This window comes from Pseudomonas sp. TE3-3-F2023 (assembly GCF_036784815.1).
GTDB classification, from domain to species: Bacteria; Pseudomonadota; Gammaproteobacteria; order Pseudomonadales; family Pseudomonadaceae; genus Aquipseudomonas; species Aquipseudomonas pudica.
The window spans coordinates 1,144,368-1,202,038 of record NZ_CP145113.1; the positions used below are offsets into that span (position 1 = coordinate 1,144,368).

48 protein-coding genes (2 of these 48 cut by a window edge) are annotated in these 57,671 nt (G+C 62.3%); 26 read left to right on the forward strand and 22 right to left on the reverse strand.

Features of this window, described 5'->3' with window-relative positions:
- The 3 genes from choV to V3314_RS05155 form a co-directional block, all read right to left on the reverse strand.
- Window positions 1–189 carry the 5' portion of a choline ABC transporter ATP-binding protein gene (gene choV, locus V3314_RS05145; protein WP_003257485.1) on the reverse strand. The gene continues 990 nt to the left of window position 1, outside the view, so the window shows 189 of its 1,179 coding nt (coding positions 1–189); the start codon lies at window positions 187–189; its stop codon lies off the left edge, out of view.
- On the reverse strand, window positions 186–1,034 hold the full coding sequence (gene choW, locus V3314_RS05150; protein ID WP_169774667.1) for a choline ABC transporter permease subunit: 849 nt from the start codon (window positions 1,032–1,034) through the stop codon (window positions 186–188). The genes choV and choW overlap by 4 nt, the downstream gene beginning before the upstream one ends.
- An 81-nt stretch (window positions 1,035–1,115) precedes the next feature.
- On the reverse strand, window positions 1,116–2,063 hold the full coding sequence (locus V3314_RS05155; RefSeq protein ID WP_046614496.1) for a choline ABC transporter substrate-binding protein: 948 nt from the start codon (window positions 2,061–2,063) through the stop codon (window positions 1,116–1,118).
- 453 nt (window positions 2,064–2,516) lie between these two features.
- Here V3314_RS05155 and V3314_RS05160 point away from each other — a divergent pair, with 453 nt between their 5' ends.
- Both V3314_RS05160 and V3314_RS05165 read left to right on the forward strand, forming a co-directional pair.
- A complete protein-coding gene (locus tag V3314_RS05160; RefSeq protein WP_046614495.1) occupies window positions 2,517–3,893 on the forward strand; it encodes an L-serine ammonia-lyase in 1,377 nt (458 codons plus the stop codon).
- A 520-nt stretch (window positions 3,894–4,413) separates the two neighbouring features.
- Complete coding sequence (locus tag V3314_RS05165) at window positions 4,414–5,520, forward strand: GlxA family transcriptional regulator (protein WP_046614494.1); 1,107 nt, start codon at window positions 4,414–4,416, stop codon at window positions 5,518–5,520.
- Between the two features lie 121 nt (window positions 5,521–5,641).
- Here the strand turns inward: V3314_RS05165 and V3314_RS05170 are convergent, their stop codons facing one another.
- The 5 genes from V3314_RS05170 to choX all read right to left on the reverse strand — a co-directional run bounded on the left by V3314_RS05170 (window position 5,642) and on the right by choX (window position 9,678).
- The gene (locus V3314_RS05170; protein ID WP_046614493.1) at window positions 5,642–5,899 is read right to left on the reverse strand and encodes a hypothetical protein; all 258 of its coding nucleotides are present in this window, start codon (window positions 5,897–5,899) and stop codon (window positions 5,642–5,644) included.
- A 357-nt stretch (window positions 5,900–6,256) separates the two neighbouring features.
- Window positions 6,257–6,733, reverse strand: coding sequence for a thioesterase family protein (locus V3314_RS05175; protein WP_046614492.1), 477 nt, complete (start codon window positions 6,731–6,733; stop codon window positions 6,257–6,259).
- Between the two features lie 10 nt (window positions 6,734–6,743).
- Window positions 6,744–7,709 (reverse strand): L-carnitine dehydrogenase, encoded by a 966-nt coding sequence (locus V3314_RS05180; protein ID WP_046614491.1) that lies wholly within the window; start codon window positions 7,707–7,709, stop codon window positions 6,744–6,746.
- Between the two features lie 18 nt (window positions 7,710–7,727).
- Window positions 7,728–8,612, reverse strand: coding sequence for a 3-keto-5-aminohexanoate cleavage protein (locus tag V3314_RS05185; protein ID WP_046614490.1), 885 nt, complete (start codon window positions 8,610–8,612; stop codon window positions 7,728–7,730).
- A gap of 121 nt (window positions 8,613–8,733) precedes the next feature.
- A complete protein-coding gene (gene choX / locus V3314_RS05190) occupies window positions 8,734–9,678 on the reverse strand; it encodes a choline ABC transporter substrate-binding protein (RefSeq protein WP_046614489.1) in 945 nt (314 codons plus the stop codon).
- Between the two features lie 147 nt (window positions 9,679–9,825).
- Between choX and V3314_RS05195 the strand changes: the two genes are divergently transcribed.
- Window positions 9,826–10,788 carry a GlxA family transcriptional regulator gene (locus V3314_RS05195; protein WP_046614553.1) on the forward strand — a complete coding sequence of 321 codons (963 nt, stop codon included), beginning with the start codon at window positions 9,826–9,828 and terminating at the stop codon, window positions 10,786–10,788.
- Here the strand turns inward: V3314_RS05195 and V3314_RS05200 are convergent.
- The 3 genes from V3314_RS05200 to V3314_RS05210 all read right to left on the reverse strand — a co-directional run bounded on the left by V3314_RS05200 (window position 10,779) and on the right by V3314_RS05210 (window position 12,630).
- Window positions 10,779–11,330 carry a hypothetical protein gene (locus tag V3314_RS05200; protein WP_046614488.1) on the reverse strand — a complete coding sequence of 184 codons (552 nt, stop codon included), beginning with the start codon at window positions 11,328–11,330 and terminating at the stop codon, window positions 10,779–10,781. The genes V3314_RS05195 and V3314_RS05200 overlap by 10 nt on opposite strands.
- Window positions 11,331–11,396: 66 nt before the next feature.
- Window positions 11,397–12,113, reverse strand: a complete 717-nt coding sequence (locus V3314_RS05205; protein WP_080958440.1) for a hypothetical protein — start codon at window positions 12,111–12,113, stop codon at window positions 11,397–11,399.
- Window positions 12,114–12,228: 115 nt separating this feature from the next.
- Window positions 12,229–12,630 carry a lysozyme inhibitor LprI family protein gene (locus V3314_RS05210; RefSeq protein WP_046614487.1) on the reverse strand — a complete coding sequence of 134 codons (402 nt, stop codon included), beginning with the start codon at window positions 12,628–12,630 and terminating at the stop codon, window positions 12,229–12,231.
- 287 nt (window positions 12,631–12,917) lie between these two features.
- On the opposite strand from V3314_RS05210, the gene V3314_RS05215 reads away from it, so the two are divergent.
- The 6 genes from V3314_RS05215 to V3314_RS05240 all read left to right on the forward strand — a co-directional run bounded on the left by V3314_RS05215 (window position 12,918) and on the right by V3314_RS05240 (window position 20,722).
- Window positions 12,918–13,895 (forward strand): dipeptidase, encoded by a 978-nt coding sequence (locus V3314_RS05215; protein ID WP_023382781.1) that lies wholly within the window; start codon window positions 12,918–12,920, stop codon window positions 13,893–13,895.
- A 77-nt stretch (window positions 13,896–13,972) separates the two neighbouring features.
- Complete coding sequence (locus V3314_RS05220; protein ID WP_046614486.1) at window positions 13,973–14,503, forward strand: DUF5943 domain-containing protein; 531 nt, start codon at window positions 13,973–13,975, stop codon at window positions 14,501–14,503.
- Window positions 14,504–14,518: 15 nt separating this feature from the next.
- Entirely contained in the window at window positions 14,519–16,579 is a 2,061-nt protein-coding gene (gene dgcA / locus V3314_RS05225) for a dimethylglycine demethylation protein DgcA (protein WP_046614485.1), read from the forward strand.
- Window positions 16,580–16,756: 177 nt separating this feature from the next.
- The gene (gene dgcB, locus V3314_RS05230; RefSeq protein ID WP_046614484.1) at window positions 16,757–18,709 is read left to right on the forward strand and encodes a dimethylglycine demethylation protein DgcB; all 1,953 of its coding nucleotides are present in this window, start codon (window positions 16,757–16,759) and stop codon (window positions 18,707–18,709) included.
- On the forward strand, window positions 18,709–19,941 hold the full coding sequence (locus V3314_RS05235) for an electron transfer flavoprotein subunit alpha/FixB family protein (RefSeq protein ID WP_085600017.1): 1,233 nt from the start codon (window positions 18,709–18,711) through the stop codon (window positions 19,939–19,941). The genes dgcB and V3314_RS05235 overlap by 1 nt, the downstream gene beginning before the upstream one ends.
- Before the next feature lie 10 nt (window positions 19,942–19,951).
- Entirely contained in the window at window positions 19,952–20,722 is a 771-nt protein-coding gene (locus V3314_RS05240; RefSeq protein ID WP_338459985.1) for an electron transfer flavoprotein subunit beta, read from the forward strand.
- An 886-nt stretch (window positions 20,723–21,608) separates the two neighbouring features.
- Here the strand turns inward: V3314_RS05240 and gbcA are convergent.
- The gene (gbcA, locus tag V3314_RS05245; RefSeq protein ID WP_046614482.1) at window positions 21,609–22,901 is read right to left on the reverse strand and encodes a glycine-betaine demethylase subunit GbcA; all 1,293 of its coding nucleotides are present in this window, start codon (window positions 22,899–22,901) and stop codon (window positions 21,609–21,611) included.
- 295 nt (window positions 22,902–23,196) lie between these two features.
- Here gbcA and gbcB point away from each other — a divergent pair, with 295 nt between their 5' ends.
- Window positions 23,197–24,297, forward strand: coding sequence for a glycine-betaine demethylase subunit GbcB (gbcB, locus tag V3314_RS05250; protein WP_015268654.1), 1,101 nt, complete (start codon window positions 23,197–23,199; stop codon window positions 24,295–24,297).
- 138 nt (window positions 24,298–24,435) lie between these two features.
- Here the strand turns inward: gbcB and V3314_RS05255 are convergent, their stop codons facing one another.
- Window positions 24,436–26,061 carry a methyl-accepting chemotaxis protein gene (locus V3314_RS05255; protein ID WP_046614481.1) on the reverse strand — a complete coding sequence of 542 codons (1,626 nt, stop codon included), beginning with the start codon at window positions 26,059–26,061 and terminating at the stop codon, window positions 24,436–24,438.
- Between the two features lie 275 nt (window positions 26,062–26,336).
- On the opposite strand from V3314_RS05255, the gene V3314_RS05260 reads away from it, so the two are divergent.
- From V3314_RS05260 to mcpH, 3 genes are all read left to right on the forward strand, one after another.
- Window positions 26,337–26,567, forward strand: a complete 231-nt coding sequence (locus tag V3314_RS05260) for a hypothetical protein (protein ID WP_025337390.1) — start codon at window positions 26,337–26,339, stop codon at window positions 26,565–26,567.
- Complete coding sequence (locus tag V3314_RS05265; RefSeq protein WP_003257516.1) at window positions 26,564–26,866, forward strand: cell division protein ZapA; 303 nt, start codon at window positions 26,564–26,566, stop codon at window positions 26,864–26,866. The genes V3314_RS05260 and V3314_RS05265 overlap by 4 nt, the downstream gene beginning before the upstream one ends.
- Before the next feature lie 178 nt (window positions 26,867–27,044).
- Window positions 27,045–28,982 (forward strand): methyl-accepting chemotaxis protein McpH, encoded by a 1,938-nt coding sequence (gene mcpH / locus V3314_RS05270; RefSeq protein ID WP_046614480.1) that lies wholly within the window; start codon window positions 27,045–27,047, stop codon window positions 28,980–28,982.
- A 149-nt stretch (window positions 28,983–29,131) separates the two neighbouring features.
- Here mcpH and V3314_RS05275 read toward each other — a convergent pair whose 3' ends face one another.
- Window positions 29,132–29,572: a hypothetical protein gene (locus tag V3314_RS05275; RefSeq protein ID WP_152666415.1), complete on the reverse strand. Its 441-nt coding sequence runs from the start codon at window positions 29,570–29,572 to the stop codon at window positions 29,132–29,134.
- Between the two features lie 225 nt (window positions 29,573–29,797).
- Entirely contained in the window at window positions 29,798–30,838 is a 1,041-nt protein-coding gene (locus V3314_RS05280) for a low specificity L-threonine aldolase (RefSeq protein WP_046614478.1), read from the reverse strand.
- Between the two features lie 338 nt (window positions 30,839–31,176).
- On the opposite strand from V3314_RS05280, the gene V3314_RS05285 reads away from it, so the two are divergent.
- The 8 genes from V3314_RS05285 to V3314_RS05320 all read left to right on the forward strand — a co-directional run bounded on the left by V3314_RS05285 (window position 31,177) and on the right by V3314_RS05320 (window position 41,091).
- Complete coding sequence (locus V3314_RS05285; protein WP_025337394.1) at window positions 31,177–32,430, forward strand: serine hydroxymethyltransferase; 1,254 nt, start codon at window positions 31,177–31,179, stop codon at window positions 32,428–32,430.
- A 15-nt stretch (window positions 32,431–32,445) separates the two neighbouring features.
- On the forward strand, window positions 32,446–33,696 hold the full coding sequence (locus V3314_RS05290; protein ID WP_003255680.1) for a sarcosine oxidase subunit beta family protein: 1,251 nt from the start codon (window positions 32,446–32,448) through the stop codon (window positions 33,694–33,696).
- 14 nt (window positions 33,697–33,710) lie between these two features.
- Window positions 33,711–34,046: a sarcosine oxidase subunit delta gene (locus V3314_RS05295; protein WP_013970519.1), complete on the forward strand. Its 336-nt coding sequence runs from the start codon at window positions 33,711–33,713 to the stop codon at window positions 34,044–34,046.
- Entirely contained in the window at window positions 34,043–37,060 is a 3,018-nt protein-coding gene (locus V3314_RS05300; RefSeq protein WP_046614477.1) for a sarcosine oxidase subunit alpha, read from the forward strand. The genes V3314_RS05295 and V3314_RS05300 overlap by 4 nt, the downstream gene beginning before the upstream one ends.
- A 178-nt stretch (window positions 37,061–37,238) precedes the next feature.
- Window positions 37,239–37,871: a sarcosine oxidase subunit gamma family protein gene (gene soxG / locus V3314_RS05305; protein WP_046614476.1), complete on the forward strand. Its 633-nt coding sequence runs from the start codon at window positions 37,239–37,241 to the stop codon at window positions 37,869–37,871.
- 12 nt (window positions 37,872–37,883) lie between these two features.
- Window positions 37,884–38,741 carry a formyltetrahydrofolate deformylase gene (gene purU / locus V3314_RS05310; protein WP_046614475.1) on the forward strand — a complete coding sequence of 286 codons (858 nt, stop codon included), beginning with the start codon at window positions 37,884–37,886 and terminating at the stop codon, window positions 38,739–38,741.
- Window positions 38,742–39,044: 303 nt separating this feature from the next.
- The gene (fdhA, locus tag V3314_RS05315; protein ID WP_015268662.1) at window positions 39,045–40,244 is read left to right on the forward strand and encodes a formaldehyde dehydrogenase, glutathione-independent; all 1,200 of its coding nucleotides are present in this window, start codon (window positions 39,045–39,047) and stop codon (window positions 40,242–40,244) included.
- A 265-nt stretch (window positions 40,245–40,509) separates the two neighbouring features.
- Window positions 40,510–41,091 (forward strand): DUF2780 domain-containing protein, encoded by a 582-nt coding sequence (locus V3314_RS05320; RefSeq protein WP_013970525.1) that lies wholly within the window; start codon window positions 40,510–40,512, stop codon window positions 41,089–41,091.
- Window positions 41,092–41,232: 141 nt separating this feature from the next.
- Here the strand turns inward: V3314_RS05320 and V3314_RS05325 are convergent, their stop codons facing one another.
- A complete protein-coding gene (locus V3314_RS05325) occupies window positions 41,233–42,582 on the reverse strand; it encodes an APC family permease (protein WP_046614474.1) in 1,350 nt (449 codons plus the stop codon).
- Between the two features lie 245 nt (window positions 42,583–42,827).
- Complete coding sequence (locus V3314_RS05330) at window positions 42,828–43,715, reverse strand: acyltransferase (protein WP_135001884.1); 888 nt, start codon at window positions 43,713–43,715, stop codon at window positions 42,828–42,830.
- 182 nt (window positions 43,716–43,897) lie between these two features.
- Here V3314_RS05330 and V3314_RS05335 point away from each other — a divergent pair, with 182 nt between their 5' ends.
- From V3314_RS05335 to creD, 4 genes are all read left to right on the forward strand, one after another.
- The gene (locus V3314_RS05335; protein WP_015268670.1) at window positions 43,898–44,398 is read left to right on the forward strand and encodes an ATP-dependent zinc protease; all 501 of its coding nucleotides are present in this window, start codon (window positions 43,898–43,900) and stop codon (window positions 44,396–44,398) included.
- A gap of 93 nt (window positions 44,399–44,491) precedes the next feature.
- Window positions 44,492–45,172 carry a two-component system response regulator CreB gene (gene creB, locus V3314_RS05340; RefSeq protein ID WP_046614472.1) on the forward strand — a complete coding sequence of 227 codons (681 nt, stop codon included), beginning with the start codon at window positions 44,492–44,494 and terminating at the stop codon, window positions 45,170–45,172.
- The gene (creC, locus tag V3314_RS05345) at window positions 45,172–46,608 is read left to right on the forward strand and encodes a two-component system sensor histidine kinase CreC (RefSeq protein ID WP_338459987.1); all 1,437 of its coding nucleotides are present in this window, start codon (window positions 45,172–45,174) and stop codon (window positions 46,606–46,608) included. Before creB ends, creC begins: the two co-directional genes overlap by 1 nt.
- Before the next feature lie 107 nt (window positions 46,609–46,715).
- Window positions 46,716–48,044, forward strand: a complete 1,329-nt coding sequence (gene creD, locus V3314_RS05350) for a cell envelope integrity protein CreD (RefSeq protein WP_338459988.1) — start codon at window positions 46,716–46,718, stop codon at window positions 48,042–48,044.
- A 184-nt stretch (window positions 48,045–48,228) separates the two neighbouring features.
- Here the strand turns inward: creD and V3314_RS05355 are convergent, their stop codons facing one another.
- The 5 genes from V3314_RS05355 to aceE all read right to left on the reverse strand — a co-directional run bounded on the left by V3314_RS05355 (window position 48,229) and on the right by aceE (window position 57,072).
- Entirely contained in the window at window positions 48,229–48,852 is a 624-nt protein-coding gene (locus V3314_RS05355; protein ID WP_338459989.1) for a glutathione S-transferase, read from the reverse strand.
- Between the two features lie 3 nt (window positions 48,853–48,855).
- Entirely contained in the window at window positions 48,856–49,524 is a 669-nt protein-coding gene (msrA, locus tag V3314_RS05360; RefSeq protein WP_046614468.1) for a peptide-methionine (S)-S-oxide reductase MsrA, read from the reverse strand.
- Window positions 49,525–49,692: 168 nt separating this feature from the next.
- Entirely contained in the window at window positions 49,693–52,383 is a 2,691-nt protein-coding gene (locus V3314_RS05365; RefSeq protein WP_046614467.1) for a GGDEF and EAL domain-containing protein, read from the reverse strand.
- A gap of 389 nt (window positions 52,384–52,772) precedes the next feature.
- Window positions 52,773–54,413, reverse strand: coding sequence for a dihydrolipoyllysine-residue acetyltransferase (gene aceF / locus V3314_RS05370; RefSeq protein ID WP_338459990.1), 1,641 nt, complete (start codon window positions 54,411–54,413; stop codon window positions 52,773–52,775).
- Window positions 54,414–54,426: 13 nt separating this feature from the next.
- Entirely contained in the window at window positions 54,427–57,072 is a 2,646-nt protein-coding gene (aceE, locus tag V3314_RS05375) for a pyruvate dehydrogenase (acetyl-transferring), homodimeric type (RefSeq protein WP_046614465.1), read from the reverse strand.
- A gap of 383 nt (window positions 57,073–57,455) precedes the next feature.
- On the opposite strand from aceE, the gene glnE reads away from it, so the two are divergent.
- Window positions 57,456–57,671, forward strand: partial view of a bifunctional [glutamate--ammonia ligase]-adenylyl-L-tyrosine phosphorylase/[glutamate--ammonia-ligase] adenylyltransferase gene (gene glnE / locus V3314_RS05380; protein ID WP_338459991.1) — the 5' portion only. 2,718 nt of this gene lie beyond the right edge of the window; the window shows 216 of its 2,934 coding nt (coding positions 1–216); the start codon lies at window positions 57,456–57,458; the stop codon falls past the right edge of the window.

The following is a 57,671-nucleotide window of genomic DNA, read 5'->3' on the forward strand; positions in this document are numbered from 1 at the left end:
ACCGGACAAGCCCATCAGCACACAGATCTCGCCTTTCTGAATATCCAGGTTGGCCTTCTCGACACCCACCACCAGGCCGGTCTGCTTGAGGATCTGCTCGCGGGTCTGGCCCTGGTCGAGCAGGGCCAGCGCTTCGCGCGGCTTGTTGGAGAAGATGACGTCGACGTCTTCGAAACGAATGATGCTCATGCTTCACCCCTTACCGGCAGGTCCGGTTGCTTGCAGATACGGTCGAGCATGATCGCCAGCAGCACGATCGCCAGGCCCGCTTCGAAGCCCAGGGAAATATCGGCGGTGTTCAGTGCGTTGACCACAGGTTTGCCCAGGCCGTCAGCGCCGACCAGGGCGGCGATCACCACCATCGACAGCGACAGCATGATGCACTGGGTAACGCCGGCGGCGATGCTTGGCATCGCGTGCGGCAGTTCGATACGGGTGAGCAGCTGGCGTCGCGAGCAGCCAAACGCCTTGCCGGCGTCCATCAGCTCCTGCGGGACGTCGCAGATGCCCAGATAGGTGAGACGGATCGGCGCGGCGATGGCGAACACCACCGTCGAGATCAGCCCCGGCACCACACCCAGGCCGAACAGGGTCAGGGTGGGGATCAGGTAGACGAAGGTAGGTACCGTCTGCATCAGGTCGAGTACCGGGCGCATGGCGGTATAGAACATCGGTTTGTGCGCGGCGACGATGCCCAGTGGCACGCCGATGGCCACGCAAACCACTGTGGCGAAGGTGACCTGCGCCAGGGTTTCCATGGTTTCCTGCCAGTAACCCAGGTTGAGAATCAGCAGGAACGACAAGGCCACGAATGCGGTCAGCGCCCACTTGCGCTGAATGAAATGCGCCAAGGCGGCGAACAGAGCGATGAGCACGAACGGATTGAAGAAAGTCAGGGCGCTGGTGACGCCATGGATCATGAACTCCAGGCCTTGCGCGATGGCGTCGAAGTAATTCGCGCCGTTCTGGGTCAGCCACTCGACGAACGACGCGATGTACTGGCCCAGGGGTATTTTCTGATCGATAAGCATGATAGCGAGCTTCCACCTGCATAGATTGAAATCAACCCGGGGCAGGCATGGGCCTGCCCCGAGGTAGCGCTATTGCGTATTTCGTTATTGCGTCAGCTTGGCCTTGGCCGCCTCAAGGCCGGGTTTGCCATCCACGGTGGTTACGCCGGCCAGCCAGGCATCCAGTTTGCCAGGGTTGTCCTTGAGCCACTTCTTGGCCGCCGCCTCGGGTTTCATCTTGTCGTCCAGGACATAGCCCATCATGGTGCTTTCATCCTTGAGCTCGAACGACAGGTTCTTCAACAGCTGGCCAACGTTGCTGCATTCCTGCACATAGCCCTTGCGGGTGTTGGTCAATACGGTCGCCTTGCCAAAGTCGGGGCCGAAGAACTCGTCCCCGCCGGTCAGGTACTGCATCTTGAAGCGAGTGTTCATCGGGTGCGGTTCCCAGCCGAGGAACACGATGGCCTCGCCGCGCTTCTGCGCACGGTCAACCTGCGACAGCATGCCGGCCTCGCTGGACTGGACGATCTTGAAGCCGGCGTCCTTCAGGCCGAAGGCGTTCTTGTCGATCATGCTCTGGATGGTGCGGTTGCCATCGTTGCCGGGCTCGATGCCGTAGATCTTGCCGTCCAGCTCCTTCTTGAACTTGGGAATGTCGCTGAAATCCTTCAGGCCCTTGTCATACAGCGCCTGGGGTACGGCCAAGGTGTACTTGGCGTTTTCCAGGTTGGCGCGCACTGTTTCGACAGTACCGGCGTCGCGGTACTGCTTGATGTCGTTCTCCATGGTCGGCATCCAGTTGCCGAGAAACACGTCCAGGTCCTTGCCGGTGGCCAGCGACTTGTAGGTCACCGGTACCGAGATCATGGTGGTGTGGGTCTTGTAACCCAGTGCTTCGAGCACAACGCTGGTGGTCGCGGTGGTTACAGTGATGTCGGTCCAGCCGACATCCGAGAACCGTACCGTCTGACATTGCTCGGGTTCGGCGGCCTGGGCCAGCAAAGGCGCGGACAGCAACGCAACCAGCAACAGCGAGGGTGAACCTTTCATGGATGGACTCCTGTGATTTTGTCTTCGGGTTCGCGTGGGTCGCCGGGCTTTCTCAGGGTCCGGTCGACCAGGCCTGCAGAGGGCAGGATGCGTGGCCGTGCTTTACGAGTCGCTTTCGATAATCCTCCAGCGCTGGGCAATCGCCTACTGGTGGGGTCGTAACCAGTACGGAACGGGTCGTATCCAGTATGGGCGATGTCGCTTATGGATTTTTCCACCCCCTCAGCCGCATTTTTACGTCACCAGGCCGCCGGAAAGCGGCGTGGCGAGGGCAGCTCCCCGGTAGAAAACAGCGCGGCGCTGCTGGACAAAAGTACGTCGGTTGCAGACGGCGAGGGGGTTGGTAAAAGCCCGATGATGCGTGCATTCAAGGCGGCCCGCTGCTTCAGCCTAGCAGCTGCCCCGCCCTGCGCATGGCGCGCAGAGACAAGCCCAGCAAGAGGTGATTCGACAATGGCCATCAGCGTGTTCGACCTGTTCAAGATCGGTGTCGGGCCCTCCAGCTCCCACACCGTCGGCCCCATGCGTGCTGGCGCCCTGTTCGTCCAGGGCCTGCGCGAACGCGGCGAGCTGGAACGTGTGAAGCGGATCGAAGTGCGCCTGTATGGCTCGCTGTCGGCCACGGGGGTGGGGCATGGCACCGACAATGCCACCATCATGGGCCTGATGGGGGAATGGCCGGACGCCATCGACCCGACCCAGATCGCGCCGCGTATCGCCGACCTGCGCGAAACCAACACCCTGCAGCTGGACAGCCGCCTGCCCATCGAATTCGTCTGGGCCCGCGACATGCTGCTGCTGGACGAGAACCTGCCGTATCACCCCAACGCGATGACCCTGATCGCCGAAGGCGAGCAGGGCGAGCTGCATCGCGACACCTATTACTCGGTGGGTGGCGGCTTCGTGGTCGATGCCGCCCAGGCCGCCAGTGGCGTACTGGATGCCGACCAGACAGTGCTGCCGTACGACTTCAACAGCGCCGCCGAACTGCTGCGCCTGTGCAAGCAAAACGACCTCAGCGTGTCGCAATTGATGATGGCCAACGAGAAGGTCTGGCGCAGCGAGGAAGAGATCCGCGCCGGCTTGCACAAGCTGTGGGAAGCCATGCAGGAATGCGTCAACAACGGCCTCAAGTACGAAGGCACGCTGCCCGGCGGGTTGAACGTGCGCCGCCGCGCCGCAAAGCTGCACCGCAGCCTGCAGGAAATCGGCAAGCCCAACGTGATCGGCTCGACCATGAGCGCCATGGAATGGGTCAACCTGTTCGCCTTGGCGGTCAACGAAGAAAACGCCGCCGGTGGGCGCATGGTGACCGCGCCGACCAACGGTGCGGCGGGCATCATCCCGGCTGTGCTGCACTATTACATGCGCTTCAGCGATGCGGTGGATGAATCCAGCGTGGTCGACTTCTTCCTCGGTGCTGCCGCGGTGGGCATCCTGTGCAAGAAGAATGCGTCGATCTCCGGTGCCGAAGTGGGCTGCCAGGGTGAAGTCGGCTCGGCTTGCGCCATGGCAGCAGCGGGCCTTGCCCAAGTGCTGGGCGCGACCCCGCCTCAGGTGGAGAACGCTGCCGAAATTGCCCTGGAGCACAACCTGGGCCTGACCTGCGACCCGGTCGGCGGGTTGGTACAGGTGCCATGCATCGAGCGCAACGCGATTGCTGCGGTAAAGGCCATCAACGCGGTGCAGATGGCCCTGCGTGGTGATGGCGAGCACTTCATTTCCCTCGACCAGGTAATCCGCACCATGCGCGATACCGGGGCCGACATGCACGACAAGTACAAAGAGACCTCGCGCGGTGGTTTGGCAGTCAGCGCGATCGAGTGCTGATAGCTTTATCTGACATCAAGGGCCTCTTCGCGGGTGAACCCGCTCCCACAGGTACTGCGTTGCTCTCACTCGCGGTGCTGTACTTGTGGGAGCGGGTTTACCCGCGAAGACGCCCTTGAGTTTGAGGCAGGTGCAGCACCGCCCCCCCAATGCCCCCTTAAGGTGCAAGCGCGGCGCATACCGATCGTCGGGTGTCGTTATCAGTGTGGGCGTTGTCGGTGACACTCAATAGTGTCGTTTCTGGGCATCCTACACTGCGCGTGTCACCAAATTGCTCAGCCGTTACACGCACAGCGCCTAGCACGCCCGTTCTACGAAGATTGGCCAACTCGATCAAAGCACCTGATTTGTCTAACAAAGGCGTCGTTTTCAGGTTTTTTTGGATAGCCGTTCAATTTCAGGCACGGCGTTTGCGTTGAGATTGGCACCAAGGCCCCTGCACATGAAACCGGGGCCATACATAACAAGAAATCAGTGCTCGCCTGAGGCACACCCTGCATTTGTGTGAGGAGAAATCGCGATGACGTCGTACACCTCCGGGAACCCAACCCAGAACCGCACAGCCCCCCAGTCCATCGGGTTTCTCCTACTGGACAATTTCACCCTCATTTCCCTGGCATCGGCCGTGGAGCCGCTGCGTATGGCCAACCAGCTTTCCGGCCGCGAACTGTACCGCTGGCACACCCTCACCGCCGATGGTGGGCAGGTGTGGGCCAGCGATGGCTTGCAGATAACCCCTGACGCCGCCATGCACAGTGCGCCGCCCATCGATACCGTTATTGTCTGTGGCGGCGTGGGCATTCAGCGCAGCGTTACCCGTGACCATGTCACCTGGTTGCAAACCCAGGCCCGTCAGTCGCGCCGTCTGGGCGCGGTATGTACCGGTAGCTGGGCCTTGGCCTGTGCGGGGCTGCTGGATGGTTTCGATTGCAGCGTGCACTGGGAATGCCTGGCGGCCATGCAGGAGGCCTACCCGCGGGTCAACATGAGTACCCGCCTGTTCACCCTCGACCGTAACCGCTTCACCAGCTCCGGCGGCACCGCGCCGCTGGACATGATGCTGCACCTGATCAGCCGCGACCACGGCCGTGAACTGTCGGCGGCGATTTCCGAAATGTTCGTCTACGAGCGCATCCGCAACGAGCAGGATCACCAGCGCGTGCCGCTCAAGCACATGCTTGGCACCAACCAGCCTAAGCTGCAGGAAATCGTCGCGTTGATGGAGGCCAACCTTGAAGAGCCGATCGACCTGGACGAACTGGCAGTGTACGTGTCGGTATCGCGCCGGCAGCTCGAGCGCCTGTTCCAGAAGTACCTGCACTGTTCGCCGTCGCGTTACTACCTGAAGCTGCGCCTGATCCGAGCCCGGCAGCTGCTGAAGCAGACGCCGATGTCGATCATCGAAGTGGCGTCGGTGTGCGGCTTCGTTTCTACCCCGCACTTCTCCAAGTGCTACCGCGAGTACTTCGGTATTCCGCCGCGTGACGAGCGCGTGGGCTCCAACACTGCGCAGCAGGTGGCGATGATGCCGATCCCGCAGGCCATGACCCTGTCGCCGCACAGCGGGCCGATGGCGGCCCTGAGCCAGGCGCGCAACGAGTCGACCTTTGCCAGTGTAAGGCTCTGAGACGGCACCGGCCTCTTCGCGGGTGAACCCGCTCCCACAGGGATTACACCGTATTCAAAAGCGGTGCGATACCTGTGGGAGCGGGTTTACCCGCGAAGAGGCCGGTACAGGAAAAAATCAGTCAGGCGCGCTTGTTGAACTGCGCCAACGCCGGCAACAGCTGTTTGTCGATGGCCTGGCGCACCGCCGGCAAGATCGTCGCACTACCGGTATACATCTGCTCCACCATCCCCTTCAGCGCCCGTGCATTGGGCTCGGTCAGCCCACGCACTACCGCTTCGCACGCCTGCTCGGCAGTAGCGCCGGCCGGAATCTCGAACCCGCGCGCGCGCAGGTGGCCTGCCAGATCGTCCTGGTCAATCAAATCCGCATGCATCATGGCTGTTGTCCCTTTTATCGCTAAGAGAGTGCTGCTGTGATTTACGACCGATTCTGTGACGCTGGCGACATGCCCGCAACAACAGAATGGCGCCATGGCTGCTTTGGCTAAGAACAGGTCGTTCCCGGCTAATTCCACCTGCCGGGAAGTGCGCAAACTCAAGCCATCTACCGCAACGGAGGGTTTGGTCACCCTCGTTCGTGCACAGTGGATGTTGCTCGCTCTTGGCCCCGGATGCTCACGGCTTTCCGGGGTTATTTTTTTGCTCGGAGCAACACCGCGCCGCTGTTGGCACACTGTCTTACTCAATACTTGAAGGCTTGCATGCCCTCTGTGGGAGCGGGTACGCAGTTTTGTTCAGGGCCGGGTGTTTAAACCCATCATACGTCCGAGGAACTCGGCCGGTGGCAGATCCTGTTGTTCATCCACCAAGCCCTGCAGCAATCCGGCACTACGCTCACTGAACGGTGCCGACTTCGGCCCCGCCAGGTCAACATGCAGCAGCATCTGCTCGCTGGCCGCCAGTGCCTTGTCGAGCCCCTCGCGGTGCAGGCTGTGGTAGACATGCAGGCGCTTGCGATCGAAGCCGATGATCTGCGTCTGCACCCACACCTCGGTACCCAGCTTCACTTCGTGCAGGTAGTTTATGTGCGCTTCCAGGGTGAACAGCGAGTTACCGCTCTGGCCGCGGCTGTCGGCATCCAGGCCGATGCGCTCCATCAGCGCGTCGGTGGCGTAGCTGAAGATCAGCAGGTAGTAGGCATCACGCAGGTGCCCGTTGTAGTCGACCCAGTCCTCCTGGACTGGGGTGCGGTAGGTGATCAATGTGGGCATCGCGGTCTCCTCAGTCGCCGAAAGCCATACCGTGCTTGGCCTTGCTGGTCTTCACCGCTTCCAGCACTGCCAACAGGGTGTCATCACGATAGCGCTCCAGCGCGGCGATGCTGTGGTCGCCCAGTTGTTCGGAGGTCCCTTCGACCACATCGTCGATCAGCTTGTCGGTCAGCTCTGGTGCCGGCAGATAAGTCCACGGCAGTTGCAGCGCCGGGCCGAACTGGGCCATGAAGTGACGCATGCCCGCGTCACCACCGGCCAGGGTGTAGGTGAGGAACGTGCCCATGAACGACCAGCGCAGACCGGCGCCGAAGCGGATGGCATCGTCGATTTCGCCGGTGCTGGCCACGCCGTCGTTGACCAGGTGCAGGGCTTCGCGCCACAGGGCTTCGAGCAAGCGGTCGGCGATGAACCCGGGCACTTCCTTGCGTACGTGCAGCGGGCGCATGCCCAGGGCGGTGTAGATGGTTTTGGCAGCTTCGATGGCCTCGGGGGCGGTGCGGTTGCCACCGACGATTTCCACCAGCGGCAGCAGGTACACCGGGTTGAACGGGTGGCCGACCACGCAGCGCTCGGGGTGGGTGGCAGATTCGTAGAACTCGCTGGGCAGCAGGCCCGAGGTGCTGGAACCGATGATTGCATCGGGTTTGGCGGCAGCGCTGACCTTTGCGTGCAGGTCGAGCTTCAGGTCCAGGCGTTCAGGGGCGCTTTCCTGGATGAAATCGGCATCGCGAACGCATTCCTCGATAGTGGCAACGAACTTCAGGCGTTCTTGTGAGGCGCCTGGTGCCAGGCCTTGCTTTTCCAATGCCGGCCAGGCGTTGGCGATGCGCTTGCGCAACGCCTGCTCGGCGCCTGGCGCCGGGTCCCAGGCGACCACGTCCAGGCCGTGGGCCAGGGCGCGCGCGACCCAGCCGCTGCCGATCACGCCACTACCCAGGGCGGCGAAGGTCTTGATCTCGGTGATGAAGGTCATGTTGGGCTCCTGAAAGTGTCAGCGGCGTTTGAGGTTCATCTTTTCCCGGCCTTCGGCCGGAGTCAGCACACGGGCGCCAAGGCGCGAAATGATCTCCACCGCGCGCTCGACCAACTGGCCGTTGCTGGCCAATACGCCACGGTCCAGATACAGGTTGTCCTCCAGGCCCACCCGCACGTTGCCGCCCAGCAGCACGGCCTGTGCGGCCATCGGCATCTGCATGCGGCCGATTCCGAACCCGGCCCAGGTGACGTTGGCCGGCAAGTTGTCGACCATCGCCTTCATGGTGGTGGTATCAGCCGGCGCGCCCCACGGGATGCCCAGGCACAGCTGGAACAGCGGGTCGTCGAGCAGGCCTTCCTTCATCATTTGCTTGGCGAACCACAGGTGGCCTGTGTCGAAGATTTCCAGCTCGGCTTTTACCCCCAGCTCGGTTATGCGCTTGGCGCCGGCGCGCAGTTGCGCCGGGGTGGAGACGTAGATCGAGTTGCCGTCGCCGAAGTTGAGGGTGCCGCAGTCGAGGGTGCAGATCTCCGGCAGCAACGCTTCGACATGGGCCAGGCGCTCCAGGGGGCCGATCAGGTCGGTGCCCGGGCCGAATTCCAGTGGTGTTTCACCCGGGCCGATTTCCAGGTCGCCACCCATGCCCGCGGTAAGGTTGACGATGATGTCCACGTCGGCTTCGCGGATGCGCTCCATGACTTCGCGATACAGCGCCACATCACGGCTGAAACGGCCGGTTTGCGGGTCGCGCACGTGGCAGTGGACCACGGTGGCGCCGGCTTTGGCGGCCTCTACGGCAGACTCGGCGATCTGCTTGGGGGTGACTGGAACAAGGTGGCTTTTCGAGGCGGTGTCGCCAGCGCCGGTGAGGGCGCAGGTGATGATGACGTCGTGGTTCATGAAGGGGTTCCTTGTGGTGTCTGGTGGCCTTTTCGCGGGTAAACCCGCTCCCACAGGGAACGATGTTGCCCCTGGCATGTGCCTGACTTGTGGGAGCGGGTTTACCCGCGAATGGGCCGGATCAGTTGGCAGTGAGGTTTAGGTTGTCGGCAGCCGGCTTGCCATCGAAGGTGGTCACGCCCTCGAGCCAGCGGGCCTTGTCCTCGGGGTGGTCCTTGAGCCACTGGCGGGCCGATTCCAGTGCATCCTTGTGGTCGAGCAGCGGCTGCATCATGCGGCTCTCGTCCTCGGCGCTGAAGCTCAGGTTCGCCAGCAGGCGGTGGGCATTGGGGCAGCGTTCGGCGTAGTCTGGCGCAGTCACCGTCCACACTGTCGCGCGGCCTTCGTCAGGGCCCAGGGCGTCCTGGCTGTCGCCCAGGTAGACCATGTCGATATTCACGTTCATCGGGTGCGGTGCCCAGCCAAAGAACACCACGGCCTCGTTGCGCCGCACTGCACGGTCGACGGCGGCGAGCATACCGGCCTCGCTGGATTCGACCAGCTGGAACTTGCCCAGGCCGAACTGGTTCTTGGCTATCATCGCCTTGATCTGGGTGTTGGCGCCGGAACCCGGTTCGATGCCGTAGATTTTCCCGCCCAGTTCCTTTTCGAACTTGTGGATGTCGGCGAAAGTCTTCAGGCCCTTGTCGGCCAGGTACTTGGGTACTGCCAGGGTGGCGCGGGCGTCTTCTAGGCTGGGCTTGTCGAGCACCTTGACCTGCTTGGCGTCGACGAACGGGGTAATGGTCTGGGTCATGATCGGGTTCCAGTAACCCAGGAACATGTCCAGGCGTTTGTCGCGGATGCCGGCGAAGATGATCTGCTGCGAGGCGCTGGTCTGCTTGGTCTGGTAGCCAAGGCCATCGAGCAGCACCTGGGCCATGGCGCTGGTGGCGATGACATCGGTCCAGTTGACCACGCCCAGACGGACGTTCTTGCAGGCCGCAGGCTCGGCGGCGAATAGTGGGGAAGTGGCGATGCTGCTCAGGGTAAGGGTCAACAGGCTGCGGCGGATCAAGCTGTGCATGGTGGCTCTCCATCGGCAGTGCATATTGTTATTGGGGTTCGACCTCTCTGGGTCGTATGAAGAAGCTACGCTGCTGTCAGGGTGGAAAATCGCACCCTGGCGACCAACATTTGCACGGAGGCGACCACCTTTGCCGTGGAGCATGCAATGCCGCAAATCATTCACTTCCTGTTGTTGCCCGGGTTCTCGGCCATGGGTTTCATCAGTGCCCTGGAACCACTGCGGGTGGCCAACCGCTTCAAGGGCCCGTTGTATCGCTGGCAGGTGTTGAGCCTGGACGGAGGCGCAGTGCAGGCCAGCAATGGCATGTCGGTGAACGCCGATGCAGCGCTGGCGGCGGGCGAACCTGGCGGCATCCTGCTGATCGTCGCCGGCTTCGAGCCATTGGCCTGTTACGGGCCGGCGCTGCAGCAGGCGCTACGCCGCCTGGACCATGAGGGGGTTGTTCTGGGGGGCATCGATACCGGCGCGGTGGTGCTGGCCGAGGCCGGCCTGCTCGACGGCCATCGCGCCACCGTGCACTGGGAGGCGCTGGAGGCGTTCAAGGAGAACTATCCGAGCCTGCAGGCGACCCAGGAGCTGTTCGAAATCGATCGCCGGCGCATCACCTGCGCGGGTGGCACTGCCTCGATCGACCTGATGCTCGACCTGATTGCGCAATCCCATGGCAGCGAGCTGGCGGTGCAGGTATCGGAGCAGTTCGTTTTGGGCCGCATTCGGCCGCGGCAGGATCATCAGCGGATGCAGATTGCGTCTCGCTATGGCATCAGCAACCGCAAGCTGGTGCAGGTGATCGGCGAGATGGAAAAGCATACAGAGCCACCGTTGAGCACATTGGAGCTGGCCGCCCGTGCCATGATCACCAGGCGTCAACTGGAGCGCTTGTTTCGTCTGCACCTGAATGACACGCCCAGTGGGTTCTATCTTGACCTGCGTCTGGACAAGGCGCGTCAGCTGCTTTGCCAGACGCAGATGAGCATCACGCAGGTAAGTGTGGCATGCGGTTTCGAGTTGCCGTCGTACTTTACCCGCCGGTACAAAAGACGCTTTGGACGCTGTCCTCGTGAAGAGCGTCAGGCGCTGAAGCCACAGCTGCCGGATCAGAACTGATCGAGGTCGGAATACGCCTGGAGGCGGTTTTCGATCTGTACTCGCCGCGCCTCGAAAGCCCGGGTGTCGAGTTTGGCGCCCATATGGTCCAGCAGCAGGGCCACGCGCGTCCGCGGAGCATCCGGGTCGGTCGCACAGCACAAGTGAAAGATGATCGCCAGGGGGCTGCCACTGTCATCCAGGTCAAAGTCGATGCGCAGGTGCGAGCTGGCTGAGGTGCTGCGCAGCAGGGCGAGGTCTGGCTGTTTCAAGCCATTGAGTATGTCCTTTGCAACCCGCTCGAACTTGAGGTTGCGCCTCTGGGGCGCTGGAATCCAGCCGTTGAAGACGTCCTGAAACACGGCATCCGTGGGTACGCAGTTAATGCTTTTTGTTGTCCGTTCGATCAGTTCGACACCGCTGTTTTCCAGGCCCAGCAGAAAACGGTTGAACCAGCGCTGGCCATCCTGTTGGCGATCGTGAACCTGGTTGGCCTCCAGTTGCGCCAGGCGCAGGCAGGCATGAAGGTCTTCCCAGGGTTGGTTGGCAGGGTTGGTGGGCATGCTTGTGGCCCTCGCTGCAGGCGTAGGAAGGGGAACCTGGCGCCGCTATGCGGCGCCAGGTGCAGGTCAGATATCCAGCGCCAGGATGTCGAACGCCTGGCTGGCCAGTTTCATCCTGACGGCTTCGCGCATGGCGTCGAAGTGGCGAACACTGAACGAGCCCTGCTGCGAGGCCCGGTATACGCGGGTGTTCGACTTGTCGATGATGCGGCCAGCGGAACCTGCGGTTTTTTCAGCCTTGTCATAGCTCAGCTGAACGCTGGTCATGTGCATGATCGGCAGGCCTTGAGGTGTCATCTCGCAAGCCGAAATCTGAATGGTGCTGGATTTGCCCGAAACGCTCACGCTGCTTTCTTCGAGCAGTTGCTGTGCCTTCGGCGTTTGCACGATCACTTCGAAGGAGCGTTTTACACAGCGGCTCAGGCGGTGGCTGGCGCCGATCTGGACGGTGACGATCTGAGGCACCAGGGTGGCCAGCGTGTGGGTGTCCTTGTCGATTGCTTCCTCGACATGGGCGGCGCCGGTCAGCGTCCAGCCGAACTTGCCCAGACCGTCGTTGTAGAAGTTGTACCACTCGCGCTGCTGGGTTTCCTTGTCGAACTTCTTGTTCGCCGACAGATTCATCAGGCGCATGCCATCGAGCACATCTTCGGCAACACTGGCCGGTACATCCGGGGCAAAGATGCAGACGGTGTTGGCTACCATGACGGCGCGTTCTTCGCCTTCTTTCTTCAGGGCGGCAATGGCGCTGTTCATGTCGGTCTTGCTGATAGTAGAGGTCATGTCTTGGTTTCCGATCTAGTTCATCATCGGCACCTCGGGTGAGGCGCCGGGGACGCACTTTGGTTCGGATCGTCAAGACAGATAAGCCGACAGCCTTTCCTGCCCAGGAACTTCCTTACTGCTGGCCGATGGACTGCAGGTACTCCGAGCGGTCATCGCTGCGCTGTGCCACGCAGGTGTTCCACGCCGCTTCGAACGCTTTGCTGCCCGGCTTCTCGGCATAGGTTTCTACCTTGCAGTCGGCATCGCGCAGTTGCGTCCACAGTTTCTCGGCAGCATCCATGCGCCCGGCCAGGGCATCGGCCTTGTCGCTTTCGTCGGCGTACTGGTCGCGAATGCGCTGGATAAGGTCGTCATACGCCGACTTCAGTTCACGCTCGGCCGTCTGCTTGTTGAATGCCGCGCAAGCATATGTCTGCTGGTCGGTCTCGACGTTGTCGCACGGAGTGCTTTCTTCCTCGCCGGCCTGGGCGCCCGTTACGATAGCCAGCAATACCAGCCATGCCATTGATTTCATCCGTTTTCTCCTCAACAAGGCTGACGAATCGGCTGGATTCTCGCTCAGCTGTCGGCAAGACGATAGCTCCCTGAAGAAATGTTCATGAAACGGCCGGAAATGTCGTTATCGAGACTGTCTCTCATCGCCAGACGGCGCGCCAGAGGGCGCGATGTCGCGCATTGACGCTTTCGGCAAACCCCCTGTCGTTTTTGCATCGGGGCGCCGTTGGGCACAGGCATATGCTGGCCCCAAAGCGCCGGCAATAAGGTTTGGCGCAAACCCATTCAATAAAAGGGGACAGCCTGATGAGCCCAGCCGAACTTCACGCCGACAGCATCGTCATTGACGGCCTGATCATTGCCAAATGGAACCGCGAGCTGTTCGAGGACATGCGCAAAGGCGGGTTGACTGCGGCCAACTGCACGGTGTCGGTCTGGGAAGGTTTCAAGGCTACCGTCGACAACATCGCCGCCAGCCAGAAGCTGATCCGCGAAAACAGCGACCTGGTGATGCCGGTGCGCACCACTGCCGACATCCGCAAGGCCAAGGAGCTGGGCAAGACCGGTATCCTTTTCGGCTTCCAGAACGCCCATGCCTTCGAAGACCAGATCGCCTATGTCGACGTCTTCAAGCAGCTGGGCGTGGGCATCGTGCAGATGTGCTACAACACCCAGAACCTGGTTGGCACCGGCTGTTACGAGCGTGACGGCGGGCTGTCGGGCTTCGGCCGCGAGATCGTTGCCGAAATGAACCGCGTCGGCATCATGTGCGACCTGTCCCACGTCGGCTCCAAGACCTCCGAAGAAGTCATCCTCGAGTCGAAAAAGCCGGTCTGCTACTCGCACTGCCTGCCTTCGGGCCTGAAAGAGCACCCGCGCAACAAGTCGGACGAAGAGCTGAAGTTCATCGCCGACCATGGCGGTTTCGTCGGTGTGACCATGTTCGCGCCGTTCCTGGCCAAGGGCATCGACTCCACCATCGACGACTACGCCGAAGCCATCGAATACACCATGAACATCGTTGGTGAAGACGCCATCGGTATCGGTACCGACTTCACCCAGGGCCACGGCCAGGACTTCTTCGAGTACCTGACCCACGACAAGGGTTACGCCCGTCGCCTGACCAACTTCGGCAAGATCATCAACCCGCTGGGCATCCGCACTGTGGGCGAATTCCCCAACCTCACCGAAACCTTGCTCAAGCGCGGTCACTCCGAGCGCGTGGTGCGCAAGATCATGGGTGAGAACTGGGTCAACGTCCTCAAGGACGTGTGGGGCGAGTAAGCCGCTCTCCAAGCCTGAAAGCCCCTGCCAGCAACGCCGGGGCATCCCAATAAAAAATTTTATGGAGTTGAGTTTCCATGGCCAAGATCGCCCCGCAATTGCCAATCGAAGTAGACAGCGAGACCGGTGTCTGGACCAGCGACGCCTTGCCGATGCTGTATGTGCCGCGCCATTTCTTCGTCAACAACCACATGGGCATCGAAGAAGTCCTGGGCGCCGACAAGTATGCCGAGATCCTCTACAAGGCCGGCTACAAGTCCGCGTGGCACTGGTGTGAAAAAGAAGCTGAGTGCCATGGCCTGGAAGGCGTGGCGGTGTTCGAGCACTACATGAAGCGCCTGAGCCAGCGTGGCTGGGGCCTGTTCGAGATCCAGGACATCGACCTCGACAAGGGAACCTGCAGCGTCAAGCTCAAGCACTCCGCGTTCGTGTACGTCTATGGCAAGTGCGGCCGCAAGGTCGACTACATGTTCACCGGCTGGTTCGCCGGCGCCATGGACCAGATTCTCGCTGCCCGCGGCAGCTCGATCCGCACTGTGGCCGAACAGGTCTATGGCGGGTCGGAAGAAGGTCACGAAGATGGCCTGTTCGTCGTCAAGCCGTTGTAAGCCGGAGATAGCGTCATGGCATTCGAAGCAATGTTCCAGCCGATCCAGATCGGCAAACTGACCATCCGCAACCGTGTGCTCAGCACCGCGCACGCCGAGGTCTACGCCACTGACGGCGGCATGACGACCGACCGCTACGTGAAGTACTACGAAGAAAAGGCCAAGGGCGGTATCGGCCTGGCGATCTGCGGCGGCTCGTCGGTGGTGGCCATCGACAGCCCGCAGGAGTGGTGGTCGTCGGTCAACCTGTCGACCGACCGCATCATCCCGCACTTCCAGAACCTGGCTGACGCCATGCACAAGCATGGCGCCAAGATCATGATCCAGATTACCCACATGGGCCGTCGCTCGCGTTGGGACGGCTTCAACTGGCCGACCCTGATGTCGCCGTCGGGTATCCGTGAACCCGTGCACCGCGCCACCTGCAAGACCATCGAGGTGGAAGAGATCTGGCGCGTGATCGGCAACTACGCGCAAGCTGCCCGCCGCGCCAAGGAAGGTGGCCTGGACGGAGTGGAACTGTCGGCCGTGCACCAGCACATGATCGACCAGTTCTGGAGCCCGCGCGTCAACAAGCGTACCGACGAATGGGGCGGCACCTTCGAAGGCCGCATGAAGTTCGGCCTGGAAGTACTGAAGGCCGTACGCGCCGAAGTCGGTGACGATTTCTGCGTGGGCATGCGTATCTGTGGCGACGAGTTCCACCCCGATGGCCTCAGTCACGAGGACATGAAGCAGATCGCCGCCTACTACGACGCCACCGGCATGATCGATTTCATCGGCGTGGTCGGCTCGGGTTGCGACACCCATAACACCCTGGCCAACGTCATCCCCAACATGAGCTACCCGCCGGAGCCGTTCCTGCACCTGGCCGCCGGCATCAAGGAAGTGGTCAAGGTCCCGGTACTGCACGCGCAGAACATCAAGGACCCGAACCAGGCCACGCGCATCCTGGAAGGCGGCTATGTCGACATGGTCGGCATGACCCGCGCGCACATCGCCGACCCGCACCTGATCGCCAAGATCAAGATGGGCCAGGTCGACCAGATCAAGCAGTGCGTCGGTGCCAACTACTGCATCGACCGCCAGTATCAGGGCCTGGACGTGCTGTGCATCCAGAACGCCGCGACCTCCCGCGAATACATGGGGGTGCCGCACATCATCGAGAAGACCACCGGGCCCAAGCGCAAGGTCGTCATCGTCGGCGCCGGCCCTGCCGGTATGGAAGCGGCCCGCGTGGCTGCCGAGCGCGGCCACGACGTGACCGTGTTCGAGAAGAAGGACCAGATCGGCGGGCAGATCACCATCGCCGCCAAGGCGCCGCAGCGCGACCAGATCGCCGGTATCACTCGCTGGTACCAGCTGGAGTTCGCCCGCCTGAAGATTGACCTGCGCCTTGGCACCGCCGCTGATGTGGCGACCATCCAGGACCTGCGCCCGGACATCATCGTGCTGGCGGTGGGTGGGCATTCGTTCCTGGAGCAGAACGAGCACTGGGGCGCCGCCGAAGGGCTGGTGGTCAGCAGCTGGGATGTGCTCGACGGCAAGGTTGCGCCGGGCAAGAACGTGCTGGTGTACGACACCATCTGTGAGTTCACCGGCATGTCGGTGGCTGACTTCATCGCCGACAAGGGCAGCCAGGTGGAGATCGTCACCGACGACATCAAGCCGGGCGTGGCCATGGGCGGTACTACCTTCCCGACCTACTACCGCAGCATGTATCCGAAAGAAGTGATCATGACCGGCGACATGATGCTGGAAAAGGTCTACCGCGAAGGCGACAAGCTGGTGGCGGTGCTGGAAAACGAATACACCGGCGCCAAGGAAGAGCGTGTGGTCGACCAGGTGGTGGTGGAGAACGGCGTGCGTCCTGACGAGCAGCTGTACTACGCACTGAAGGAAGGTTCGCGCAACAAAGGCCAGATCGACGTGGAGGCGCTGTTCGCCATCAAGCCACAGCCGATCCTGAGCCAGCCGGGCGAAGGCTACCTGCTGTACCGCATCGGCGACTGCGTGGCCCAGCGCAACGTGCATGCGGCGATCTACGACGCCTTGCGCCTGTGCAAGGACTTCTGATCGAGAAAAATCGTCGCCACCGGGCGCGGTCCCTGTGGGAGCGGGTTCACCCGCGAAAGCGTCAGCACAAGCAACAAAGTTGTCTGATCTGACGCATTCGCGGGTAAACCCGCTCCCACAAGGGGCCAATCCCATCTTCAGAGTGGCGCAAGAATCCAGCTGTTGTGGGAGCCTCCCATGTTGAACACCCTTCTACCTATTCTGCTGTTCGCTGCCCTTGGCCTGGCAGTGCTCGGCGCCCTGCGCCGGGTGCGCATGTGGCGGCGTGGCCGGCCGTCTAAGGTCAACCTGATCGGCGGCCTGCTGGCCATGCCGCGCCGTTACCTGGTGGACCTGCACCATGTGGTCGAGCGCGACAAGTACATGTCCAAGACCCACGTGGCCACCGCTGGCGGCTTCGTGCTGTCGGCCGTGCTGGCGATCCTGGTGCACGGCTTCGGCCTGCAGAGCAAGATTCTCGGCTACGCGTTGCTGGTGGCTACCGTGATCATGTTCAGCGGCGCCATCTTCGTCTTCAAACGCCGCCTCAACCCGCCTTCGCGCCTGTCCAAGGGCCCGTGGATGCGCCTGCCGAAGAGCCTGCTGGCGTTTGCCGTGAGCTTCTTCATCGCCACCTTGCCGGTCGCCGGCATCCTGCCGGCCAACACCGGTGGCTGGGTGATGGTGGGCATTCTGGGCCTGGGCGTGCTGTGGGGCGTGTCGGAGCTGTTCTTCGGCATGACCTGGGGCGGCCCGATGAAACACGCCTTCGCCGGTGCCCTGCACCTGGCCTGGCACCGCCGCGCCGAACGCTTCGGCGGCGGCCGCTCCACCGGCCTCAAGCCGCTGGACCTGGAAGACCCGAACGCGCCGCTGGGCGTGGAAAAGCCGGTGGACTTCACCTGGAACCAGCTGCTGGGCTTCGACGCCTGCGTGCAGTGCGGTAAATGCGAAGCCATGTGCCCGGCCTTTGCTGCCGGCCAGCCGCTGAACCCGAAAAAGCTCATCCAGGACATGGTCATCGGCCTGGCCGGTGGCACCGATGCGCAGTTCGCCGGCAGCCCATACCCGGGCAAACCGATCGGTGAGCATGGCGGCCACCCGCACCAGCCGATCGTCAATGGCCTGGTCGACGCCGAAACGCTGTGGTCGTGCACCACCTGCCGTGCCTGCGTCGAGGAATGCCCGATGATGATCGAGCACGTCGATGCCATCGTCGACATGCGCCGTCACCTCACCCTGGAAAAAGGCGCTACCCCGAACAAGGGTGCCGAAGTGCTGGACAACCTGATCGCTACCGACAACCCGGGCGGCTTCGCCCCCGGTGGCCGCATGAACTGGGCCGCCGACCTCAACCTGCAACTGCTGTCGGAGGTGAAAACCACCGAGGTGCTGTTCTGGGTCGGTGACGGTGCCTTCGACATGCGCAACCAGCGCACCTTGCGCTCGTTCGTCAAAGTGCTCAAGGCTTCGGGTGTGGACTTTGCCGTGCTCGGCCTGGAAGAGCGCGATAGCGGCGACGTGGCTCGCCGTCTGGGCGATGAGGCGACCTTCCAGCAACTGGCCAAACGCAATATCCAGACCCTGGCCAAATACAAGTTCCAGCGCATCGTCACCTGTGACCCGCACAGCTTCCATGTGCTGAAGAACGAATACGGCGCCCTAGGCGGCGACTATCAGGTGCAGCACCACAGTACCTACATCGCCGAACTGATCGCGGCCAACAAGCTCAATCTTGGCCAGCACAAGGGTGGCAGCGTCACCTACCACGACCCGTGCTACCTGGGCCGTTACAACGGTGAGTACGAAGCTCCACGGGCTGTGCTCAAAGCCCTGGGTATCGAAGTACGCGAGATGCAGCGCTCCGGCTTCCGTTCCCGCTGCTGCGGCGGTGGCGGCGGTGCGCCGATCACCGACATCCCGGGCAAGCAGCGTATCCCGGACATGCGCATGGACGACATCCGCGAGACCGAGGCCGAACTGGTAGCCGTGGGGTGCCCACAGTGCACCGCCATGCTCGAAGGCGTGGTCGAACCGCGCCCACAGATCAAGGACCTGGCCGAACTGGTGGCTGACGTGCTGATCGAAGCGGACGCGCCCTCTGCCCCAAAGCCGCAAACGGCCAAACGTGAACCTGCGGAGGTGCACTGATGAGCGACATTATCCGCCGCGACCCACGCGCCGAGTGGATCGCCCGTAACCGTCTGCACCCGCTGCATGCAGCGATGCAGACGCAGCAGACCAGCTGGATGGGGCCCAACGGCCTCATCCGCAAGAACCCCCATGCGATTGCCGCAGGCTTCATCGGCCCGGCCGGCATCAAGCGCATCGACCGCAGCGGCGCCCAGCAGGGCACCGCCGTGGGCGGACGGCGCACGGCGGCGGTTGAGGTCAAGCTGCCGCTGCACCAGGTACCTGCGCCGGCGTTCTACATTGCCGTGGTGCCGGACATGGTCGGTGGCCGCCTGAGCAGCCACGACCGCGACCTGCTCGGCCTGGCCCACAGCCTGGCCGGCAGCGACGGTGCGGTGTTGGCAGTGGTGTTTGGCGAGCACAAGGAAAGCAACTTTTCCACAGCCGGGGTCGACCGCCTGCTGGTCATCGAAGGCGAGGCATTCGAAGGTTATGCACCGGAGCAACTGGTACAAGGCCTGCGGGCTGTGGATAACCAGTTCACCCCGCGCCACTGGCTGCTGCCCGACAGCCGCACCGGTGGTGGCGAACTGGGCCGGCGCCTGGGCGCGGCACTGGGCGAGCGCCCGGCGACGCGGGTATGGCAGGTCAAGGACGGCCAGTGCATCGGCCGTGCCGGTGCCGGCCAGCAGGATCTGCAGCGCGCCGTACCACGCTTGATCCTGGCGGCGGCCGAGTGCGCCGAGCCGGTCAGCGAAACCCGTCACGAAGCGCTGCCGGTGGAGTTGTCCACAAGCGTTGCGCGCAGCCTGTCGCGGATCGAAGACCTGGGCTCTGTGGCCGTGGACCCGGCCACCATTGCCATGGCCGAAGCCGAGTTCATCGTCTCGGGCGGCAACGGGGTCAAGGATTGGGACCTTTATCACAAGGCCACTGCGGCCCTCGGCGCCACCGAAGGCGCCTCGCGGGTGGCGGTGGACGACGGCTTCATGCCCCGTAACCGTCAGGTGGGTGCCACCGGTACCTGGGTTACCGCGCGGGTCTACGTGGCTGTGGGTATCTCGGGCGCGATCCAGCACCTGCAGGGCATCGGCGCCTGCGACAAAGTGGTGGCGATCAACATGGACCCGGGCTGCGACATGATCAAACGGGCCGACCTGTCGGTAATTGGCGACAGTTCGGCGATTCTCCAGGCACTGATCGAGGCTGTGGACAACTACCGCAGCGGCGGCCAGCGCGACGCGGCATAAGGGCACGAGCATGAGTACGAAAGTGATCAGCCTGGTTTCCATCGGTGGCCACCCCAGCTCCGGCCGCGCTCGCCGCGCCGAACAGGATGCGCGCGCCGTGGAACTGGGTTTGCAGCTGGCTGGGGATAACTTGCAGGTGGTGCATGCCGGCGACCCACGGGAAGAGGCGCTGCGCGCCTACCTGGGGATGGGCCTGGACCATCTGGATGTGCTGGAGCAGCCGGCCGGCGCGGATGTGCTGGGCGTGCTCGGGGATTACCTGCGCGACGCCGGGGCCCAGCTGGTGCTGACTGGCAGCCAGGCCGAGACCGGTGAGGGGTCGGGCATGTTGCCCTTCCTGCTGGCCGAAAAGCTCGGATGGCCGCTGATTGTCGGGTTGGCTGAAGTGGAGTCGATCGAAAACGGCACCGCCCAGGTATTGCAGGCGCTGCCGCGCGGGCAACGGCGTCGGTTGAAGGTGCGCCTGCCGTTGCTGGCGACTGTGGATAACGCTGCGCCCAAGCCGCGCCAGAGCGCTTTCGGGCCGGCACGCCGGGGTGTGTTGGCGGCACGCAACGTGGCTATCGTCGAAGACGAATTGCTGACTGAAGCCGAATTGCAACCGGCCCGCCCACGGCCCAAGCGGCTGAAGGTTATCAAGGCCAAGAGCGGTGCTGACCGGATGAAGGCGGCGACGGCCAAGGCCAGTGGCGGCGGAGGCAAGGTGTTGAAGGACGTTTCGCCACAGGAAGGCGCCGAGGCCATCCTCAAGCTGTTGGTGGAAGAAGGGGTGCTGCGCTAGAGCCTCACGCGGTCCCGTTGTAGGAGCGGCCTTGTGTCGCGATGGGTTGCGCAGCAGCCCCGGCAATCTTGACTGGTAGTCGAGATCCTGGGGCCGCGCTGCGGCCCATCGCGACACAAGGCCGCTCCTACATTTCATACACAGTATCGAGCGAATGTTTTTGCCCACCAAATCTGTTCGCCAAGGTGTGGATAAAGTGTTGGCGCATGGCCACAGCCCTTGTATCACGTGGCCTCCAAGCTTTTGATCAAAAAACGATCAGTCTTATCCCTGCCTTCGCATGCAACGCACGGCAGCACCCTGCTGATTTTGCCCACAATCGCTGTTAGCCGGTCTGTGGATAATCTGTTTGATAGCTTCTGTAGGCCTTGTAGTTAAAGGCTTCGGTAGGTTTTTTCAAAAATGATCAAATCCGGATGAGGTCTTCTTTATCTCCGATAATCAGGACCTTGGGGCACTTATCCACAACCAGATCAAACAAAACGAATCAATTGCCCACAAACTCTGTTGGTGTCTCTGTGGAAAAAGTGTTCGTGGAGGCCGCCAAGCCTTTATCAGCAAGGCTTCCAAAGGTTTGGTCAGAAAACGTTCAATTCGCGATTTAAGCTAGCGGAAGAGCGCCGGGCAGTATTTTCCACAGGGCCTGTTCGCCGATCGATGCTCTGGCGCGACATCAAGAAAAACGTCAGCCGAGACCTGGAACGATTTTCAGCGGGCGAATCAGGAAGGGAAAGCACAAGATGGCGCCGCGGAGCGGCTGAGAAAAGGGACGGGAAATGCCGGTTTGTAAGATCGAGGATGAAGCCAACGGAGATTGTCGCGCAGATCCGGAAGTACGGTGAGAAGACCAAGCCTGTGAGTTACCCACAGGCTTGGTTCGCGTGTATCACTGCGCCTGAACTTCCTTCAGATACGCCGCCGGCTCTGCCCCCAGATTGTTCAGCAAGCGCTGGCTGTACCAGTCAATGAAGTTGACCACGCCAAACTCGTAGGTTTTCGAGTAAGGCCCAGGCTGGTACGCAGTGGAGTTGATCCCGCGCTGGTTTTCTTCGGCCAGGCGACGGTCCTGATCGTTGGTCGCGTCCCAGACCTTGCGCATCTGCTCAGGGTCATAGTCCACGCCTTCCACGGCATCCTTGTGGACCAGCCACTTGGTGGTGACCATGGTTTCCTGGGCGCTGATCGGCCACACGGTGAACACGATCATGTGGTCGCCCATGCAGTGGTTCCAGGAGTGTGGCAGGTGCAGGATGCGCATAGAGCCCAGGTCGGGGTTCTTGATGCGGCCCATCAGCTTCTTGCATGCTTGCTTGCCATCCATGGTCATCGACACGGTCCCCTTGAGCAGCGGCATGCGCACGATACGGTTACGCAGGCCATGGCTCTTGTGCAGGTACGGGATCTTCTCGGCTTCCCAGGCAGCGGCGGAGGCGGCTACGTGGTCCTTGAAGGCCTGGTCGGCGCGTGGGTCGTTGGTGTCATCCCACTCCAGCAGGGTTTTCAGCAGCTCAGGGTGCGACCCGTTGCAGTGGTAGCACTCGCGGTTGTTTTCCAGCACCAGCTTCCAGTTGGCCTTTTCCATCAAGGTGGTTTGTACCGCCACCTTGGTGTTTTCCATGTCGTACGGTTCCATGTAGTGGTCCAGGGTGGCCAGGAACTCGTCGATGGCGGGCGGGTTTTCCGCCAGGCTGATAAAGATGTAGCCGCCTGCAACTTTCACATTCACAGGCTTGAGGCCGTACTGGTTCATGTCGAAGTCGGCGCCCATTTCGGTGCCGGCGAACAGCAAGCGGCCATCCAGCTCGTAGGTCCACTGGTGGTAGGGGCAGACCAGCTTGGCCACCTTGCCTTTTTCGCTGGTGCACAGACGCGAGCCGCGGTGGCGGCACACGTTATGGAAGGCATGCACTTTGCCCTCGGCGCCACGGATCACGATGATCGGGTTCTTGCCGATCTGCAGGGTCAGGAAGTTGCCCTTTGTCGGAATCTCGCTTACCAGCCCCGCAATCAGCCACTCCTTGTGGAAGATCTCCTGCATGTCGATCTGGAACAGACGCTCGTCGGTGTAGAAAGGCTGGGGTAGCGAGTAGGTGCGCTCGCGGGTCTGCAGCATCTCGGCGGTGGCCTTGCGTGCAGGTTCCAGTGGATCGCCCAGGCTCAGGGTTGCGGTGACGTCCATCGTGTATTCCTCGGGGCCGTGTGCGGCCGGCAAAAGGTGGCTAATCGTTGTTGTGGTGCCGCAAGGCTGCTCATCAAGAAACAGCTGGTTGTTTTGCCGTGGAGTGTGCGTCCGAAGGCGTCATGAACCGTATCCATGGGCGACATGGCCGATTTGAATTACGACGCGCCAGCCCTTGTGGCGCGGGGCTGGTCGCGATAAGCACGCCGATGTCGCTGGCAGGAATGTACGTCGTCTTCAGCTTGCGCATTATCCAAGCCATAAAAAGGCCGATAGTCGGCTGCTGGAGATGAACATGTCCGATACCTTCCTTAATCCGGTCACCACCCAGACCTGGGCCAACGGCCGCCACATCGTGCGCTGTGTCAAGGTCATCCAGGAGACCTGGGACGTGCGCACCTTCTGCTTCATGGCCGACCAGCCGATCATGTTCTTCTTCAAGCCAGGGCAGTTCGTCACCCTGGAACTGGAGATCGAAGGCAAGCCGGTGATGCGCTCCTACACCATCTCCAGTTCACCGTCGGTACCCTACAGCTTCTCGATCACCGTCAAGCGCGTGCCGGGCGGCCTGGTGTCCAACTTCCTCCACGACACCATGCACGAAGGCGCCGAGCTGCCGGTGCACGGCCCGGTGGGGCTGTTCAACGCCATCGACTTCCCGGCGCAGAAAGTGCTGTACCTCTCGGGCGGTGTCGGGATCACCCCGGTCATGTCGATGGCGCGCTGGTTCTACGACACCAACGGCAATGTCGACATGGTATTCGTGCACAGCGCCCGTTCGCCGAAGGACATCATCTACCATCGCGAGCTGGAGCAGATGGCTTCGCGCATTCCCAATTTCAGCCTGCACATCATTTGTGAAAAGCATGGCCTGGGTGAGCCGTGGGCGGGTTATCGCGGTTACCTCAACCAGCGCCTGATGGAGCTGATCGCGCCGGACTACATGGACCGCGTTGTGTTCTGCTGCGGCCCGACGCCATACATGACTGCGGTCAAGCGCATGCTCGAAGCGGTCGGCTTCGACATGAAGAACTATCACGAGGAATCGTTCGGCGCGACGCCACCCGAGGCCAAGGCCGATGCGGTAGAGCATGCAGAGCAGGCTGCCGATGCACCGGAGCTGGATGCAGCCGACCTCAACCTGGTGGAGTTCATCGGCAGCGAGAAGAGCATCCGGATCGCCCCGGGCGAGACCGTGCACGCGGCGGCTGCCAAGGTTGGCCTGATGATCCCGAAAGCCTGCGGCATGGGCATTTGCGGTACCTGCAAGGTGCTCAAGCTGGGTGGCGAAGTGGAGATGGAGCACAACGGCGGCATTACCGAAGAGGACGAAGCCGAGGGCTACATCCTGTCGTGCTGCAGCGTGCCTAAAGGGGATGTACGGATCGATTACTGATCCGGGAATGCAGGGGGCTGCCTTGCAGCCCATCGCCGGCAAGCGCGGCTCCCACAGGTACTGCATAACCAGGAGAGTTGTGCGGTCGGTGTGGGAGCTGGCTTGCCGGCGATGGGCCGCAAGGCGGCCCCAGGTGTTTCAAGTGCGGAACCGCGCCACCAGCCCATTCAGATCCACGGCCAACCGCGACAACTCCGCACTCGCCGCACTGGTCTGATGCGCCCCGGTAGCACTCTGCACCGACAGGTCATTGATGTTCACCAGGTTGCGGTCCACTTCACGCGCCACCTGCGCCTGCTCTTCCGCCGCGCTGGCAATCACCAGGTTGCGCTCGTTGATCTGCGCCACCGCCCCGGCGATGGTGTCCAGTGCCATGCCTGCGCCACGGGCAATGTTCAAGGTGGATTCGGCACGCTCGGTGCTGGTGCGCATCGACTCCACCGCTTCTTCCGTACCGCCTTGAATACTGCCGATCATCCGCTCGATCTCACTGGTCGACTGCTGGGTACGATGAGCCAGCGCCCGCACCTCATCAGCCACCACGGCAAAGCCACGGCCCGCCTCACCGGCACGTGCCGCCTCGATCGCGGCGTTCAGCGCCAGCAGGTTGGTCTGGTCGGCCAAGCCACGGATCACGTCTAGCACCTTGCCTATATCGCGCGACTGTTCGGCCAAGTGAGTGATCAGCTTGGCAGTGGCCTGCACGTCACCACTCATGCGCTCGATGGCACCCACGGTCTCCATTACCAGGTCACGTCCATCACCGGTGGAGCGGCTGGCCTCACTGGACGCTTCCGAGGTGCTCACGGCATTGCGCGCGACTTCTTCCACAGCACTGGTCATTTCAGTTACCGCAGTGGCAGCCTGCTCGATCTCGTTGTTCTGCTGCTGCAGGCCACGGGCACTTTCGTCGGTGACGGCATTCAGCTCTTCGGCCGCCGAGGCCAGCTGCGTGGCGGAGCCGGCGATCTGTTGCAGGGTGTCTCGCAGCTTGTCCTGCATGCGTGCCATGGCACGCAGCAGGCGGGCGGCTTCGTCGGTGCCTTCAGCGTGTATGACGTGGGTCAGGTCACCGTCGGCGACCTGTTCGGCGCTTTTGAGCGCTTCTTCGATCGGCTTGACGATGCTGCGGGTCAGCAGGAATGCGCAGACGAAAGTCAGCACAGTGGCGGCGACCAGCAGACCGATCACCAGGGCGAAGGCAGCGGCGTACTGGTTGGCGGCCTTCTCGTTGGTAGCGCGGGTCTGGTCGGTGTTGATGCGCACCAAGGTGTCCATGACCTTGTTGATCTGTTCGGAGTTGGCCAACAGGTCGCGGTTGAGCAGGTCGCGCAGTTCGTCGAGGCGGTCGGCCTGGCTCAGGCTACGCATGCGTGACTCAAGCTGGCGGTACTGGTTGAGCAACTGGCCGTACTGATCGAACGCAGCCTGTTCGTCGGCGGCTCCGATCATCGGCAGGTAGGCCTGGCGTGCACGGTCGATCTGGCTGTTGCGCTCGTCCAGCAGGCTCAGGGTTTCGCGCTGAGTTGCCGGTTCGCGGTTGAGCAGCAGGCGGTAGGAGAGGGTGCGCATGCGCAGGTTCAGGGCAGTGAGCTCGTCGAGGATCTTGATGCTGGGCACGCTGACCTGTTCGATGACGACGCCGGCCTGGCGGATGTTGCCCATCTGGATGAGGGAGAAGATGCCGAGGCCAAGCATCAGCAGGCCGATGAGTGCGAAGCCGAGCAGCGCGCGCGGGGCGATGTTCATATTGCGTAGAGACATGGAGAGAACGATCCAGGCAAGGAAAAAAGGGGCGCAAAGTGCGACAAAACATGACTTGCCGGGCTATCGGTTGTGACTGCTCAGTCTTGAGTGCTGATGGCGAAAATTGTGAGGTTGCTAACCTTTTCCTGACCGGCGGTTGACCCAGGTCGGAACAAGGGGGTGGTTCCTCTGTCAATCTGCGGGTTAGACACCTTGTGAATCCGATATTTAATGGCGATGGGCCGCACTTTTCTTTATCGTGTGCGCCCCTCGCAACAACCTGAGATAGACCCATGCTGGAAGCTTCCCTGAACCAAATCGAGCAACTGGTCAGTGACCTGATGCAGAAGAACGCTCAACTCACCGAGCAGAACACCGCCCTCGGCCAGGAACTGGCCCAGGCCAAGGAAGAGAACGAAACCCTGCAGCTGTCGCTGATGGAGCAGGAAGAGAAGAACGGCAGCACCGCCGCACGCCTGCAGGCCCTGCTCGAGCGCGCCAATGCCGGCGTCGTAGGCGCATGACACTGCGAGCGCAGCCAATCAATGTCGTGTCGATCCTCGGCAACGACTATTCGATCAAGGCGCCTGAAGGCCAGGAAGCGACCCTGGCCCAGGCGGTGCAGATGCTCAACACCGCCTTGGCCCAGACCAAGCGTCAGTACCCGACCCTGATCGGCGACAAGCTGCTGGTGCTGGCAGCGCTGAATCTGTGTTCACGGCAGATCGAGCTGCAGGATGAGCACCGCAAGACGCTGGAGCGTACCCAGGCGCAGATCGACGCCACGGTGGACGCAATCGTGCGGACCATAGCCGAACAATAAGGTCTTGCGTCGCCCTCTGTGGGAGCGGGTTCACCCGCGAATGCGTCAGTGCATTCTGCATCGCATTCGCGGGTATGCGCGCCGCCACAGGACATCTGACTGCTTCAGATCACTGGATTAACTGGATACGCAAGTGTATACACTTTCCGCAAAACAATAATTATGCGGGGAGTAGGGCATGCGTATCTGGCGTAAGAGCATCCAGTGGCAGTTGATCACCAGCATGGGTGCCGCCCTGCTGGCGAGTATTCTGGTGGTGGTCATCATTTTCACGGTGGCGCTAAACCGCCTCACCGAACGCTACCTGGTCGATACCGCGCTGCCCGCCAGCATCGAGGCCATCCGCAACGACATCGAGCGCATGCTCGGCCAGCCGCTGGTGGCGGCGGCGGATATTGCTGGCAACACTCTGCTGCGTGACTGGCTTGCCGATGGTGAAGACCCCGCCCAGGCCGCTCCATTCATCGAATACCTGACCGCCGCCAAGCAGCGCAACCAGGCTTTTACCACCTTGTTCGTCTCGACCGAAACCGGCCACTACTACAACGAGAATGGCCTGGACCGTACCCTCAGCCGCAGCAACCCAAAGGACAAATGGTTCTACGGCTACATCGACAGCGGTGCCGAACGCCTGATCAACATCGACATCGACGGTGCCACCGGCGAGCTCGCGCTGTTCATCGACTATCGCGTTGAAAAGGATGGTCAACTGGTCGGTGTCGCCGGCATGGGCCTGCGCATGACAGAACTGTCGAAGCTGATCCATGACTTCAAATTTGGCGAGCACGGCAAGGTGTTCCTGGTGCGTAACGATGGCCTGATCCAGGTTCATCCGGACCCTGCCTTCAGCGGCAAACGCCAGCTGACCGAACAGCTCGGTGCGGACGCCGCCAAGGTGCTGATGACCGGCGGCGAAGGCCTGCGCAGCAGCCGCTTCAGCCGTGACGGCGAAAGCTACCTGGCGCTCGGCCTGCCCCTGCGCGACCTCAACTGGACCCTGGTGGCCGAGGTGCCCGAGGAGGAAATCTACGCACCAATGCACCAGGCGGTATGGCTGACCAGCCTGATCGGTGGTGCCGTGGCCCTGGTGTCGCTGCTGCTGGTAGTGCTGTTGGCGCGTGGCCTGGTGCGGCCGATCCGCCGTGTCACGGCGGCGCTGGTGCAGATTGGCAGTGGCGCGGGTGATCTCAGCCACCGGCTGGACGATTCACGCCTGGACGAACTGGGCGACCTGGCGCGTGGCTTCAACCGCTTCCTGGACAGCCAGCGCCGGTTGATCGGCGAGGTATTGCACACTTCCGAGCGGCTGCACCTGGCGGTCGAGCAGGTGACACAGGTGGTGGACAACACCGCCGAGCGTTCCGGGCGCCAGCAGGAAATGACCGAAATGGTCGCTACCGCCGTGCACGAAATGGGTTTGACAGTGCAGGACATTGCCCGCAATGCCGGTGATGCGGCCCAGGCCTCGCAGTCGGCGAGGGACGAAGCCCTGCAGGCGCGTGAAGTGGTGCAACGCTCGATCCGTGGTATCGAAGGGATGTCGGGTGATATCGGCAAGGCGGCCGATGCTGTCAGCCAGCTGGCCGATGAAGTAGCCTCGATCGACGAGGTTCTAGCAGTGATTCGTAGTATTTCCGAGCAAACCAACCTGCTGGCGCTGAATGCCGCCATCGAGGCGGCCAGGGCAGGGGAGATGGGGCGAGGGTTTGCCGTTGTGGCTGATGAAGTGCGTACCTTGGCCCGGCGCACGCAGCTTTCCACCGACGAAGTGCAGCAGATGATCCAGCGCTTGAAGCAGGGCGCGGGTTCGGCGGTGAGTTCGATGCAGGCGGGGCAGCAGGCGACGGGGAGTGGGGTCGAGTCGAGCCAGCGCACCGGGGCGTCACTGGGTGCGATCACTGACCAGGTGGAACACATCAGCGACATGAACCATCAGGTAGCTACTGCGACCGAAGAGCAGTCGGCGGTGACCGAGGAGATCAATCGTACGGTGCAGGGGATTTCCGACCTGGCGCGAGAGACCGCGGCGGAGGTGCAAGGGTGTCGCGAAGAATGCCTGGCATTGCGTGGTTTGGCTAACGATCTGGCGCAGCAGATGAATGGCTTCAGATTATGATCGACTCCTGGGGTGCGGCAAAAGACCTGGCAGCTTTGTAAGGGAGCAACGCAGTCGATAGACGTGTTACTGGCTTGATGTAGCTCACCCCAGAATGTTGAATCACGATACTGGGGTGGGCTATTTATTCAGCCGAGCAATGCTATTGCTCACTGCGGCTCATTAATATAAAAATCGATGTAGGTGTCGCTGTTGGAGAATACTTCGATCGCGGCAAATACGCCTGGGTTTTCAATCATCACGCCTTCAAACTCGAATTTCGGCTGCGAGGTATAGATCGAGATAACGCCGGCGTCATGCACGGTGTAGGGTTTTTTGTTGGCGTAAATAGTCGCGCCGACATGTGTGTCACGTTTGCCGACACGCGCCTTTAGCGGTTGCTGGATACGACCCAGCTGGTAGGTTTTGCTTGCTGCCGCCTGGGTACCTGATACAGAGATACTGGCGACCCTGCCTATAACGGCGTTGGTTGGCGAAGCTGCTTGCACGATGTCACCCACCTTTACCGAAGCAAGGGCCTTGGCGGCTTCTGCGTTACCCGCGATTTCGACACTTTCGTTTTCGTACTGGAATTTCAAAGTGGCGCTCATGGTTTGGTCCCTCTTGGAATACAGGTATCTTGAGAAGTACATGTCCCTCGAGAGTCAGTTTCATTCATCGGAACTTAAAGCGTAACTGGCAGTTTTACCAGTTGCGAAAAACAGGGTCCGTAATTAAGCCGACTTCACGCAGCCGGCCCGTTTAACGGGGTAGGCCAGACTGCGCACCAGAGACCGGCCTCGTAGCGACACGCATCGCTGCGAGGCGGGTCGGTTTCATGCAGCGATAATCGCCCGAATATCCGTCGCCAGCTCACGCACCCGCTCCTCCTCGGTATCCCATGAGCACATGAACCGCGCCCCGCCGCTACCAATGAAGGTATAGAACCGCCACCCCCTGCCGCGCAGTGCTTCGATCGCGTGCTCTGGCATCTGCAGGAATACCCCGTTGGCCTCAACCGGGAACATCAGCTCCACCCCCGGCAAATCACTCACCAGCGAGGCGAGCAACTGCGCGCAATGGTTGGCATGCGCGCCATGGCGCAGCCAGGCACCATCTTCCAGCAGGCCCACCCAAGGCGCCGACAGGAAGCGCATCTTCGATGCCAGTTGCCCGGCCTGCTTGCAGCGGTAGTCGAAGTCCTCGGCCAGCTGGCGGTTGAAGAACAGGATCGCCTCGCCCACCGCCATGCCGTTCTTGGTGCCACCGAAGCACAGCACGTCGACGCCGGCCTTCCAGGTCAGCTCTGCCGGGCTGCAGCCCAGGAACGAACAGGCATTGCTGAAACGTGCGCCGTCCATGTGCAGGTTCAGGCCCAGCTCCTTGCAGGTGGCGCTGATCGCCTTGAGCTCATTGGGGCGGTAGACGGTCCCGACCTCGGTGGCCTGGGTCAGGGTCACCACCCGTGGCTTGGGGTAGTGGATGTCCTGGCGCTTCAGCGCTACCTCGCGGATCGATTCGGGCGTCAGCTTACCGTTGACACTGGGCGCGGTCAGCAGCTTGGAGCCGTTGGAGAAGAACTCCGGCGCGCCGCACTCATCGGTTTCGACGTGGGCGGTCTCGGAGCAGATCACGCTGTGGTAGCTCTGGCACAGCGAGGCCAGGGCCAGGGAGTTGGCGGCGGTGCCGTTGAAGGCGAAGAACACCTCGCAGTCGGTTTCGAACAGCTTGCGGAAGTATTCCGCGGCCCGTTCGGTCCACTGGTCGTCGCCGTAGGCGCGGTCGTGGCCATGGTTGGCTTTTTCCATCGCCGCCCAGGCTTCGGGGCAGATACCGGAATAGTTGTCGCTGGCGAATTGTTGGCTCTTGTCTGTCATGGCACTGTCCTTTGAACGACGCAGAACAGCACTCTAAACCATCGATTCAGCAGTTGCCTATACAAGCGGTGCATCGGCTGACTTCAGCGGTGCCTGTACTGGCCCTATCGCCGGCAAGCCGGCTCCCACAGGTACTCCACAGGGCTTGAGAACAGTGTCATTCCTGTGGGAGCCGGCTTGCCGGCGATGAGGCCAGAGAGGCCAGTGCAAAACGAATGTCGTAAACGCGCCATTGCAAGGCGTGCGCAGGCATCTGACCCGCCCCGGCCAGTCATAACATCGCCACAAAGGGCCACAGTGCCCCACGACAAAAAACGATCGCTGCCGGGAGATACACGATGTTCAGCAAGCAAGACCAGATCCAGGGTTACGACGATGCACTGCTGGCGGCGATGAATGCCGAAGAACAGCGCCAGGAAGACCACATCGAGCTGATCGCCTCGGAAAACTACACCTCCAAGCGCGTGATGCAGGCCCAAGGCAGCGGCCTGACCAACAAGTACGCCGAAGGCTACCCGGGCAAGCGCTACTACGGTGGCTGCGAGCACGTGGACAAGGTAGAAGCTCTGGCCATCGAGCGCGCCAAGCAGCTGTTCGGCGCCGACTACGCCAACGTCCAGCCGCACTCCGGCTCCTCGGCCAACGGTGCTGTCTACCTGGCCCTGCTGCAGGCTGGTGACACCATCCTCGGCATGAGCCTGGCCCACGGCGGCCACCTGACCCACGGCGCCAAGGTGTCGTCCTCGGGCAAGCTCTACAACGCTGTGCAATACGGCATCGACACCAACACCGGCCTGATCGACTATGACGAAGTCGAGCGCCTGGCTGTCGAACACAAGCCGAAAATGATCGTTGCCGGCTTCTCGGCCTACTCCAAGACCCTCGACTTCCCACGCTTCCGCGCCATCGCCGACAAGGTCGGTGCGCTGCTGTTCGTCGACATGGCCCACGTAGCCGGCCTGGTTGCCGCTGGCCTGTACCCGAACCCTATCCCGTTCGCCGATGTGGTTACCACTACCACCCACAAGACCCTGCGCGGCCCACGTGGCGGTCTGATCCTGGCCAAGTCGAACGAAGAGATCGAGAAGAAACTGAACGCCGCAGTGTTCCCTGGCGCCCAGGGCGGCCCGCTGATGCACGTGATCGCCGCCAAGGCCGTGTGCTTCAAGGAAGCACTGGAGCCTGAATTCAAAGCCTACCAGCAACAAGTGATCGAAAACGCCCAGGCCATGGCCCAGGTGTTCATCGACCGCGGCTACGATGTGGTTTCTGGCGGCACCGACAACCACCTGTTCCTGGTCAGCCTGATCCGCCAGGGTCTCACCGGCAAAGATGCCGACGCCGCCCTGGGCCGCGCGCACATCACCGTCAACAAGAACGCCGTGCCGAATGACCCGCAGTCGCCATTCGTCACCTCGGGCCTGCGTATCGGCACCCCGGCTGTCACCACCCGCGGCTTCAAGGTCGCTCAGTGCGTGGCCTTGGCCGGCTGGATCTGCGACATCCTCGACAACCTCGGTGACGCAGACGTCGAAGCCGATGTGGCGAAGAACGTCGCGGCCCTGTGCGCAGATTTCCCTGTTTACCGCTGAGTGGAGTCACACACCATGCAACGTTACTCGGGCTTCGGCCTTTTCAAGCACTCCCTCAGCCACCACGAGAACTGGCAGCGCATGTGGCGCACGCCAACCCCTAAAAAGGTCTACGACGTGGTTATCGTCGGCGGTGGCGGCCATGGCCTGGCCACGGCCTACTACCTGGCCAAGGAACACGGCATCACCAACGTTGCCGTGATCGAGAAGGGCTACCTGGGCGGCGGCAACACTGCCCGTAACACCACTATCGTGCGTTCCAACTACCTGTGGGATGAGTCGGCGCACCTGTACGAACACGCCATGAAGCTGTGGGAGGGCCTGTCCCAGGACCTCAACTACAACGTGATGTTCTCCCAGCGCGGCGTGTACAACCTGTGCCACACCCTGCAGGACATGCGTGACTCCGAGCGCCGGGTCAGCGCCAACCGCCTGAACGGCGTGGATGGCGAACTGCTCAACACCGCCCAGGTCGCGGCCGAGATCCCGTACCTGGACTGCTCGAAGAACACCCGCTACCCGATCCTCGGTGCCACCGTGCAGCGCCGTGGCGGCGTGGCGCGTCACGACGCCGTGGCCTGGGGCTTCGCCCGTGCCGCCGACGCCCTGGGCGTGGACCTGATCCAGCAGACCGAAGTGATCGGCTTCCGCAAGGAAAACGGCGCGGTCATCGGTGTGGAAACCAACAAAGGCTTCATCGGCGCCAAGCGCGTCGGCGTGGTCACCGCCGGTAACTCCGGGCACATGGCCAAGCTGGCCGGCTTCCGCCTGCCGCTGGAATCGCACCCGCTGCAGGCGCTGGTATCCGAGCCGATCAAGCCGATCATCGACAGCGTGATCATGTCCAACGCCGTGCACGGCTACATCAGCCAGTCCGACAAGGGCGACCTGGTGATCGGTGCCGGTATCGACGGCTGGGTCGGCTACGGCCAGCGCGGCTCTTACCCGGTGATCGAGCACACCCTGCAGGCCATCGTCGAGATGTTCCCCAACCTCTCGCGCGTGCGTATGAACCGCCAGTGGGGCGGCATCGTCGATACCTCGCCGGACGCTTGCCCGATCATCACCAAGACCCCGGTCAAGAACATGTTCTTCAACTGCGGTTGGGGTACTGGCGGCTTCAAGGCTACCCCAGGTTCGGGCAACGTCTTCGCCGCGAGCCTGGCCAAGGGCGAAATGCACCCACTGGCCGCGCCGTTCTCCATGGACCGTTTCTACAACGGCGCACTGATCGACGAACACGGCGCCGCCGCCGTCGCCCACTAACCGGAGACACCGTCATGTTGCATATTTTCTGTCCCCACTGCGGCGAGCTGCGCTCCGAAGAAGAGTTCCACGCCTCTGGCCAGGCGCACATCGCCCGCCCGCTGGACCCTAACGCCTGCTCTGACGAGGAATGGGGTACCTACATGTTCTACCGTGACAACCCACGCGGTATTCACCACGAACTGTGGGACCACGTTGCCGGCTGCCGCCAGTATTTCAACGTCACTCGCGACACCGTGACCTACGAGATTCTGGAAACCTACAAGATTGGCGAGAAGCCGCAAGTGACCGCCAGCGGCAAGCAGAACAGCGCCGCGTCGACCGTCAAAGGCCAAGGGGAAAAAGTATGAGCCAGACCTATCGCCTCGCCAGCGGCGGCCGTATCGACCGCAGCAAGGTCCTGAACTTCACTTTCAACGGCAAGACCTACCAAGGTTATGCCGGTGACAGCCTGGCCGCCGCGTTGCTGGCCAACGGCGTCGACATCGTCGGCCGCAGCTTCAAGTATTCGCGTCCACGCGGCATCATCGCCGCCGGTACCGAAGAGCCGAACGCCATCCTGCAGATCGGCTCCAGCGAAGCCACCCAGATCCCCAACGTGCGTGCCACCCAGCAGGCGCTGTACGCAGGTCTTGTAGCTACCAGCACCAACGGCTGGCCGAACGTCAACAACGACGTCATGGGCATCCTGGGCAAGGTAGGCGGCAGCATGATGCCGCCGGGCTTCTACTACAAAACCTTCATGTACCCGAAATCGTTCTGGATGACTTACGAGAAGTACATCCGCAAAGCCGCAGGCCTTGGCCGCGCGCCGCTGCAGAACGACCCGGACAGCTACGACTACATGAACCAGCACTGCGACGTGCTGGTCGTCGGCGCCGGCCCTGCTGGCCTGGCCGCTGCACTGGCCGCTGCCCGCAGCGGTGCCCGCGTGATCCTGGCTGACGAGCAGGAAGAGTTCGGCGGCAGCCTGCTCGACACCCGCGAAACCCTCGACGGCAAACCTGCTGCCGATTGGGTCAGCGCCGTGGTCAAAGAGCTGGAAAGCCTGCCGGAAGTGACCCTGCTGCCACGTGCCACGGTCAACGGCTACCACGACCATAACTTCCTAACCATCCACGAGCGCCTCACCGACCACCTCGGCGACCGCGCCCCGATCGGCCAGGTACGCCACCGCGTGCACCGTGTCCGCGCCAAGCGCGTGGTCCTGGCTGCGGGCGCCCACGAGCGCCCGCTGGTGTACGGCAACAACGACCTGCCGGGCAACATGCTGGCCGGTGCCGTGTCCACCTACGTGCGCCGCTACGGCGTGGCCCCGGGCCGCAAGCTGGTGCTGTCGACCAACAACGACCACGCCTACCGTGCCGCGCTGGACTGGCACGACGCCGGCCTGCAAGTGGTCGCCATTGCCGACGCTCGCCACAACCCGCGTGGCTCGCTGGTTGAAGAAGCACGTGCCAAAGGCATCCGCATCCTCACTTCCAGCGCCGTGATCGAGGCCAAGGGCAGCAAGCACGTCACCGGCGCCCGTGTGGCCGCCATCGATGTGCAGGCACACAAGGTCACCAGCCCTGGCGAAACCCTCGAATGCGACCTGATCGCTACCTCCGGTGGCTACAGCCCGATCGTGCACCTGGCTTCGCACCTGGGCGGTCGCCCGGTATGGCGTGAAGACATCCTCGGCTTCGTGCCGGGCGATGCTCCGCAGAAACGCGAATGCGTGGGTGGCATCAATGGCGTCTACGCCCTGGGCGACGTGATCGCCGATGGCTTCGAAGGCGGCGTTCGCGCAGCCACCGAAGCGGGCTTCAAAGCCACGGTCGGCAGCCTGCCGAAAACCGTTGCGCGCAAGGAAGAGCCCACCGTGGCGCTGTTCCAGGTGCCGCACGACAAGGGCACTGCCCGCGCACCCAAGCAGTTCGTCGACCAGCAGAACGACGTCACCGCGGCCGCCATCGAACTGGCCACCCGTGAAGGCTTCGAGTCGGTCGAGCACGTAAAACGCTACACCGCGCTGGGCTTCGGTACCGACCAGGGCAAACTGGGCAACATCAACGGCCTGGCCATCGCCGCCCGTTCGATCGGTATTACCATTCCGGAAATGGGCACCACCATGTTCCGCCCCAACTACACGCCGGTGACCTTCGGCGCGGTAGCGGGCCGTCACTGTGGCCACCTGTTCGAACCGGTACGCTTCACTGCCCTGCATGCCTGGCACGTGAAGAACGGCGCCGAGTTCGAAGACGTCGGCCAGTGGAAGCGCCCGTGGTATTTCCCGAAAGCCGGTGAAGACATCCATGCTGCCGTGGCTCGCGAATGCAAGGCCGTGCGTGACAGCGTTGGCCTGCTGGACGCCTCGACCCTGGGCAAGATCGACATCCAGGGTCCGGATGCTCGTGAGTTCCTGAACCGCATCTACACCAACGCCTGGACCAAGCTCGACGTGGGCAAGGCCCGCTACGGCCTGATGTGCAAGGAAGACGGCATGGTCTTCGACGACGGTGTAACCGCCTGCGTCGGCGACAACCACTTCATCATGACCACCACAACCGGCGGCGCTGCACGCGTGCTGCAGTGGATGGAGCTGTATCACCAGACCGAATGGCCGGAACTGAAGGTGTACTTCACCTCGGTCACCGACCACTGGGCCACCATGACCCTGTCCGGCCCCAACAGCCGCAAGTTGCTCAGCGAGTTGACCGACATTGACATGGACAAGGAAGCCTTCCCGTTCATGACCTGGAAGGAAGGCAACGTCGGCGGCGTACCGGCCCGGGTGTTCCGTATTTCGTTCACCGGCGAGCTGTCGTACGAAGTGAACGTGCAGGCCAACTACGCCATGGGCGTGCTGGAACAGATCGTCGAGGCGGGCAAGAAGTACAACCTGACCCCGTACGGCACCGAGACCATGCACGTACTGCGCGCCGAGAAGGGCTTCATCATTGTTGGCCAGGATACCGACGGCTCGATGACCCCGGACGACCTGAACATGAGCTGGTGCGTAGGCCGCAACAAGCCGTACTCGTGGATCGGCCTGCGTGGCATGAACCGCGAAGACTGCGTGCGTGAGAACCGCAAACAGCTGGTAGGCCTGAAGCCGATCGACCCGACCAAGTGGCTGCCCGAAGGCGCCCAGCTGGTGTTCGATCCGAAGCAGCCGATCCCGATGGATATGGTTGGCCACGTCACCTCCAGCTATGCGTCCAACTCCCTGGGCTACTCGTTCGCCATGGGTGTGGTCAAAGGCGGCCTCAAGCGCATGGGCGAGCGCGTCTACTCGCCGCAGGCAGATGGCAGCGTGATCGAGGCGGAGATCGTGTCTTCGGTGTTCTTCGATCCGAAGGGTGAGCGGCAGAACGTTTGACTCCGGGCCCTGTGGGGGCAGGCCAGGCCTCATCGCCGGCAAGCCGGGCTCCCACAGGATCGATGCAGCTTTGAAGGTTGGCGAGGTCCCTGTGGGAGCTGGCTTGCCGGCGATGAGGCCGGTAGCCCCAACACAAGCTGCGTCGCATCGACGAACAAGAATTCAAGGCAGGTAAGAAATGAGTGCTATCAACGTCTTCCAGCAAAACCCCGGCGCCGAGGCCAAGGCCCAGTCGCCACTGCACCACGCCGACCTGGCCAGCCTGGTTGGCAAAGGCCGCAAGAACGCAGGTGTGACCCTGCGTGAACGCAAGTTCCTCGGCCACCTGACCATCCGTGGCAACGGCCACGACCCGGAATTCGCCGCCGGCGTGCACAAGGCCCTGGGCCTGGAGCTGCCAGTGGCACTGACGGTGGTCGCCAACAACGAAATGTCGCTGCAATGGGTCGGCCCCGACGAGTGGCTGCTGATCGTGCCTGGCGGCCAGGAACTGGCGGTCGAGCAGAAACTGCGTGCTGCCCTCGAAGGCCAGCACATCCAGGTGGTCAATGTCAGCGGCGGGCAGAGCCTGCTGGAGCTGCGCGGCCCGAACGTGCGCGAAGTGCTGATGAAATCCACCAGCTATGATGTTCACCCGAACAACTTCCCGGTGGGCAAGGCTGTCGGCACCGTGTTCGCCAAGTCGCAACTGGTGATCCGCCGCACCGCCGAAGACACCTGGGAGCTGGTGATTCGCCGCAGCTTCGCCGACTACTGGTGGCTGTGGCTGCAGGACGCTTCGGCCGAGTACGGTCTGAGCATCGAGGCTTAAGGAGAACAGAACATGAGTCGGGCACCGGATACCTGGATTCTCACCGCCGACTGCCCGAGCATGCTCGGCACCGTCGACGTGGTGACGCGTTACCTCTTCGAGCAGCGCTGCTACGTGACGGAGCACCACTCCTTCGATGACCGGCTGTCGGGGCGTTTCTTCATTCGCGTGGAGTTCCGCCAGCCGGACGATTTCGACGAAGCCGGCTTCCGCGCCGGCCTCGCCGAGCGCAGCGATGCGTTCGGCATGGCCTTCGAGCTGACCGCACCGAATCACCGCCCCAAGGTGGTGATCATGGTGTCCAAGGCCGACCATTGCCTTAACGATCTGCTGTATCGCCAGCGTATCGGTCAGCTGGCCATGGACGTGGTCGCGGTGGTGTCCAATCACCCCGATCTCGAACCCCTGGCACACTGGCACAAGATCCCTTATTACCACTTTGCCCTGGACCCGAAGGACAAGCCTGGGCAAGAGCGCAAGGTACTTCAGGTGATCGAGGAAACCGGTGCCGAGCTGGTGATACTTGCACGCTACATGCAGGTTCTGTCGCCAGAGCTGTGCCGGCGCCTGGATGGCTGGGCGATCAACATTCACCACTCGTTGCTGCCAGGGTTCAAGGGCGCCAAGCCTTACCACCAGGCATACAACAAAGGCGTGAAGATGGTCGGCGCTACGGCGCACTACATCAACAACGACCTCGACGAAGGGCCGATCATTGCCCAGGGTGTCGAGGTGGTGGACCACAGCCATTACCCGGAAGACCTGATTGCCAAAGGGCGCGACATCGAATGCCTGACCTTGGCGCGGGCCGTGGGTTATCACATCGAGCGGCGAGTGTTCCTCAACGCCAACCGGACCGTAGTTTTGTAATAACCTGCACTGGCCACTTCGCGGGTAAACCCGCTCCCACAGGTACAGCGTTGGCGTTGAGCCTTGCGCCAAACCCTGTGGGAGCGGCTTCAGCCGCTAAGGGGCCGGCACAGGCCACCACCCCTGTTCCCCATTTCCGACAACGACAAACCTGCCGCTAAAAGGCATCTCCCTGTCGCTCCCAGTCAGTGCATCCCGTCCCATCAGGCCCACAATTCCCCTCATTCCAGAAACACATGCCGCCCACGGATGGCGGCGCGTTCAACCACCGCTGCATAACTACAAATCAAGCGAGGTAAGAGCATGTCTGGCAATCGTGGAGTGGTATATCTCGGCGCCGGCAAGGTCGAGGTGCAGAAGATCGACTACCCGAAAATGCAGGACCCACGCGGCAAGAAGATCGAGCACGGCGTGATCCTGAAGGTGGTCTCCACCAACATCTGCGGCTCCGACCAGCACATGGTCCGCGGTCGCACCACTGCCCAGGTCGGCCTGGTCCTGGGCCACGAAATCACCGGTGAAATCGTCGAGAAAGGCCGCGATGTCGAGCGCATGCAGATCGGCGACCTGGTCTCGGTACCCTTCAACGTCGCCTGTGGCCGTTGCCGCTCCTGCAAAGAGATGCACACTGGTGTCTGCCTCACCGTCAACCCTGCCCGCGCCGGCGGCGCCTACGGTTACGTCGACATGGGCGACTGGACCGGCGGCCAGGCCGAGTACGTGCTGGTGCCGTATGCTGACTTCAACCTGCTGAAACTGCCTGAGCGCGACAAGGCCATGGAGAAAATTCGTGACCTGACCTGCCTGTCCGACATCCTGCCGACCGGCTACCACGGTGCCGTGACTGCCGGCGTTGGCCCAGGCAGCACCGTCTATGTCGCCGGTGCCGGCCCCGTCGGCCTGGCTGCTGCTGCCTCGGCACGCCTGCTGGGCGCTGCCTGCGTCATCGTCGGCGACCTCAACCCGGCCCGCCTGGCCCATGCCAAGTCCCAGGGCTTCGAGGTGGTCGACTTGTCCAAGGACACCCCGCTGCACGAGCAGATCGTCGATATCCTCGGCGAGCCGGAAGTGGACTGCGCCATCGACGCCGTTGGCTTCGAGGCCCGCGGGCATGGCCACGAAGGTGCCAAGCATGAAGCCCCGGCCACGGTGCTGAACTCGTTGATGCAGGTTACCCGCGTTGCCGGCAACATCGGTATCCCGGGCCTGTACGTGACCGAAGATCCGGGTGCGGTGGATGCTGCCGCCAAGATCGGTGCCTTGAGCATTCGCTTCGGCCTGGGCTGGGCCAAGTCGCACAGCTTCCACACCGGCCAGACCCCGACCATGAAGTACAACCGCCAGTTGATGCAGGCGATCATGTGGGACCGTATCAACATCGCCGAAGTGGTTGGCGTGCAGGTGATCAACCTGGATCAGGCGCCGGAAGGTTATGGCGAGTTCGATGCAGGTGTGCCGAAGAAATTCGTGATCGACCCGCACAAGATGTGGGGCGCAGCCTGATCGCGTGAAGTAACAAAGAGCCCCTCAATATGAGGGGCTCTTTTTTTGGGCTGAGTGGAGAACCTGTGAACCTGCTTCGGCAAGGCCCAAATCAGCGATTATTTTTTCCCAAGCAACGCTAGCATTTTTTACATGGGCAGGTATCCAGGTCAAAAGCACTGAGGCGGTCAGCAAAAGTGGTCGACAGCCGGGTCGGAACAAAGCTGCGAGATCCCAGTCAAAACTCGCGTTTCCCAGGCCATCCTGGCCCACGAGGTCCCTCCCGATGAAAGCATTCACCCTGGCAACTCTGATGACCCTGGCCGCAAGCCCGGTGTTCGCCTTCAACCTCAGCGACGCCGCCAACGCCGTGTCGGCCATGCAGAACCAGAATCAGAGCCAGCAAGGCCAGGTGCAGGCACCCGAGGCGCAGGCAAACCTGCTCAATACCTTGGGCAGCCAATTGAATATCACCCCAGAACAAGCCGTGGGTGGTGCAGGGGCCATGCTGGGGCTGGCGCGCAACAACCTGAGCAGCGACGACTACGGCCAATTGACCAAGGCCGTACCGGGGCTGGACCTGCTTGCCGGGGCCAATGCACTGGGTGGCTTGAGTGGCCTGGGTGAGTTGCTGGGCAAGAACAGCGAGAGCCAGTCGGCCTTGAGCAATGCGCTGGGCAACAATGTGGAAAACCGCAGCGACCTGGACAATGCGTTCAAGGCGCTGGGGATGGATACCGGGATGATCGGGCAGTTTGCGCCGTTGCTGCTTCAGTACCTGGGGCAGCAGGGGATTGCCGGGTCGCTGTTGCAGAACCTGGGGAGTTTGTGGACCACTCCTGCTCCATTGACCCGACCTTCGGTCTGATCATTTTGTAACACCAGTACCGGCCTCATCGCCGGCAAGCCAGCTCCCCCACGGTTACAGCACCAGCCCTGAAGGCAACGAGAACCTTGTGGGAGCTGGCTTGCCGGCGATGAGGCCAGTACAGCCAGCGCAATTTTCAGGTCATGCAGCTTCTGAGAAGTCCACCAGCCGCACCGGGCGGCGGAAGCCGGCGGTCAGTACTGCGAGGTACGCAAGACCCACCGCAAACCAGCACAGGCCAATAACCAAGGTCAGCGCCGACAGGCTGGTCCACAGCCACAGTGTCAGCCCCAACCCCACCAGCGGAACCAGGCCATAGCTCAGCAGCCCTTTGAGGCTGAGCTGCGTGGCATCGTCCACCAGATGGGTTTTCACCACCGCAAGGTTCACCGCCGAAAACGCCACCAGTGCACCAAAGCTGATCAGCGAGGCAAGGGTCGCCAGGTCTATTACCAACGCCAGCAACGAGAACGCCGAAACCAGCAGAATTGCGAACACTGGCGTGCCAAAGCGCGGTGACAGGTAGCCGAAAGTACGCTGCGGCAGCACCTTGTCACGGCCCATGGTGAACAGAATGCGCGAAACTGCCGCCTGCGAGGCCAGTGCCGAGCCCAGGCTGCCAGCCACATAGGCCGCAGTGAAGAAGTTGGCCAGGAACTGACCGCCCGCCTTGAACATCACCTCGTTGGCCGCCGCATCGGCATTGGCAAAGGTGGTGCCCGGCAGCACCAATTGGCTGACGTAGGCCAGCACGGTGAACAGCAAACCGGCGAATAAGGTGGTGAGGATGATGGCCCGGGGCACATCGCGGCGGGCATCGCGGCATTCTTCGGCCAAGGTAGAGACAGCGTCAAAGCCGAGGAACGACAGGCACAGCACCGCCGCACCAGCCATCAGCGCGCCGAAGCCCGGCTGCGAACCGTCGCCCAGCAGTGGCGAAAGCAGGTCGAGCGGCTGGCCGGCCAGGGACTGGCAGGACAGGGCGACGAACACCACGATGAAGACGATCTGTGCGCCGACGATCAGGTTGCTGGTCTTGGCCACAGAGTGAATGCCGACCACGTTGAGCGCCGTGACCAGGGCAATGGAGGCCAGTGCGATCGACCACGCGGGTATGGCGGGGAAGGCTATGTTGAGGAACAGGCCGATCAGCAGGTAGTTGATCATCGGCAGGAACAGGTAGTCGAGCAGCAGCGACCAGCCAGCCAGGAAGCCAACGTTCGGGCCAAAGGCCATGTTGGTATAGGAGTACGCCGAGCCCGCGACCGGGAAGCGTTTGACCATGAAACTGTAGGATGTGGCGGTGAACAGCATGGCCACCAGCGTGACCATGTAGGCGCCAGCCGTGCGGCCACCAGTAAGTTCGGTGACGATGCCGTAAGTGGTGAAGATGGTCAGCGGGACCATGTACACCAGGCCGAAGAACACCAGGGCGGGCAGGCCGAGGACACGGCGGAGCTGGACGGGGGTGGAGCTGGGTGGGTTGGCCATCATTCGATCCAGAGCATTTTTGTAGTTGTGCTTTGGCCGATTTTTATCCACCTAGGTGCGGTGTGACAAAGAAGTAATCCTAATGCTGATTATTAGCCAGGTTTTTAATCGGATCCTTGTAATGCCTGTACCGGCCTCTTCGCGGGCTCGCCCGCTACCACAGGACCTGCACAGAATTCGAAAACTGTGGAGATCCTGTGGGAGCGGGCGAGCCCGCGAAGAGGCCGGTACAGGCAGTAAATATCTCAGCCCATTTCGGCTCGCAGCTGCTCGATCCGCAAGTCCTTCTCCACCCACAACTGGTTCACCCAGGCCTGCACGGTCTGCCTGAACTCAGCATCATTCTCGTAATCCCCTGCCCACAGCATCGGGTCCAGCTCACGCAAACGAATGTCGATAATCACCCGGCTGATGCTGCCATTGAGCAAATCCCAGAAACCCGGCGCCTTGTTGCCAGGGTAGACGATGGTCACATCCAGCAAGGCATCCAGTTGCTCGCCCAATGCCGCCAACACGAACGCCACACCACCAGCCTTGGGCTTGAGCAGGTAGCGATACGGCGATTGCTGCTGCTGACGCTTGGCTTCGGTGAAGCGCGTGCCTTCCAGGTAGTTCACCACGGTCACCGGCTGGCGCTTGAACAGTTCACAAGCAGCCTTGGTGATTTCCAGGTCCTTGCCTTTCAGCTCGGGGTGCTTCTCCAGGAAGGCCTTGCTGTAGCGCTTCATGAACGGGTAATCCAGCCCCCACCAGGCAAGGCCCAGCAGTGGTACCCAGATCAGCTCCTTCTTCAGGAAGAACTTGAAAAACGGTGTACGGCGGTTGAGGCTCTCGATCAGCGCCGGAATGTCGACCCAGGACTGGTGGTTGCTGACGGCCAGGTACGAAGTGTCCTTGCGCAGGTTCTCGACGCCGCGGATATCCCACTGGGTAGGAATGCACAGGGCAAAGATGGCTTTGTCGATCTCCGACCAAGTCTCGGCCACCCACATCACCGCCCATGAGGCATAGTCACGCCCACGCCCCGGCAGCACTAGTTTGAGCAGGGCGAAGACCAGCAGCGGGCAGATCAACACCAAGGTGTTGAGCAGCAGCAGGGTGGTAGTGAGGATGCCGGTCAGCAGGCGACGCATAAAGAGACTCTTGTTGTGGGAGATAAACGGTTGGCAATGATAAGCAGGGCAGTGGCCTACGCCAAATTTCCAGTGCCCTGCGGCGAGGACAAATGTTTCACATTATGTTGGTTAGGCTTGTGACAGCGAACCTATCCTGCCAGTGCAGTCTAAGCACTGACCCTCTTCAAGGAAGCTTGCCTGTGAAACCTCTGCTTGCCCTGTTGTCGTTGTTGGCGCTGCCGGTCATGGCCGCCGAGCCCACAATCTATGGCCGTTACGAGAACATAGCCCTGCCCGAACTGGGCGAAACCCTGAAAGCCAAGATGGATACCGGTGCCTTCACCGCGTCGCTGTCGGCCAAGGATATCGAGCTGTTCACCCGTGATGGCGACGAGTGGGTACGCTTCCGCCTGGCTACCAAGGACTCGGACGGCAAGGTTTACGAGCACAAGGTCTCGCGCATCAGCAAGATCAAGGGCCGTGCCGATGAAGAGGAGGAAGGCGATGCGCCGGAAATCTCCAAGCGCCCGGTGGTCGACCTGGAGCTGTGCCTGGGGGACGTGAAGCGCACCGTGGAAGTGAACCTGGTGGACCGCAGCAGCTTCAACTACCCGCTGCTGGTGGGCTCCAAGGCGTTGCGCGAGTTCAAGGCGGCGGTCAACCCGGCCAAGAAGTTCACTGCTGGCAAGCCAGGCTGCTGATTGCAAACCACGTGTACCGGCCTCTTCGCGGGCTTGCCCGCTAAGAGGCCGGTAAGTTAAAAGTCCAGTCTGCCCCCAGTTAGGCCGGACGCCATGCCCCACATCCTCATCGTCGAAGACGAAGCCGCCATCGCCGACACCCTGGTCTACGCCCTGCAGGCCGACGGCCATAGCACCGAATGGGTAACCCTGGGCAGCGCCGCCCTCGACCAGCAGCGCCAGCGCCCGGCCGACCTGGTCATCCTCGATATCGGCCTGCCTGATATCAGTGGCTTCGAAACCTGCCGCCAGCTGCGCCGATTCAGCGAAGTACCGGTAATGTTCCTCAGCGCCCGCGACGGCGAAATCGACCGGGTAGTGGGCCTGGAAATCGGTGCAGACGACTATGTGGTCAAACCCTTCAGCCCGCGTGAAGTGGCGGCGCGGGTACGGGCGATCCTCAAGCGCATGGGCCCCAGGGTCGAGCCCGCTGTCGAGGCCACGCTGTTCCAGCTCGACACCTTGCGCATGCAGATCACCTACCGCGGCCAGCCACTCCCCCTTACCCGCCATGAATTCCGCCTGCTGCAATGCCTGCTCGAGCAACCGCACCGGGTATTCAGCCGCGAACAGCTGCTGGACGCCGTGGGCGTGGCCTCTGACGTGGGCTACGAGCGCACCATCGACAGCCATATCAAGTGCCTGCGCGCCAAGCTGCGCCAGGTGGCCAGCGATGCCGAACCGATCCAGACCCACCGTGGCCTCGGCTACAGCTACAGCCCGGACCATGCCTGATGCGCCTGGGCATCCGGATCTTCCTGGTGTACTTCCTGTTCGTCGGGCTGGCGGGCTACTTTCTGCTTAACACGGTGCGCGAACAGATCCGTCCGGTGGTGCGCCAGTCCTCGGAAGAAACGCTGGTAGACACCGCCAACCTGCTGGCCGAGATCCTGCACGATGACGTCAAGGCCGGCACCCTGAACCAGAGCCGCTTGCCCGAAGTGCTCAAGGCCTATGGCTCGCGCAGCCCGGGTGCGCAGATCTGGGGCCTGGCCAAGAACCAGGTCAGCCACCGCATCTATGTCACCGATGCCAAGGGCACCGTGCTGCTGGACTCCAGCGGCGAGGACCTTGGCAAGGACTACTCGAAGTGGAATGACGTGTACCTGACCTTGCGTGGACAGTACGGCGCCCGCTCCACCCGCAGTGACCCCGACGATGAAAGCACCTCGGTGATGCACGTGGGCGCGCCGATCATCGACGATGGCAAGATCATCGGCGTGGTCACCGTGGCCAAGCCCAACAGCTCGCTGCAACCGTACATCGACCGCTCCGAACGGCGCTTGCTAACCCTGGGCCTGGGGCTGATCGGCCTGGGCCTGCTGATCGGTGCCGCGTTGTCGTGGTGGCTGGCGCGCTCGCTGCGCCGGCTGGCCCGCTACGCCCAGGCGGTCAGCGAGGGCGAGCGCGCCGCCCTGCCGCACTACAAGGGTGGCGAACTGGCGCACCTGGCCCAGGCCGTCGAGCGCATGCGCACGCAACTTGAGGGCAAGGCCTATGTCGAGCGGTATGTGCATACCCTGACACACGAGCTGAAAAGCCCGCTGGCGGCCATTCGTGGCGCTTCCGAGCTGTTGCAGGCCGATGACATGCCGGCTGACCAGCGGGCGCGCTTTGCCGGTAACATCGAGCGCGAGAGCGAGCGTTTGCAGCAGATGATCGAACGCCTGCTCAACCTGGCTCGGGTCGAGCAGATGCAGGCGCTGGAGGATGAGCAGCAGGTGGCGCTGGCGGCGTTGGTGGACGAGTTACTGTTGGCCCATGCGGCGCGTATCGAAGGTGCCGATTTGCAGGTGCGCCAGCGGGTGCCGGCTGGTTTGCGCTTGTTGTGTGACCCATTTCTGATGCGCCAGGCGCTGGCCAACCTGCTCGACAACGCGTTGGACTTCACCCCGGAGGGAGGCGCGCTGTTGTTCGACCTGGAACGCGATGGCGAACGGGTGGCGCTGAGCGTGTTCAACCAGGGGCAGGCGATACCGGCCTATGCCATTGGGCGGGTGAGCGAGCGGTTCTACTCGCTGCCGCGGCCGGGGAGTGGGCGCAAGAGCACCGGGTTGGGGCTTAATTTTGTGGCCGAGGTGATGCAGCTGCATGGCGGGGCGTTGGCTGTGGATAACGTCGATGGTGGGGTGCGGGTAAGGTTGTGGCTGCCGGTGCGGCGTATCAGCTGACATTGCCGGGGCTGCGCAGCAGCCCCAAAAACACACAATCTCCACACCATCTCCCCGATGCCTCCACGCAAGGCGCAGACACTGCGCCCACTGCCACAGGAGGCCCCATGAACAAGACCCTCGGTTTCAAACTCGGCATGATCGCTGTATTGATCTTGCTACTGCTCGTCCCGCTACTGCTGATCAGCGGCCTGATCGGTGAACGCCAGGCCCTGCGCGACAGTGTGCTGCGTGATATCGCCCAGAGCGCCAGCTTCGACCAGCAACTCAGCGGCCCGCTGCTGGTGGTGCCCTACCGCAAGTACGAGCGCCGCTGGATCGAAAAGGACGGCGAGCGCACCCAGGAAACCAGCACCATTGCCGGGCACCTGTACTTCCTGCCGGAAATCTTCGACGCTGACCTGGGCGTGGACACCGAACTGCGCGCCCGTGGCATCTACCAGGCCCGGCTGTTCCATGCCACGGGCCGTATCAGTGGCCGCTTCAAACTCCCGGAACGCTGGGGCATCGACAAGGATTTCGACGACTACCGCTTCGACAAGCCGTTCCTGGTGGTGGGCATAAGCGATATCCGCGGCATCGAGAACGGCCTGGAGCTGAGCATGGACGAGCAGAAAGTGCCGTTCGAAGCCGGTACCCGACTCGACTGGATGCGCGGCGGCGTGCACGCCAGCCTGCCGGGGCTGGACGGCCTGCAGGCGCGTGAATTCAGCTACGGTTTCGATCTCGCACTGCAAGGCACCGGCCAGCTGCACGTAGTGCCGGTGGGCCGCAGCAGCGCCGTGGACCTGCGCGCCAACTGGCCACATCCGAGCTTCGTCGGCAACTACCTGCCCAGTCGCCGCAACATCGACGCCCAGGGCTTCACTGCCCACTGGCAGACTTCGTTCTTTGCCACCAACCTCGAAGACGCCGTGCACCAGTGCGCCACCGCCGGGCAGTGTGCGGACTTCAGCGAACGCAGCTTCGGTGTCAGCTTCGTCGACCCGGTGGACCAGTACCTGAAGAGCGAGCGGGCGATCAAGTACGCCTTGCTGTTCATCGCCCTGACCTTCGCCGGCTTCTTCCTGTTCGAAGTACTGAAGAACCTCAGCGTGCACCCGGTGCAGTACATCCTGGTGGGGGGGGCGCTGGCGTTCTTCTACCTGCTGTTGCTGTCGTTGTCCGAGCACATCGGCTTTGGTTTGGCGTATGGGCTGTCAGCTTCGGCGTGTGTGCTGCTGATCGGCTTCTACCTGAGCCATGTGTTGCGCAGCCTGGGGCGTGGGGTGGGCTTTGCGGTGGGGTTGGCGGCGTTGTATGCGCTGCTCTACGGGCTGCTGAGTGCCGAGGATTATGCGCTGTTGATGGGCTCGTTGCTGTGCTTTGGCCTGCTGGGGGTGTTCATGGTGCTGACCCGACGACTGGACTGGGCTCGGGTGGGGAGGGCGGCATGAGGGAGGACAAAGAGATCGGGCGGTGGCTGGCCTTGAGGATCGGGTTGCTGTTTCCTGTGATACCGAAGTGAGGCGGGAGCTGCTTTGCAGCCTAATCGCCGGCAAGCCAGCTCCCACAGGTACAGCACAGGATTCAAGAGCTGTGAGTACCTGTGGGAGCTGGCTTGCCGGCGATAGCGGCCCGTCAGGCTGTCGGTGCTGTTGCCACCATCGAAGGCCGCTTGGCCACCTCGGCATACCACGCCGCCAAGCCAGGCTGGTGTTCACGCCAGCCAAACTCGGGCTGGCGCAAATCCAGATACCCCAGCGCACAGGCCACGCCGATCGCTGCCAGATCGAACCCGGACATCAACTCGGGCAAATGCTCCTGCTCCAGATTGGCCAGGCTACGGCGGATCTTGTCGCCCTGTGCCTGCAGCCAACCCTCCCAGCGCTTGTCTTCAGGGCGCAGGAAGGTCTCATAGCGGCTCGACACCGCCGCATCCATGATGGCATCGGCCTGCGACACCAGCGTCATGCGCCGCCAACGCACCGAGCCTTCACGCGGCAGCAGCGGCAGGCCGACGTGCTGCAAGTCGAGGTACTCGCAGATCACCCGGCTGTCATGCAGCACGGTGCCGTCTTCCAGGCGCAGGGCCGGGATCTTGCCGATCGGGTTGTCCTGGTTGAGCTGTAGGTCGCCGCTGACCGGGCTGATATTCACCGGCTGCAGCTGCACGCGCTCAAGCTGGCCGGTCTCGTGCAACACCACCATGACCTTGCGCACGAAAGGCGACAACGGCGAGTGGAACAAAGTCATCGTGCTCATGCTTCAGTTACCCTGCAGGCTCGGTGGCAGGCACACGCCGGTACCGCCGATACCGCAGTAGCCGTCCGGGTTCTTGGCCAGGTACTGCTGGTGGTAGGCCTCGGCGAAGTACACGGTCGGTGCCTGGTCGATTTCAGTGGTGATCTCACCAAAGCCGGCCTTGCTCAGTTCGGCCTGGAAGGCGTCGCGGCTGGCCTTGGCCTGTTCCAGTTGTTCAGGGCTGGTGCAGTAGATGGCCGAGCGGTACTGGGTACCGATGTCGTTGCCCTGGCGCATGCCCTGGGTCGGGTTGTGCAGTTCCCAGAACATCGCCAGTAGCTCGCGGTAACTGACCCTGTCCTTGTCGAACACCACCAGCACCACTTCGGTGTGGCCGGTCAGGCCCGAGCACACTTCTTCATAGGTAGGGTTGGGGGTGAAGCCGCCAGCGTAGCCGACCACTGTGCTGACCACGCCTTCACGCTGCCAGAAGCGGCGCTCGGCGCCCCAGAAGCAACCCAGGCCGAAGATGGCGAAGTCGATGGCGCCTTCGAAGAACGGGCCTAGCAGCGGCGTGTCTTTGAACACGTAGTGGAACTCGGGCAGCTTCATTGGCGTTTCGCGGCCAGGCAGGGCCTGCTCCGCGGTTGGCATGACGTTTTTGTTCACCAGGATTTCCGAACGCAGGACCATGGCGGTTCCTCTGTGTTTATTCAGTTGGATAGGTGGTGGAGCCATCGACGGCAAGCCAGCTCCCACATGGATACCACAGGTTTTGAGATATGAGCGGTCCCTGTGGGAGCTGGCTTGCCGGCGATAGGGCCCTGATGGTTTCTATAGTGCCCGAGGTTTGCGCGGCTGTCAGGCCAGAGGACCGCGCGGGTAACGCTTCAGCCGTTCAGCCAGCTCGCGCCCCGGAATCGGCCGGTCGAACAGGTAGCCCTGGCCCACGTCGCAGCGGTGCCGGCGCAGGAACGCCAGCTGCTCCGGCGTCTCGATACCCTCGGCCACCACCTTCAGCTTGAGGTTGTGAGCCATGGCCACCACCGCCGAGGTGATTTCCATGTCGTCCTGGTTGTCCGGGATCTCGTTGATGAAGCTGCGGTCGATCTTGAGGATGTCGATCGGAAATTTCTTCAGGTAGCTCAGCGACGAATAACCGGTGCCGAAATCGTCCATGGCCAGGGTCAGGCCCAGTGCCTTCAGCTCATCCAGCTGGCGGTGGGTGTCTTCGGTGGCCTCCAGCAGCAGGCCTTCGGTCAGCTCAAGCTCCAGCAGGTGCGGGGGCAGGGCTTCTTCCTCGAGGATGGTGCTGATCGACGCCACCAGGTCCGGGTCGGAGAACTGCTTTGGCGACAGGTTGATGGCCACATGCAGGTTGCCCATGCCGGCCTGGCGCAGTTGCTGGCTCATGCGGCACGATTGGCGCACCACCCATTTGCCGATGGGGATGATCAGGCCGGTTTCTTCCGCCACGCTGATGAACTGGTCCGGGCGGATCATGCCGCGCTCGGGGTGGTTCCAGCGCAGCAGTGCTTCCAGCCCCAGCAGGCGGCCGCTGCGCAGGCACAGCTTGGGCTGGTAGAACACCTCCAGTTCGTTCTGGGTCAGGGCGCGACGCAGGTTGTTCTCGACGAACAGCTTGTAGCTGGCTTCGGCATTGAGCACTTCGGTAAACACCTGCACCTGGTGCTTGCCGTTGGCCTTGGCCTTGTGCAGCGCCAGGCCGGCGTTCTTCATCAGGCTGGCCGGGTCGGCACCATGAAGTGGCGCACAGGCCAGGCCCACCGAGGCGGTGACGTTGATCAACTGGTTGTCGACGAACATCGGCTTGTCGAGGGTGCGCAGCAATTGCTGAGCCACGCCCTGGCCATCTTCCAGGCTGGTGTCGTCGAGCAGTACGGCGAACTCGTTACTGGCAAAGCGCGCCAGGATACCGCCGGCGTGCAGGCTGTTGCGCAGGCGCCGGGCCAGGCTGATCAGCAGCTTGTCGCCGGTCTGGTGGCCGAGGCTGTCGTTGATGCGCTTGAAGTTGTCGATATCCACCAGCAGCAGGCACATCGAGTATTCGCCATCACGGGCAAAGCGCTCGTCCAGGCTACGGATGAACGCCGGGCGGTTGCCCAGGTTGGTCAGGTTGTCGGTGTAGGCCAGGCGCTCGATGCGCTGCTGGGCCAGCTTGGTCTGGGTGACGTCTTCGTAGATGCCGATGTAGTGAGTCAGCTCACGGTTATCGCCGTATACCTTGGAAATCGACAGCTGGCCCCAGTAGGGCTCGAGGTTCTTGCGCCGGCTCTTGAACTCGCCCTGCCAGCTGTTGCCCATGGCCAGGCTCGACGGCGAGTCGAACAGCAGCTCGCTCAGGTTTTCCAGCGCCGGCAACTCGCCCAGGTGGCGGCCTTGCACTTCCTCGGTGCTGTACTGGGTGATGGCGGTAAAGCTGGGGTTGACGTACTCCACCACACCGTCGCGGTTGACCAGCAGGAAGGCGCTGGCGCTTTGCTCGACCGCACGCTGGAACAGGTGCAGGGCGCTGGCGGCGGTGCGCCGGTTGTGGTTGGTGATGACTTGGGCGAACTGGTCGGCCAGTTCGCCGGCAAAGGCGATTTCGTCCGACTGCCAAGCCCGTGTCTGGCCGGTCTGTTCCAGGCACAGCACGCCGACTACCTGGCCATCGACACGGATACTGGCATCGAGCATGGCCTTGTTTTCCGGGCACATGCTTTGCGCCAGGGCGCGGGTGCGCGGGTCGTGGCCGGCATTGTGGGCGTCGATGGCGCGGCTGGCGTGCAGCGCGTCGAGGTAATCGGGGAAGTGGCTGGCATCGATTGCTTCGGGCTGGCGGTGCTCTTGCGCATCCCGGTACCAGGCGATGATGGGCTCCAGGCGCTGGTCTTCCAGGTGCCAGATGCTGGCGCTGTCCACCTTGTAGATCTCGCAGGCGCTCTGGGTTATCAGCTGGGCGGCTTCCCGCAGCGAGTTCCCGGCGCTATAGCGCTGGCGGGCCAGACGCAGAATCAGGTCCTGCTGCCCGCGTACCCGTTCCAGGTGCTCGAGTTGTTCCTGCTGCGCCCGCTGGTTCAGTTGCAGGGCCAATTGCAGGCGGTTGTTGCGCGATTCCAGGTCGCTGGCACCGGCCTCGCCAGTATCTTCGGCCTGGTCGTCGAGCACGCTCAGGTAGCCGCGCAACAGGTGGCGGTTGTGCTGCTTGTAGGCTTCCCCAGCCTCCAGCAGGCGTAGCGATGCAGTTGGCGTGTGCAAGGTGTAGCGCACGCGGTAGTAGCCGCGCTGGGCCAGTTGCAGCTGGATCTCGTCGTGCAGCCGATAGCGGGCTTCGGGTTCCATCAGGCTGGCATAGGGTGCGTCTACCAGAGCGCACAGGTCGCCGGCGTGCAGGCCGAACTGGCGCTCGCAGGCCGGGTCGAGGTAGAGCATGGTCCAGCTGGCTTCGTTGAGCCTTTCGAAACGCAGCATGCCGAGCCGCGAGGGCACGGGTAACTGCGTGACGACCTCGGCCGCCACACGGCTGGCGGCATCGGGTTGGCTTTTCATCGAAGACTCGCTTGAAGAGGGAACGCGGCCTTGGGGGCGGCAGGTCTGGCAAGGTTGCATCATGTCCCGGGGGCTGGCAAGCAGCCATGCGTGATGCTGTGGACGGGTTATCGGCTGGTGGGTGGGAATCTGTAGTCTGGCTGATATTTCCGGGGCCGCTTTGCGGCCTGTGGGAGCGGGTTTATCGAGGCGTCGAACCGCCGCGAACAATCCAACACAGTACATGGCACCGGCTGCGCCGGTGTTCGCGGGTGAACCCGCTCCCACAGAGGGTGCAGCCCTCCCGGAAAATCCGGGCAAAAAAAGCCCCGCCAATCGACGGGGTTGAGGTACGAGCGTGGCAGCTCGAAAAGGGTACTGCCCCTCGCGGGGAGGGGCAGCGGGCTGCCTTACAGCAGCATGGTGCGGATATCGCCCAGCACGTCGCCCAGGCGCTTGGTGAAGCGCGCGGCGGCAGCGCCGTTGATCACACGGTGATCGTAGGACAGCGACAGCGGCAGCATCAGCTTCGGCTGGAAGGCCTTGCCATCCCAGACCGGCTGCATGGTCGCCTTGGAGACGCCCAGGATAGCCACTTCCGGCGCGTTGACGATCGGCGTGAAGCCGGTGCCGCCAATGTGGCCGAGGCTGGAGATGGTGAAGCAGGCGCCTTGCATCTCGTCGGCCGACAGCTTCTTGGTGCGGGCTTTTTCGGCCAGCGCAGCCGCTTCGGCAGCCAGTTGCAGCAGGCTCTTCTGGTCGACGTTCTTGATCACAGGGACCAGCAGGCCGTCCGGGGTGTCCACGGCAAAGCCGATGTGCACGTACTTCTTGCGGATGATGGCCTTGCCGCTTGGCGCCAGCGAGCTGTTGAAGTCCGGCAGTTCCTTGAGCAGGAAGGCGCAGGCCTTGAGCAGCAGTGGCAGTACGGTCAGCTTCACGCCAGCTTTCTCGGCCACGGCCTTCTGCGCAACGCGGAAGGCCTCCAGCTCGGTGATGTCGGCGGAGTCGAACTGGGTCACGTGCGGCACGTTCAGCCAGCTGCGGTGCAGGTTGGCAGCACCGACCTGCATCAGGCGGGTCAGGGCGACTTCTTCCACTTCACCAAACTTGCTGAAGTCCACGGCAGGGATCGGTGGGATGCCTGCGCCACCGGTTGCGCCAGCGGCTGCCGGTGCTTCCTTGGCCTTCTGCATCATCGCCTTGACGTAGACCTGCACGTCTTCTTTCAGGATGCGGCCGTGTGGACCGGTCGCGGCAACCGCGCCCAGGTCGACGCCAAATTCCCGGGCCAGCTGACGAACCGCCGGGCCTGCGTGAACCTTGGCGTTGCTGCCGGCAGCCGGTGCGGTAGCAACTGGTGCAGGGGCAGCAGCCGGGGCTGCAGCGGCAGGTGCGGCGGCCGGAGCCGCCTCAGCCTTGGCCGGGGCAGCAGCGGCAGGTGCAGGAGCTGCAGCCGGGGCAGCGCCCGCGACTTTCAGCTTGAAGATCAGGTCGCCAGTGCCGACTTCGTCTTCCAGCTTGCACAGGACCTCTTCGACCACGCCGGCAGCCGGCGACGGGATTTCCATGGAGGCCTTGTCGGACTCCAGGGTAATCAGCGACTGGTCGGCTTCGACGGTGTCGCCGACCTTGACCAGCACTTCGATGATCTTGGCCTTGCCCGACGAGCCGATGTCCGGCACGTGGATGTCCTGCACGCTGGCGGCAGCCGGGGCTGCTGCCGGAGCAGCGGCCGGGGCGGCTTCGGCGGCCGGAGCCGGCGCAGCAGCCTGGGCCGGGGCTGCGGCCGGGGCCTCAGGGGCCGCAGCAGCGGCGCCCTCGGCTTCCAGAACCAGCAGCTCGTCGCCTTCTTTCAGGCGGTCGCCCAGCTTGACCTTCAGTTCCTTGATGACGCCGGCTTTCGGGGCCGGGATCTCCATGGAGGCCTTGTCGGACTCCAGGGTCAGCAGGCTCTGGTCAGCCTCGATACGATCACCGACCTTGACGAACAGCTCGATGATTTCACCTTCACCGCTGCCGATGTCAGGTACGCGAATGAGTTCGCTCACTTAAAAATACTCCTCAGCAGTCCAGTGGGTTGCGCTTGTCCGGGTCGATACCGAACTTGACGATAGCGTCTGCAACAACCTTTGGTTCGATCTCGCCGCGGTCAGCCAGGGCTTCCAGGGCAGCCAGCACCACGAAGTGGCGGTCGACTTCGAAGAAGTGACGCAGTTTCTTGCGGCTGTCGCTGCGACCGTAACCGTCGGTACCCAGGACCTTGAACTCTTTGCTCGGTACCCACTGGCGAATCTGCTCGGCGAACAGCTTCATGTAGTCGGTGGAGGCGATGACCGGGCCCTTGCGACCGTTCAGGCACTGCTCGACGTAGGTCTGCTGTGGCTTCTGGCCAGGCTTCAGGCGGTTGGCGCGTTCCACGGCCAGGCCGTCGCGACGCAGTTCGTTGAAGCTGGTTACGCTCCACACGTCGGCACCGACGTTGAACTCTTCACGCAGGATCTTCGCTGCTTCGCGGACTTCGCGCAGGATGGTGCCGGAGCCCATCAGCTGTACGTGGTGCGCGGCTTCGCGGGTGTCTTCTTCCAGCAGGTACATGCCCTTGATGATGCCTTCCTCGACACCGGCCGGCATGGCTGGCTGCTGGTAGGATTCGTTCATCACGGTGATGTAGTAGAAGATGTCCTGTTGCTCTTCGGTCATCTTCTTCATGCCGTCCTGGATGATCACCGCCAGCTCGTAGCCGTAGGTCGGATCGTAGGTGCGGCAGTTCGGGATGGTGCCCGCCATCATGTGGCTGTGACCGTCTTCGTGCTGCAGGCCTTCACCGTTCAGGGTGGTACGGCCGGCAGTACCGCCGATCAGGAAGCCACGGGTGCGGCTGTCGCCAGCAGCCCAGGCCAGGTCGCCAATACGCTGGAAGCCGAACATCGAGTAGAAGATGTAGAACGGCAGCATCGGCTGGTTGTGGCAGCTGTACGAGGTACCGGCAGCGATGAACGACGACATGGCGCCGGCTTCGTTGATGCCTTCCTCGAGGATCTGGCCCTTCTTGTCTTCGCGGTAGAACATCACCTGGTCTTTATCGACTGGCTCGTAGAGCTGGCCGACCGACGAGTAGATGCCCAGCTGGCGGAACATGCCTTCCATACCGAAGGTACGAGCTTCGTCCGGGATGATCGGAACGATGCGCTGGCCGATTTCCTTGTCCTTGACCAGCTGCGCCAGAATACGCACGAAGGCCATGGTGGTGGAGATTTCGCGGTCGCCCGAGCCGTCCAGGATCGCTTTCAGCGTTTCCAGTGGCGGGGTCGGTACGCTGAAGCTCTTGGCGCGGCGCTGTGGCACGAAACCGCCCAGGGCAGCACGGCGTTCGGCCAGGTACTTGGCTTCGGCAGAACCTTCTTCCGGCTTGAAGAACGGCAGGTTCTCCAGATCGGCATCCTTGACCGGGATGTCGAAGCGGTCACGGAAGTGACGCAGGCTGTCGACGTCGACCTTCTTGGTGTTGTGCGCGGTGTTCTTGGCTTCGCCGGCACCGGTACCGTAACCCTTGATGGTCTTGGCCAGGATGACGGTAGGCTGGTCCTTGTGGTTGACCGCCTGGTGGTACGCCGCGTAGACCTTGTACGGGTCGTGGCCGCCACGGTTGAGCTTCCAGATCTCTTCGTCGGACAGGTCTTCGACCATGGCCTTGAGTTCTGGGGTGTTGAAGAAGTTCTCACGAACGTACGCGCCGTCTTTGGCTTTGTAGTTCTGGTACTCGCCGTCGATGACTTCGTCCATGCGGCGCTGCAGGGCACCGTTGGTGTCCTTGGCGAACAGTGGGTCCCAGAAACGGCCCCAGACAACCTTGTTGACGTTCCAGCCACCGCCACGGAACACGCCTTCGAGTTCCTGGATGATCTTGCCGTTGCCGCGAACCGGGCCGTCGAGGCGCTGCAGGTTGCAGTTGATGACGAAGATCAGGTTGTCCAGCTTCTCGCGGCCGGCCAGGGCGATTGCACCCAGGGATTCCGGCTCGTCGCACTCGCCGTCGCCCATGAAGCACCAGACCTTCTGCTTGCCGGCCGGGATGAAGCCGCGGGCTTCCAGGTACTTCATGAAGCGTGCCTGGTAGATGGCCTGGATCGGGCCCAGCCCCATCGAAACGGTCGGGAACTGCCAGAAGTCAGGCATCAGCCATGGGTGTGGGTACGAAGACAGGCCGTTGCCGTCCACTTCCTGACGGAAGTTGTTCATCTGGTCTTCGCTGATGCGGCCTTCCATGAACGCACGGGCATAGACGCCTGGCGAAGCGTGGCCCTGGAAGAAGATCAGGTCGCCGCCGTGTTCTTCGGTCGGAGCCTGGAAGAAGTAGTTGAAGCCGATGTCGTACAGGGTGGCGCTGGAGGCGAAGCTGGAGATGTGTCCGCCCAGGTCCGAGTCTTTCAGGTTGGTACGCATGACCATGGCCAGGGCGTTCCAACGCACCATCGAGCGAATGCGGCGTTCCATGAACAGGTCGCCAGGCATGCGTGCTTCGTGGGTGACAGGGATGGTGTTGCGGTATGGCGTGGTGATCGCATACGGCAGCTGGGAGCCACTACGGGTGGCCAGCTCGCCCATACGGGTCATCAGGTAATGAGCGCGGTCTTCGCCTTCTTTGTCGAGGACCGACTCCAGGGCATCCAGCCATTCCTGGGTTTCGATTGGATCGAGGTCTTGCATGGCTTGCTCCAGGGCGGAAAGGCAACCAGAATCGATTGCCTGAAGTTGCGACTGGCCTTATGGGCAGACGTCGTGAATTCTTGGATTACCGGGGTGTCCTCCGGCGCCGTGTAGTTTTACTACATTTGCTTTCGCATTTCATGCTTTTACACGACACGAGTAGTAGTAAAACTACATTTGTGCGACGTTTCGTCGCATGCTGGCTTGTGAGGAAAAACGTTCATGTTGGTTGGCATTGTGTCGCGAACGGGTAATTCTTGATGTTTGGTGCCAATTTTACGTTTTTTTCAGCTATTTCCAACTTTTGTACGACAGTCCAACCGTGGTCCGGCTTCCCCTTGGCCGCTTATTCCCCTCTATTTCACGCCGATCAAGGATAGACCATGCGCCTACCTTTGCCGTCCGATCTGCCCGCTACCCTGCAGCCACTGGTCGCACGCAACCAGCAATTCATCAGCGATGCTGTGGCTCACCACCCGGAACTCGACCTCAAGGCCTGGAGCCCGCTGCACCGGCAACAGTTCGACCAGGTAGCCGCCGCCAGCGACTTCGTGCTCGGCCTGGTCCGGCGCGAGCCGGCCATGCTGTTCGGCCTGCTG

Excerpts from the sequence above, each read along its gene's own strand:
- V3314_RS05155 (WP_046614496.1), bottom strand. The coding sequence starts at position 2,063 with ATGAAAGGTTCACCCTCGCTGTTGCTGGTTGCGTTGCTGTCCGCGCCT.
- V3314_RS05160 (WP_046614495.1), top strand. The coding sequence starts at position 2,517 with ATGGCCATCAGCGTGTTCGACCTGTTCAAGATCGGTGTCGGGCCCTCC.
- V3314_RS05165 (WP_046614494.1), top strand. The coding sequence starts at position 4,414 with ATGACGTCGTACACCTCCGGGAACCCAACCCAGAACCGCACAGCCCCC.
- V3314_RS05170 (WP_046614493.1), bottom strand. The coding sequence starts at position 5,899 with ATGATGCATGCGGATTTGATTGACCAGGACGATCTGGCAGGCCACCTG.
- V3314_RS05175 (WP_046614492.1), bottom strand. The coding sequence starts at position 6,733 with ATGCCCACATTGATCACCTACCGCACCCCAGTCCAGGAGGACTGGGTC.
- V3314_RS05180 (WP_046614491.1), bottom strand. The coding sequence starts at position 7,709 with ATGACCTTCATCACCGAGATCAAGACCTTCGCCGCCCTGGGTAGTGGC.
- V3314_RS05185 (WP_046614490.1), bottom strand. The coding sequence starts at position 8,612 with ATGAACCACGACGTCATCATCACCTGCGCCCTCACCGGCGCTGGCGAC.
- choX (WP_046614489.1), bottom strand. The coding sequence starts at position 9,678 with ATGCACAGCTTGATCCGCCGCAGCCTGTTGACCCTTACCCTGAGCAGC.
- V3314_RS05195 (WP_046614553.1), top strand. The coding sequence starts at position 9,826 with ATGCCGCAAATCATTCACTTCCTGTTGTTGCCCGGGTTCTCGGCCATG.
- V3314_RS05200 (WP_046614488.1), bottom strand. The coding sequence starts at position 11,330 with ATGCCCACCAACCCTGCCAACCAACCCTGGGAAGACCTTCATGCCTGC.
- V3314_RS05205 (WP_080958440.1), bottom strand. The coding sequence starts at position 12,113 with ATGACCTCTACTATCAGCAAGACCGACATGAACAGCGCCATTGCCGCC.
- V3314_RS05210 (WP_046614487.1), bottom strand. The coding sequence starts at position 12,630 with ATGAAATCAATGGCATGGCTGGTATTGCTGGCTATCGTAACGGGCGCC.
- V3314_RS05215 (WP_023382781.1), top strand. The coding sequence starts at position 12,918 with ATGAGCCCAGCCGAACTTCACGCCGACAGCATCGTCATTGACGGCCTG.
- V3314_RS05220 (WP_046614486.1), top strand. The coding sequence starts at position 13,973 with ATGGCCAAGATCGCCCCGCAATTGCCAATCGAAGTAGACAGCGAGACC.
- dgcA (WP_046614485.1), top strand. The coding sequence starts at position 14,519 with ATGGCATTCGAAGCAATGTTCCAGCCGATCCAGATCGGCAAACTGACC.
- dgcB (WP_046614484.1), top strand. The coding sequence starts at position 16,757 with ATGTTGAACACCCTTCTACCTATTCTGCTGTTCGCTGCCCTTGGCCTG.
- V3314_RS05235 (WP_085600017.1), top strand. The coding sequence starts at position 18,709 with ATGAGCGACATTATCCGCCGCGACCCACGCGCCGAGTGGATCGCCCGT.
- V3314_RS05240 (WP_338459985.1), top strand. The coding sequence starts at position 19,952 with ATGAGTACGAAAGTGATCAGCCTGGTTTCCATCGGTGGCCACCCCAGC.
- gbcA (WP_046614482.1), bottom strand. The coding sequence starts at position 22,901 with ATGGACGTCACCGCAACCCTGAGCCTGGGCGATCCACTGGAACCTGCA.
- gbcB (WP_015268654.1), top strand. The coding sequence starts at position 23,197 with ATGTCCGATACCTTCCTTAATCCGGTCACCACCCAGACCTGGGCCAAC.
- V3314_RS05255 (WP_046614481.1), bottom strand. The coding sequence starts at position 26,061 with ATGTCTCTACGCAATATGAACATCGCCCCGCGCGCGCTGCTCGGCTTC.
- V3314_RS05260 (WP_025337390.1), top strand. The coding sequence starts at position 26,337 with ATGCTGGAAGCTTCCCTGAACCAAATCGAGCAACTGGTCAGTGACCTG.
- V3314_RS05265 (WP_003257516.1), top strand. The coding sequence starts at position 26,564 with ATGACACTGCGAGCGCAGCCAATCAATGTCGTGTCGATCCTCGGCAAC.
- mcpH (WP_046614480.1), top strand. The coding sequence starts at position 27,045 with ATGCGTATCTGGCGTAAGAGCATCCAGTGGCAGTTGATCACCAGCATG.
- V3314_RS05275 (WP_152666415.1), bottom strand. The coding sequence starts at position 29,572 with ATGAGCGCCACTTTGAAATTCCAGTACGAAAACGAAAGTGTCGAAATC.
- V3314_RS05280 (WP_046614478.1), bottom strand. The coding sequence starts at position 30,838 with ATGACAGACAAGAGCCAACAATTCGCCAGCGACAACTATTCCGGTATC.
- V3314_RS05285 (WP_025337394.1), top strand. The coding sequence starts at position 31,177 with ATGTTCAGCAAGCAAGACCAGATCCAGGGTTACGACGATGCACTGCTG.
- V3314_RS05290 (WP_003255680.1), top strand. The coding sequence starts at position 32,446 with ATGCAACGTTACTCGGGCTTCGGCCTTTTCAAGCACTCCCTCAGCCAC.
- V3314_RS05295 (WP_013970519.1), top strand. The coding sequence starts at position 33,711 with ATGTTGCATATTTTCTGTCCCCACTGCGGCGAGCTGCGCTCCGAAGAA.
- V3314_RS05300 (WP_046614477.1), top strand. The coding sequence starts at position 34,043 with ATGAGCCAGACCTATCGCCTCGCCAGCGGCGGCCGTATCGACCGCAGC.
- soxG (WP_046614476.1), top strand. The coding sequence starts at position 37,239 with ATGAGTGCTATCAACGTCTTCCAGCAAAACCCCGGCGCCGAGGCCAAG.
- purU (WP_046614475.1), top strand. The coding sequence starts at position 37,884 with ATGAGTCGGGCACCGGATACCTGGATTCTCACCGCCGACTGCCCGAGC.
- fdhA (WP_015268662.1), top strand. The coding sequence starts at position 39,045 with ATGTCTGGCAATCGTGGAGTGGTATATCTCGGCGCCGGCAAGGTCGAG.
- V3314_RS05320 (WP_013970525.1), top strand. The coding sequence starts at position 40,510 with ATGAAAGCATTCACCCTGGCAACTCTGATGACCCTGGCCGCAAGCCCG.
- V3314_RS05325 (WP_046614474.1), bottom strand. The coding sequence starts at position 42,582 with ATGGCCAACCCACCCAGCTCCACCCCCGTCCAGCTCCGCCGTGTCCTC.
- V3314_RS05330 (WP_135001884.1), bottom strand. The coding sequence starts at position 43,715 with ATGCGTCGCCTGCTGACCGGCATCCTCACTACCACCCTGCTGCTGCTC.
- creB (WP_046614472.1), top strand. The coding sequence starts at position 44,492 with ATGCCCCACATCCTCATCGTCGAAGACGAAGCCGCCATCGCCGACACC.
- creC (WP_338459987.1), top strand. The coding sequence starts at position 45,172 with ATGCGCCTGGGCATCCGGATCTTCCTGGTGTACTTCCTGTTCGTCGGG.
- creD (WP_338459988.1), top strand. The coding sequence starts at position 46,716 with ATGAACAAGACCCTCGGTTTCAAACTCGGCATGATCGCTGTATTGATC.
- V3314_RS05355 (WP_338459989.1), bottom strand. The coding sequence starts at position 48,852 with ATGAGCACGATGACTTTGTTCCACTCGCCGTTGTCGCCTTTCGTGCGC.
- msrA (WP_046614468.1), bottom strand. The coding sequence starts at position 49,524 with ATGGTCCTGCGTTCGGAAATCCTGGTGAACAAAAACGTCATGCCAACC.
- V3314_RS05365 (WP_046614467.1), bottom strand. The coding sequence starts at position 52,383 with ATGAAAAGCCAACCCGATGCCGCCAGCCGTGTGGCGGCCGAGGTCGTC.
- aceE (WP_046614465.1), bottom strand. The coding sequence starts at position 57,072 with ATGCAAGACCTCGATCCAATCGAAACCCAGGAATGGCTGGATGCCCTG.